50 protein-coding genes (2 of these 50 cut by a window edge) are annotated in these 56,604 nt (G+C 69.3%); 27 read left to right on the top strand and 23 right to left on the bottom strand.

The genetic code is table 11. From position 1 onward, the window contains the following. The 5 genes from HUA76_RS03020 to HUA76_RS45070 form a co-directional block, all read left to right on the top strand. Positions 1-1,436: the final stretch of a helicase-related protein gene (locus tag HUA76_RS03020; RefSeq protein WP_174459947.1), read on the top strand. It extends 1,618 nt beyond the left edge of the window; the window shows 1,436 of its 3,054 coding nt (coding positions 1,619-3,054); the start codon falls outside the window, past its left edge; its stop codon occupies positions 1,434-1,436. 158 nt (positions 1,437-1,594) lie between these two features. Beyond that, on the top strand, positions 1,595-2,389 hold the full coding sequence (locus tag HUA76_RS03015; protein WP_141641801.1) for a TadE family protein: 795 nt from the start codon (positions 1,595-1,597) through the stop codon (positions 2,387-2,389). Next, on the top strand, positions 2,368-3,903 hold the full coding sequence (locus HUA76_RS03010) for a pilus assembly protein (protein WP_174457418.1): 1,536 nt from the start codon (positions 2,368-2,370) through the stop codon (positions 3,901-3,903). The genes HUA76_RS03015 and HUA76_RS03010 overlap by 22 nt, the downstream gene beginning before the upstream one ends. 1 nt (position 3,904) lies before the next feature. Further along, complete coding sequence (locus HUA76_RS03005; RefSeq protein WP_141641799.1) at positions 3,905-4,855, top strand: hypothetical protein; 951 nt, start codon at positions 3,905-3,907, stop codon at positions 4,853-4,855. Then, positions 4,852-5,901, top strand: coding sequence for a hypothetical protein (locus HUA76_RS45070; protein WP_371817329.1), 1,050 nt, complete (start codon positions 4,852-4,854; stop codon positions 5,899-5,901). Before HUA76_RS03005 ends, HUA76_RS45070 begins: the two co-directional genes overlap by 4 nt. 18 nt (positions 5,902-5,919) lie before the next feature. Here HUA76_RS45070 and HUA76_RS02995 read toward each other — a convergent pair whose 3' ends face one another. The 4 genes from HUA76_RS02995 to HUA76_RS02980 all read right to left on the bottom strand — a co-directional run bounded on the left by HUA76_RS02995 (position 5,920) and on the right by HUA76_RS02980 (position 8,018). Then, positions 5,920-6,294 (bottom strand): VOC family protein, encoded by a 375-nt coding sequence (locus tag HUA76_RS02995; protein WP_174459946.1) that lies wholly within the window; start codon positions 6,292-6,294, stop codon positions 5,920-5,922. Positions 6,295-6,418: 124 nt separating this feature from the next. After that, entirely contained in the window at positions 6,419-6,982 is a 564-nt protein-coding gene (locus HUA76_RS02990; RefSeq protein ID WP_141641797.1) for a hypothetical protein, read from the bottom strand. A 3-nt stretch (positions 6,983-6,985) separates the two neighbouring features. Further along, entirely contained in the window at positions 6,986-7,747 is a 762-nt protein-coding gene (locus tag HUA76_RS02985) for a hypothetical protein (RefSeq protein ID WP_174459945.1), read from the bottom strand. A gap of 46 nt (positions 7,748-7,793) precedes the next feature. Continuing rightward, the gene (locus HUA76_RS02980) at positions 7,794-8,018 is read right to left on the bottom strand and encodes a hypothetical protein (RefSeq protein ID WP_141641795.1); all 225 of its coding nucleotides are present in this window, start codon (positions 8,016-8,018) and stop codon (positions 7,794-7,796) included. 174 nt (positions 8,019-8,192) lie between these two features. Here HUA76_RS02980 and HUA76_RS02975 point away from each other — a divergent pair, with 174 nt between their 5' ends. Continuing rightward, the gene (locus tag HUA76_RS02975; RefSeq protein WP_174459944.1) at positions 8,193-8,846 is read left to right on the top strand and encodes a hypothetical protein; all 654 of its coding nucleotides are present in this window, start codon (positions 8,193-8,195) and stop codon (positions 8,844-8,846) included. Here HUA76_RS02975 and HUA76_RS02970 read toward each other — a convergent pair. The 3 genes from HUA76_RS02970 to HUA76_RS02960 all read right to left on the bottom strand — a co-directional run bounded on the left by HUA76_RS02970 (position 8,732) and on the right by HUA76_RS02960 (position 12,110). After that, positions 8,732-9,790: a hypothetical protein gene (locus tag HUA76_RS02970; RefSeq protein ID WP_174457413.1), complete on the bottom strand. Its 1,059-nt coding sequence runs from the start codon at positions 9,788-9,790 to the stop codon at positions 8,732-8,734. The two genes, HUA76_RS02975 and HUA76_RS02970, sit on opposite strands and share 115 nt — an antisense overlap. A gap of 38 nt (positions 9,791-9,828) precedes the next feature. Next, a complete protein-coding gene (locus HUA76_RS02965; RefSeq protein WP_141641792.1) occupies positions 9,829-10,206 on the bottom strand; it encodes a hypothetical protein in 378 nt (125 codons plus the stop codon). A gap of 140 nt (positions 10,207-10,346) precedes the next feature. Next, on the bottom strand, positions 10,347-12,110 hold the full coding sequence (locus HUA76_RS02960) for an ABC transporter ATP-binding protein (protein WP_174459943.1): 1,764 nt from the start codon (positions 12,108-12,110) through the stop codon (positions 10,347-10,349). Positions 12,111-12,268: 158 nt separating this feature from the next. Between HUA76_RS02960 and HUA76_RS02955 the strand changes: the two genes are divergently transcribed. The 4 genes from HUA76_RS02955 to HUA76_RS02940 all read left to right on the top strand — a co-directional run bounded on the left by HUA76_RS02955 (position 12,269) and on the right by HUA76_RS02940 (position 18,055). Further along, positions 12,269-12,709: a hypothetical protein gene (locus tag HUA76_RS02955; RefSeq protein ID WP_174457411.1), complete on the top strand. Its 441-nt coding sequence runs from the start codon at positions 12,269-12,271 to the stop codon at positions 12,707-12,709. Between the two features lie 175 nt (positions 12,710-12,884). Continuing rightward, positions 12,885-14,018 carry a molecular chaperone DnaJ gene (gene dnaJ / locus HUA76_RS02950; protein WP_141641789.1) on the top strand — a complete coding sequence of 378 codons (1,134 nt, stop codon included), beginning with the start codon at positions 12,885-12,887 and terminating at the stop codon, positions 14,016-14,018. Positions 14,019-14,267: 249 nt separating this feature from the next. Continuing rightward, complete coding sequence (locus tag HUA76_RS02945) at positions 14,268-16,433, top strand: ABC transporter substrate-binding protein (protein WP_174459942.1); 2,166 nt, start codon at positions 14,268-14,270, stop codon at positions 16,431-16,433. Further along, positions 16,430-18,055 carry a WD40 repeat domain-containing protein gene (locus HUA76_RS02940; protein WP_174459941.1) on the top strand — a complete coding sequence of 542 codons (1,626 nt, stop codon included), beginning with the start codon at positions 16,430-16,432 and terminating at the stop codon, positions 18,053-18,055. The genes HUA76_RS02945 and HUA76_RS02940 overlap by 4 nt, the downstream gene beginning before the upstream one ends. On the opposite strand, the gene HUA76_RS02935 is transcribed toward HUA76_RS02940, so the two are convergent. Next, on the bottom strand, positions 18,049-18,741 hold the full coding sequence (locus HUA76_RS02935; protein WP_141649302.1) for an NAD-binding oxidoreductase: 693 nt from the start codon (positions 18,739-18,741) through the stop codon (positions 18,049-18,051). The two genes, HUA76_RS02940 and HUA76_RS02935, sit on opposite strands and share 7 nt — an antisense overlap. Before the next feature lie 58 nt (positions 18,742-18,799). On the opposite strand from HUA76_RS02935, the gene HUA76_RS02930 reads away from it, so the two are divergent. Beyond that, entirely contained in the window at positions 18,800-19,570 is a 771-nt protein-coding gene (locus HUA76_RS02930) for a transglycosylase domain-containing protein (RefSeq protein WP_141649303.1), read from the top strand. A 39-nt stretch (positions 19,571-19,609) separates the two neighbouring features. On the opposite strand, the gene HUA76_RS02925 is transcribed toward HUA76_RS02930, so the two are convergent. The 4 genes from HUA76_RS02925 to HUA76_RS02910 all read right to left on the bottom strand — a co-directional run bounded on the left by HUA76_RS02925 (position 19,610) and on the right by HUA76_RS02910 (position 26,113). Continuing rightward, positions 19,610-21,424 carry a serine/threonine-protein kinase gene (locus tag HUA76_RS02925; RefSeq protein WP_174457407.1) on the bottom strand — a complete coding sequence of 605 codons (1,815 nt, stop codon included), beginning with the start codon at positions 21,422-21,424 and terminating at the stop codon, positions 19,610-19,612. A 144-nt stretch (positions 21,425-21,568) separates the two neighbouring features. Further along, complete coding sequence (locus HUA76_RS46205; RefSeq protein WP_174457406.1) at positions 21,569-23,257, bottom strand: hypothetical protein; 1,689 nt, start codon at positions 23,255-23,257, stop codon at positions 21,569-21,571. 14 nt (positions 23,258-23,271) lie between these two features. Next, positions 23,272-24,222, bottom strand: a complete 951-nt coding sequence (locus HUA76_RS02915) for a hypothetical protein (protein WP_371817328.1) — start codon at positions 24,220-24,222, stop codon at positions 23,272-23,274. A 157-nt stretch (positions 24,223-24,379) separates the two neighbouring features. Beyond that, positions 24,380-26,113 carry a CpaF family protein gene (locus tag HUA76_RS02910; protein ID WP_174459940.1) on the bottom strand — a complete coding sequence of 578 codons (1,734 nt, stop codon included), beginning with the start codon at positions 26,111-26,113 and terminating at the stop codon, positions 24,380-24,382. Positions 26,114-26,281: 168 nt separating this feature from the next. Here HUA76_RS02910 and ung point away from each other — a divergent pair, with 168 nt between their 5' ends. The 5 genes from ung to HUA76_RS02885 all read left to right on the top strand — a co-directional run bounded on the left by ung (position 26,282) and on the right by HUA76_RS02885 (position 30,595). Continuing rightward, entirely contained in the window at positions 26,282-26,959 is a 678-nt protein-coding gene (ung, locus tag HUA76_RS02905; protein WP_174459939.1) for a uracil-DNA glycosylase, read from the top strand. Positions 26,960-27,033: 74 nt separating this feature from the next. Then, positions 27,034-27,837 carry an acyl-CoA thioesterase II gene (locus HUA76_RS02900; RefSeq protein ID WP_141648105.1) on the top strand — a complete coding sequence of 268 codons (804 nt, stop codon included), beginning with the start codon at positions 27,034-27,036 and terminating at the stop codon, positions 27,835-27,837. A gap of 51 nt (positions 27,838-27,888) precedes the next feature. Then, on the top strand, positions 27,889-28,383 hold the full coding sequence (locus HUA76_RS02895) for a DUF3592 domain-containing protein (RefSeq protein ID WP_174459938.1): 495 nt from the start codon (positions 27,889-27,891) through the stop codon (positions 28,381-28,383). Positions 28,384-28,472: 89 nt separating this feature from the next. Next, positions 28,473-29,414 carry a hypothetical protein gene (locus HUA76_RS02890; RefSeq protein WP_174459937.1) on the top strand — a complete coding sequence of 314 codons (942 nt, stop codon included), beginning with the start codon at positions 28,473-28,475 and terminating at the stop codon, positions 29,412-29,414. Then, complete coding sequence (locus tag HUA76_RS02885) at positions 29,414-30,595, top strand: tetratricopeptide repeat protein (RefSeq protein WP_174457402.1); 1,182 nt, start codon at positions 29,414-29,416, stop codon at positions 30,593-30,595. Before HUA76_RS02890 ends, HUA76_RS02885 begins: the two co-directional genes overlap by 1 nt. Before the next feature lie 76 nt (positions 30,596-30,671). Here the strand turns inward: HUA76_RS02885 and HUA76_RS02880 are convergent, their stop codons facing one another. Continuing rightward, entirely contained in the window at positions 30,672-31,040 is a 369-nt protein-coding gene (locus HUA76_RS02880; protein ID WP_174459936.1) for a response regulator, read from the bottom strand. A 74-nt stretch (positions 31,041-31,114) separates the two neighbouring features. Then, on the bottom strand, positions 31,115-32,473 hold the full coding sequence (locus HUA76_RS02875) for a M24 family peptidase (protein WP_174459935.1): 1,359 nt from the start codon (positions 32,471-32,473) through the stop codon (positions 31,115-31,117). Positions 32,474-32,643: 170 nt separating this feature from the next. Here HUA76_RS02875 and HUA76_RS02870 point away from each other — a divergent pair, with 170 nt between their 5' ends. Together HUA76_RS02870 and gyrA are read left to right on the top strand one after the other, a co-directional pair. Then, complete coding sequence (locus tag HUA76_RS02870; protein ID WP_174459934.1) at positions 32,644-33,405, top strand: M48 family metallopeptidase; 762 nt, start codon at positions 32,644-32,646, stop codon at positions 33,403-33,405. A 233-nt stretch (positions 33,406-33,638) separates the two neighbouring features. Beyond that, positions 33,639-36,422 (top strand): DNA gyrase subunit A, encoded by a 2,784-nt coding sequence (gene gyrA, locus HUA76_RS02865; RefSeq protein WP_174457398.1) that lies wholly within the window; start codon positions 33,639-33,641, stop codon positions 36,420-36,422. Between the two features lie 78 nt (positions 36,423-36,500). Here the strand turns inward: gyrA and HUA76_RS02860 are convergent, their stop codons facing one another. Then, entirely contained in the window at positions 36,501-37,088 is a 588-nt protein-coding gene (locus HUA76_RS02860; protein ID WP_174459933.1) for a hypothetical protein, read from the bottom strand. A gap of 136 nt (positions 37,089-37,224) precedes the next feature. Beyond that, entirely contained in the window at positions 37,225-37,500 is a 276-nt protein-coding gene (locus tag HUA76_RS02855; RefSeq protein ID WP_174459932.1) for a PfkB family carbohydrate kinase, read from the bottom strand. A gap of 93 nt (positions 37,501-37,593) precedes the next feature. Between HUA76_RS02855 and HUA76_RS02850 the strand changes: the two genes are divergently transcribed. After that, entirely contained in the window at positions 37,594-38,787 is a 1,194-nt protein-coding gene (locus HUA76_RS02850) for a hypothetical protein (RefSeq protein WP_174459931.1), read from the top strand. Positions 38,788-38,812: 25 nt separating this feature from the next. Here HUA76_RS02850 and HUA76_RS02845 read toward each other — a convergent pair whose 3' ends face one another. The 5 genes from HUA76_RS02845 to HUA76_RS02825 all read right to left on the bottom strand — a co-directional run bounded on the left by HUA76_RS02845 (position 38,813) and on the right by HUA76_RS02825 (position 44,346). Continuing rightward, a complete protein-coding gene (locus HUA76_RS02845) occupies positions 38,813-41,284 on the bottom strand; it encodes a hypothetical protein (RefSeq protein ID WP_174459930.1) in 2,472 nt (823 codons plus the stop codon). 23 nt (positions 41,285-41,307) lie between these two features. Then, on the bottom strand, positions 41,308-41,955 hold the full coding sequence (locus HUA76_RS02840; RefSeq protein ID WP_174459929.1) for a peptidoglycan-binding protein: 648 nt from the start codon (positions 41,953-41,955) through the stop codon (positions 41,308-41,310). Between the two features lie 32 nt (positions 41,956-41,987). Further along, the gene (locus HUA76_RS02835) at positions 41,988-42,557 is read right to left on the bottom strand and encodes a carboxypeptidase-like regulatory domain-containing protein (protein ID WP_174459928.1); all 570 of its coding nucleotides are present in this window, start codon (positions 42,555-42,557) and stop codon (positions 41,988-41,990) included. Positions 42,558-42,830: 273 nt separating this feature from the next. Further along, on the bottom strand, positions 42,831-43,667 hold the full coding sequence (locus HUA76_RS02830) for a PfkB family carbohydrate kinase (protein WP_174459927.1): 837 nt from the start codon (positions 43,665-43,667) through the stop codon (positions 42,831-42,833). Between the two features lie 7 nt (positions 43,668-43,674). Further along, positions 43,675-44,346 (bottom strand): nuclear transport factor 2 family protein, encoded by a 672-nt coding sequence (locus tag HUA76_RS02825; protein WP_141647562.1) that lies wholly within the window; start codon positions 44,344-44,346, stop codon positions 43,675-43,677. 235 nt (positions 44,347-44,581) lie between these two features. Between HUA76_RS02825 and HUA76_RS02820 the strand changes: the two genes are divergently transcribed. The 7 genes from HUA76_RS02820 (at position 44,582) to HUA76_RS02790 (ending at position 51,348) form a co-directional block, all read left to right on the top strand. Beyond that, the gene (locus HUA76_RS02820) at positions 44,582-45,565 is read left to right on the top strand and encodes an iron ABC transporter substrate-binding protein (protein WP_141647563.1); all 984 of its coding nucleotides are present in this window, start codon (positions 44,582-44,584) and stop codon (positions 45,563-45,565) included. 10 nt (positions 45,566-45,575) lie between these two features. Beyond that, positions 45,576-47,141, top strand: coding sequence for an iron ABC transporter permease (locus tag HUA76_RS02815; protein WP_174459926.1), 1,566 nt, complete (start codon positions 45,576-45,578; stop codon positions 47,139-47,141). Between the two features lie 345 nt (positions 47,142-47,486). Beyond that, positions 47,487-48,542, top strand: coding sequence for an ABC transporter ATP-binding protein (locus HUA76_RS02810; RefSeq protein ID WP_174460442.1), 1,056 nt, complete (start codon positions 47,487-47,489; stop codon positions 48,540-48,542). An 89-nt stretch (positions 48,543-48,631) separates the two neighbouring features. Then, entirely contained in the window at positions 48,632-48,937 is a 306-nt protein-coding gene (locus HUA76_RS02805; RefSeq protein WP_246137681.1) for a YkvA family protein, read from the top strand. Between the two features lie 113 nt (positions 48,938-49,050). Next, a complete protein-coding gene (locus HUA76_RS02800) occupies positions 49,051-49,881 on the top strand; it encodes an SDR family oxidoreductase (RefSeq protein WP_174457392.1) in 831 nt (276 codons plus the stop codon). 66 nt (positions 49,882-49,947) lie between these two features. Further along, positions 49,948-50,619, top strand: a complete 672-nt coding sequence (locus HUA76_RS02795) for a TIGR02269 family lipoprotein (RefSeq protein WP_174459925.1) — start codon at positions 49,948-49,950, stop codon at positions 50,617-50,619. Between the two features lie 6 nt (positions 50,620-50,625). Continuing rightward, complete coding sequence (locus HUA76_RS02790; RefSeq protein ID WP_174459924.1) at positions 50,626-51,348, top strand: double-CXXCG motif protein; 723 nt, start codon at positions 50,626-50,628, stop codon at positions 51,346-51,348. Here the strand turns inward: HUA76_RS02790 and HUA76_RS02785 are convergent. After that, the gene (locus tag HUA76_RS02785; protein WP_174457391.1) at positions 51,345-51,740 is read right to left on the bottom strand and encodes an SRPBCC family protein; all 396 of its coding nucleotides are present in this window, start codon (positions 51,738-51,740) and stop codon (positions 51,345-51,347) included. The genes HUA76_RS02790 and HUA76_RS02785 overlap by 4 nt on opposite strands. A gap of 264 nt (positions 51,741-52,004) precedes the next feature. Between HUA76_RS02785 and HUA76_RS02780 the strand changes: the two genes are divergently transcribed. Continuing rightward, positions 52,005-55,955 carry a myxosortase-dependent M36 family metallopeptidase gene (locus HUA76_RS02780; protein ID WP_174459923.1) on the top strand — a complete coding sequence of 1,317 codons (3,951 nt, stop codon included), beginning with the start codon at positions 52,005-52,007 and terminating at the stop codon, positions 55,953-55,955. Positions 55,956-55,971: 16 nt separating this feature from the next. On the opposite strand, the gene HUA76_RS02775 is transcribed toward HUA76_RS02780, so the two are convergent. Next, on the bottom strand, positions 55,972-56,604 hold the 3' portion of the coding sequence (locus HUA76_RS02775) for a phospholipid scramblase-related protein (protein WP_141647572.1). Its footprint extends 9 nt past the window's final position; the window shows 633 of its 642 coding nt (coding positions 10-642); its start codon lies off the right edge, out of view — the gene reads right to left on this strand; its stop codon occupies positions 55,972-55,974.

The raw sequence follows: 56,604 nt of genomic DNA, 5'->3' as shown, positions 1-56,604 counted from the left end.
CGCTGGGCTACCACGGCGACCTGCCGCTCTTGGAGCGCGACAGGCAGGTGGCGCGCTTCCGGGGGCCGGAAGGTCCGAAGGTATTGCTGTGCACCGAGGTCGGCGGCGAGGGCCGCAACTTCCAGTTCGCGCACCACCTGGTCCACTACGATTTGCCCTGGAGCCCGGCCACGGTGGAGCAGCGCATTGGCCGGTTGGACCGCATCGGCCAGACGCACCCGGTGGAGATTCACGTCTTCGACTCGGTGGGCACGCTGGCGTCGGACGTGCTGACGCTGCTGGCGGACGCCGTCGGTGTCTTCGGCGAGACGGTGGGCGGCCTGGACGCGGTGCTGGAGGAGGTGGAGGACCGGCTCGCGGAGCTGGCGCTCCTGCCGCGCGAGGCGCGCGTGTCCTACGCCGCCGAGCTGAAGGCGAAGGTCGAAGCGGCGCGCGAGCAGGTGAAGCGCGCGTATGACCCGCTGCTGGACGTGCGCAGCTTCGACCGGCCCGCGGTGGAGCGGCTGGTGAAGCGCGCGCAGGAGCGGATGGGCCTGGAGCCCGACGAGGACGAGGACGGCGAGGCGCCCGGCGTGGAGGACGGCCTGTGGAGCGTCGCCCGGGACTTGGACGAGCGGCTGGAGGAAACCGTCGCGGAGCTGGCGCGGCGGGTGGGCATTGGCGTGGACATCGACGAGCAGGTGGAGGCCTTCCAGGTGGCCTTCCAGTTCGGTCACGCGCTGAAGGTGGACGGGCTGCCGGGGCTGGACGTCATGGAGGACCACACGCGGCTGGGCACCTTCTGGCGCGACACGGCGGTGGAGGCGGAGGAGCTGGAGTACTTCGCCACCGGGCACCCCCTGGTGGAGGCCCTCTTCGGCTTCTTGCGCGACGGCCCCTATGGGCGCAGCGCCTTTCGTTTCATCGAGAAGCGCGGGCCGCTGAAGGCGCGTGGGGTGGAGTTGCTCTACCACGTGCAGCTCCCGGAGCCGGAGGACACCTCCCCGGGCGCGCGCGTGCCCAGCCGTCAACTGGCGCGCTTCCTGGAGCGCACCCTGCTGCACGTGGCCGTGGTGGACGGCGGCGCGGCGGGGCCCAAGGTGGAGGACTCGCTGATCCCCGCGCTGGAGGCAGATGGCAAGTCGCTCAAGGGCGACGAGGTGTCACGCGCCTTCCCGGGCTTCGACGCCTTCGTGGACGCGGCGGTGCCAGTGGGCCAGCGGGGCGCCGAGGCGGCCCTGGCGAAGCTCACCACCTCCGCGCGCGAGGCCATTGAAGCCGAGCGGGACTCCGCCCTGGAGCGCCTCCGGCTGTCCCTGGACCATCAGGGCCTGTCCGACGATGCTCTCGCTGCCCAGCTCGGCGCCGAACACTCGCACTACGAGCGGTTGCTCCAGGCCTTGAGTGGGTCCAAGGTGACTCTCGACTCCGCCTGCGGGTTCGTCATCAATCGCTGAGAAGCCTCTCGGCGGGAAAGAAGTTGTGACGCGAGGTGTCAATTCGCTGATGCAGACAGTCCCACTGTGTCGTTGACAGTGGGACTGGGTACTGACTTTGGTTACCGGTCCACTTGACCGATTCCTCAATCAACAAGATTCAGGGAATTGAGTGATGTATGGTTCCCCGCGCCACGTCACCCACATCCAAGCAATCCGGACAGGCAGCGGTGGAAGCGGCTTTGACGCTCCCGCTGGTCGTGTTCCTGGTGTTGGGGACGCTGCAGCTCTTCATGATGCTGCAGGCGCGCATCCTCGCGCAGGTGGCGGTGTACCGGGCGGTGCGGGCGGGCAGCCTCAATCACGGTGACTGCCTGCCGATGATGCACGCGGCGATGGTGACGATGCTGCCGTCCATCGTCCGCACGGACAGCCCCCAGATTCTGGCGGATGCGTTCCGGATGCGGCGGGACAACGAGTACCGGGTGATGAGTTCCTACGGGAACCTCTTCAACGGGCCCATGGTGGAGATTGTCCGCGACTCGCCGGACCCCGCGTGGGTGAACGCGCTCGCGGGCAACGAGGACCTGCTCTTCGACCAGCCCACGGACAACGACGCGGCGCTCGACAACCGCACGTTGGAGATCCGCATGGTGGCCTGGTACTACATGCGCATCCCCTTCGCGAACTGGGTGATGAGCCGGATGTTCCTGGCCCACTTCGGACTGCGAAACTACACGGCCACCAATCCGCTGATGCCGGCGCAGAAGCGCTCGGACTGGTGGAACGACGAGGCGCCGCCGCTCGGGCCGAATGACTGGCCGGGTGGCGCGCTGGACGAGCGCATGGTGACGTGGAGCAACCGGGGACACTTCGTCTTCCCCATCCAGGTCCACGCGGCGATGCGGATGATGACGCCAGTGATGGCCGACAACTTCTCGCGAGGTGCCGAATGTCCCGTTACCGGCTTCTGAAGACCTCGCGAGGGCAGGCCCTCGTGCTGTTCGCGCTGACGCTGCTCTTGCTCGCGCTGATGGTGCTGATGACGCTGGGCTTCGGCATGCGCGCCAAGGAGCGCGTCGAAATCCAGATGGCCGCGGACGCGGCGGCGTACAGCCAGGCGGTGGCGACGGCGCGCACGTTCAACGCGATTTCGGTGATGAACCGCGCGCAGGTGGCCCACATGGTGGCCATGGCCGGCACGCAGGCGCTCATCAGCCGCAGCAGCCAGGTCTACGCGGCCCACCTGGTCTGCACGCCCGTCTTCACGCCGGTGGTGTGGGAGCTGATGGACAAGGCCGCCGCCACGCAGGTGAAGGTTCTCCAGGGCAGCGCGGGCAACCTCTACCGCGCGGGGCTGAACATCTACAGCCACCTGCTGCGCGAGCACATCTCCGAGCAGCGGCTCGCGCTGCGCATCGCCCGGGGTGCGAATCCGGAGCTGGAGGCCACGCCGGATGGTTCGGGCAAGAGCTTCCAGGAACTCAACGGCGACGACGCGGTGCCCAACCACGAAGACCTGATGAACGCGGTGCGACGCGGCGGTGGCGGGTGTGGCAGTGGCGCGGTGTGCGCGGTGGGCGGCAGCACGTCGGCGCACCTCAACGCCACCATGGGCAGCCTGGGGTGGACGTGGGTGCACAACCGGCCCACGGGCGGCGCGGGGTTTGGCACGGGCGGGGCCGCGCGGTCCGCGGCCTTCCGGCGCTACAGCGCGGCGGCGGAGATGGACCCTTCGACGTACACCACCGTGTCGGGCCGCAACTCCTCGGGGCATGACCATGCGACCGCCATCCTGCCCACGCGGTGTGCCAGCAACCCGCCCCCCATTCCGGTGCCGGTGACGGATGCGTGGGTGATGTCCGACGAGCAGCAGACGCCCGAGGACCAGCACGTGTATGGCCTGCGCCTGCCGCCCGGTCAGGCGCCGGAGGCCGGCGAGCCGCTGTTCGAGCGGCACACGCTGGGCGCCTGTGTTTCCTGCCCGGGCATCTGGCCGTTCGCCATGGGCTACAACGTGGACTCGCTGCAGCGGGGCGCGGGCAACCACTATGGGCAGCCGAAGCTGTACTCGGTGCTGCACCGTGACTACGGCAGCGATGCGCGGCGGCGGAGCCCGGACCCGTGGAACCTCTTCTTCCGGTTCAAGTTCTCCGCGGAGAACACGACGGAGTTCGACAACGCCATTCCGCTGGGGCGCTCGCGTCCCACGGGGCGTGAGAGCGTGCAGCGCAACCAGGTCGCGTTGTCGGCGGGCATCGTCTATTACCACCGGCCGCGCGCGGCGGGGCAGGGGGGTGGATGGCGTGAGCCGCCGAACTTCCTCAACCCGTTCTGGCGCGCCACGTTGGTGAGTCCGGAGGGCTCCACGGATGACAGGCCCGCGGCGAGCCTGGAAGCGGCGGGCTTCGCCGAGCACGGGCGGGTGTTGAGGGAGCTGGAGCAGGCGGGGTATCGCGGCGGCAGCCGGCGGGGAGCGGGGTACTGACATGCGCTCGCGAGCGGCACGAGGACAGTCCCTCATCGAGACGTCGCTGGGGTTGATGGTGTTCATCACCATCCTCCTGTTCGGCATCTACTTCGCGGAGGTGGGGGCGCTGACGTTGAAGGTGCAGGAGGCCGCGAACTTCGCGATGTGGAACGCGACGGGCCGTGTGATGCACGACCCGGAGGACCGCGAGTGGCAGCGCCCCTCGGCGGTGACGGGGGCCCTGGCGGAGGCGAACGGCCGCTATGTGGACTACGACGGCCGCAGCCGTATGGATGGCGCGGGTGGAGTGCCGCTCCAGTTGGCGATTGCGCGCGCGCAGCCCATCCGGGTGGACTGTGAGGCGGAGCTGCCCGACGGTGTGCCCACGCTGAGGCCGGCGGATGCACAGGGGCCGCTGGCGTCCATGCGGGTGTTGTCGGAGGGGATGCGGTGCACGGCGTCCACGCAGCTTCGCGCCGAGCGCATCGGTCGCTTCATGGAGCCGAGCTTCTTCCAGGCGTCGCAGCGGCGCGCGGCGGCAACCTTCCGGGTGTGCGCTGCGGGGCGTGCGACGGGTGGCGAGTGTCGGGGGCGGTTTGGCTTGTTCCTGGATGACTGGGGCCTGTCGACGGTGGATGAGGGACGGGCCTGTCCGCTGAGCATGAACAGTGGGGCGGTCTGCGGCAATCGGGACTACTACCTCTGGGCGGAGCGTGTGTACCGCACGAATGGTGGAGGCGGTGGGGCGGGGTCGGCGCTCGCGGCGCTGGTGGGCTCGGAGTCGGTGAACGAGGACCAGTTCTTCATGAGCTTCCGGGGCGAGGAGGACCGCTACCAGGAGAACATCGGTGGGACGCACGCGGGTGGCCAGTCGGTCTGGGAGACGACGCCCTTCAGTGCGCCGAACCTGAATCGCCCGTACAACGTGGCCCGACAGAACCGGTGGCTGGGCGGAGTGCGGGTGCGGTGAGGTCCGTGTTCGCCGCGCTGGTTCTGTTGAGCGTGGCCGCCGTGCATGCCGCGCCCGTGAACTCCAAGCCGGAGGAGGGCGCGAGCACCGCGTCCGCGAGTCCGAAGGTTGAAGCCGGTGCGAAGGCCGCGAAGGCTGGCTCCTCGCCCGCGCGCCCGACGGTGGAGACAGGTGCGGGCGCAACGAAGTCGAGCGCTGCATCCGCGAGTCCGAAGCTTGAGGCCGGTGCGAACGCCGCGAAGGCGGGCTCCTCGCCCGCGCGCCCGACGTTGGAGGCAGGCGCGAGTGCGGCGAAGTCGAGCACTGCATCCGCGAGTCCGAAGGTTGAGGCAGGCGCGAGCTCCGCGACGAAGCCCGGCTCCGTGCCCACGAGCCCCAAGTCTGGAGCCGGCCCGAGCAGCGCACCCACGGGCGTGGCATCGCCGGACAGCGCGCCCCGCTTCGCCTGGCCGTCGATGCGCGTCCTGGAACAGGTGGACGCGAGTGAAGTGGTGGAAGCGGGCGGCGTGCCGGTGGTGCTTCGCGCGGTGGTGGTGAAGGAGCGCGCGGAAGACCTCATCCAGCGCTTCGCGGATGCCTTCCGTGCCGGCGGCCTCCATGTCCCTCCAGGCGCCGAGCAACCCCAGCTCGCGAGCGGCGCGGCCATGCTCACCGCCATCGACATGTACCGGGGCATCACCTTCACCGTCATCCTCCAGCCACAGGATGTCGGCGTCACGCTCGTCTACCTGGGCGAGGCCAACCACACCCTGCGCCGTGAACCAGGCACCGAGGGCGATGTCGCGTCACTGCCCCCAGGGGCTCGACAGGTCTTGCGCGTGAATGACGAGGGCTCGAGGACGCTGTCCTTCCTCGTTCCCATGTCCGCGGGCGAAGTGGATGCCTTCTACGCCCAGGCGCTGCGCCGCGACGGTTGGCGTCGCGAGGACGGCGACATGACGGTGTACACGCGCTCGGGCGAAGAGCTGCGCATCGTGCACGAGCCCGCGGAGGGTGGTCTGCGCTCCGTCGTGCTCGTCCACCGGGGCCGCTCCCCCGCGCGGTAGACGGCCCACTCCGAGCCCTCAGTGCCCCGCGTGCGCGTGAAGCGCCACCGCGTTCCCCTCGGTGTCCTGGAACACCGCGAACGACCCCAGGGCCCCGATGGACGTCTTCTCCACCAACACCTTGCCTCCCGCCTGGGCGACACGGCGGATGGCGCCATCCAAATCGGAGCCCGCGTCCAGGAACACCCGGCTCCCCTCCAGCGAGGGACGCATGTGCGGCGAGTGGATGAGCGCTCCCGTCACATCCCCCTCCTGCTTCCGGGTGAAGACGGCGATGCGCGTGCCGTGGAAGTCCTCCACCTTCAGCGTGGTGGACAGGACGGACTCGTAGAAGCGCGCGGCGCGCGCCAGGTCGACGACGGGAATCTCGAACCAGTTCAGTCGGTGGGCCATGACAGGTCTCCAGCTCGGCGGAAGTGCCGATGGGAGTCACCATGACCTCTGTTCCTGTCAGCCTTGTGTCAGGTTTGTTGCTCGCGACGGCGCGGCGTCCAACGCCCGCTCGCGGCCTCCTGCTTCAGGCGCGCAGCTTCTCGCGCAGCGTCTTGGCGCGGCCCTGCATGTCGGGGTCCATGCTGGTCAGCTCCACCGACTTCAGCCGCTGGTCCAGACTCTGCGGCACCTTCTTCGGCAGCTTGCCCTCTTCGGCCAGTCCCTCCAGCCGGGCCAGCGCCTTGTCGACGATGCGCTCGCGCGGATGGTCCAGCAGGCTGTCCAGGAAGTACGCGTCCTCGGGCAGCTCCGGGTACTTCTCCAGGTAGTCCACCACGGCCTTCACCCAGTCGGCGCGCGTCTCGGACTCCGTGACTTTCTGCATGGCCTGCTTCTGGGCCTTGCGCTTGCCCTCTGGGTCGAACGTCTTCGCCAGTCCCTCGGGAAGCTCGCCGCCGGTGAAGAGCGCATCCGCGGCGGTCTTGTACTTCTGGTAGCTCGCGCTGCGCTCAATCTTCTGCTGCGCGGGGTCATCCTGGCGGGAGTGGTACTTGCTGCCCTTGGCGCGCCCCGCGTCGATTTCTCGCCACGTCTTGTCGCGCTTCCCAGAGAAGCCGCCGCCGCCGTTGTCGTCCCTGTCCTTGGCCATCCTTCATCTCCCCTTGCGTGCGCCCCAGAGCGCCGCGAGTCCGCTTTGGACGAGGGTGCGCACCGCCTCCAGCTCCTGTGCGGTCAGGGGCTGCTCCTCGTCCTGCTCCGCCTCGAAGAGCGCCTCGTCCGCATACGTCCGCAGGGACTGGGGCACCGGTGGAGCCGTCGTGTCCGCCACCAGCGCCGCCGGGCGCACCGAAGCGACTCCCGGCGACCACCCCAGCTCCAGCATGGCGTACAGCTCGAAGAGCAGGTGGCGGGCGACTCCGTATCCTTCGTCCGTGAGCCCCGCGGCGTCAAGCGCGCCCAGCAAGGCATCCTGCCGGTTCTCGAAGGAGTGCATCAGCCGCGTGCGCGCCTTCTCGTCGTCCTCCAGGTAACGCCAGGCCGCCTCGACGAATTCGCCCGTGGGCTCGTCCGGGTGGAAGGCTTGGGGCAGGGGAGCCTTGACCTTCTTCGGCCGGGGCGGCCGGGGGCCATCCTCCAGGCGCACCGCGCGCCCCTCTTCCACCAGGTCCCAGAGGCCCAGCAGGTTCTGGTACAGCAGCCGGGCGATGTCGGGCGAGGGGAAGCGCGGCTCCTCCTCGAACAGCCCGGGGATGACGTCGCTGTGCGGGCGCCCCTCGGCGTGGGCCGCCTGCATGCGGGCGAGCACCTCCGCGGTGTCGCAGGGGCTGCCGGACACCTCCAGCAGTCCGTCGAGTGTCTGCGCGCCCTCGAACTCGCGCGTGAAATCGGCACCTCTGTCCTTGGAGCGGCTCATGGCGGCGGGGACGCTTACCCCGGCGGACAGCCGAGCGCACGCGGCATCAGTGCTCCTCGGGCCACTCGCCCATCAGCGCGTCCTGGCGCTCCTTGGGATTGGAGGTCCACTCGAAGTCCTCCGGGACGTAGCCGCCGCCGTGCTGGCGTTCGCCGTCCCAGCTCACCTGCGCGGTGAGGAAGTGTTCGTCCGGCTCACCCGTCACCTCGGCGCGGTTGCCGGGAACGGTGAAGGGGGTGTCCAGGGGTTCGTCGGGGATGATGATGGCCATGGTGGGGCTCCGCGCGGAGGCGCTCTGACGCCAGATGTCCGCTGGCGCACGCGCCCGGTGCTTCGTCGTTCAACCTGGGCAGGCGGACGCGGACACGGGAGCGGGTGGGAGCGAGCGGGCGTGGGCACGGCCGCCTTCCGTTTCCGACCCGACGCCCCTAGTCTCCGGCTCCTGATGGCCGAGTCCTCGCCCGAGACGTTGAAGACCGCGGTGCAAGCACTCTCCCGCGTTCACGCGGTGGAGGGCCCGCCGGGAGAGAATGGCCTGCGCACCGTCTGGCACATGGGCACCGACGGCGCGGAGCTGATGTCCCAGGTGGACTCGGATGGCCGGGTGCGGCGGCAGGAGCTGACGCTGCTGGAGGACCACTACATGTGGGCCAGCGGCGAGGGCGTGCGCACCGGCCGCGTGGAGCCCGAAGGTGAGCGCGCCCGTCCCGCGGCGGCCGTGGTGAAGGCGGACCCTCAACTGGTTCCCCACCGGTTGGTGCGAGCCGCCCAGGCGATGGGCACGTACACCGGGCAGGACCGCTACATCCTGCACATGCAGCGCGTGCTGGCGCTGGCCCGCGAGGGGCTGGAGATGGCGGGTGCGGGCATCATCCTGCGCGAGGCGCAGCGTCCGTCGGAGCCCACGCTGCCCTCGCTGGAGGCGCCGTCACCCGCGCCCGCCCTCGCGCCGGCGGCTCCGCTGCGATACGTGCATGGCGCGCCTCACCCTGAGGCGGTGACGCCGCCGGAAGCTCGTGGCTCCGAGGGGGTCATCATGCTCGTCGTGTTCGGCGTGGGCGTGGTGGCCGGAGTCCTGTTGCTCATCTGGCTGCTCTGAGCCGGAGCGACGTCGAGCCCCAGCAGCCGCAGCATGTCCAGCGTGGTGGGCACCGCGCCCCGGTTCCGGGGCAGGGTGATGTGCGCGTTCTCGGCCACGGATTGCACCGGGTGCACATCCATCACCAGCAGGGCCGTCACGGCGGCCGCGGGCACCAGCCGGGGGGCCCAGCGAGGCGTGGGACGTGAGGCCTCGCGGCCACTGCCTCGCGCCACCAGCATGATGCCCAGCACCGCCAATACCGACGTGCACAACCAGCGCACCTCACGCAGTCGCGTGGCCGCCTCCATGCCCGTGGCCACCCACTCCTCACGCGCCGACTCGGGCACCTGTCCCAGCCCGGTGAGCATCTCGAGGAAGTGACGCGCCTCCAGCGCGCCCACCACCGCCACCGAGCCCAGCGCCGCCGTCACCCCGCTGGCGAGCAGCAGTCCCCGGCCGCGCCTGCGCCCTCCGGCTGCCTCCGCGCACGACGGACCAAAGCGCGCCAGCGCGAGCCCCAGCGCGAGCCCCAGGAGCAGCGCGGCGCTCGTCCACGCACCCAGCAGCCGGGGCGCCATGGCGTGGCCGGTGCTCGTCGCGACGTCCAGCACCGTGGCCTGGGTGGACAGGCGCGTCAGGCCGGACATGGCGCGGCCCACCAGGACCTCCGTGCCCAGCAGCCCCACCATCCACGGGAGGGTGGCCATGCCCAACATGACGGCGAGCGGCACACGCCGCCCCAGCCCCGTGCCGGCCAGCGCGAGCGACAGCAGGGGCAACTCAATGAGTAGGGCCAACGCCACCACGGCGGCGAAGGGACCGGCGGCATCCACCGTGCCCGCAAGGGCCTCGGGACCGTGCAGCAGGGGTGCGAGCGTGAAGCACCACAGGAACACGGTAACGGGCACGGACGAGGCCACCGAGAGCCCGGGCATGAAGCGGAGCCGCAGAGTAACAAGCATTCCAGGAGAGACTAGTCTCTCCAGGTAATTCTTGGAATTCAGACTGGGGGACGACCGACCAGCCAGTAGACGACGCTGGAGAGGGCTCCGGCGACAGGAGACACGAGCACACCCAGCAGGTAGAGGCCGGGACAGTCGCCTTCGGTGCAGCCGATGCGGCTGTAGGCGAGGGCGCCGGCGAGCAGCAGCGGGACGTGCATGCCGATGAGGAAGATGCCGGCGCCGCGCACGACGAGCCCCCGGTACCAGGTGCGTGTCCACAATCGGAAGACGATGGGGACCAGGACCAGGGTGCCGGTGGCCGCGGCGGCGAGCGCGAGGTGGCGCGCGGACACGGCCACACACGCTAGGGCCGCGAGGGCCAGCGCGGGCACGAGCAGCAACGCGTTGAGGGACAAGGGCTCCCGATGACGCATCAGACAGGGGAACGCTGGCAGAGCCCGCGTGTGCAGGCAAGCGGCGCGGTGGGGGAATGTCCCCGGGTCCGCTTCCGCCAGGCCCGCGCGGTCGCCATCAACGTCTGAGTGGACGAGAACCCGTCGTGCCGCCGCCGTCGCTACGCCGCGACGGCGCCTTCACCCAGCAGCCGCAGGTAGCGGCCCCGCAGCGCGAGCAGCTCCGCGTGCGTGCCTGACTCCACCACGCGGCCTTCCTCCACCACGGCAATCACATCCGCGTCGCGCACGGTGGACAGCCGATGTGCAATCACCAGCACCGTGCGGCCGCGCATCAGCGTCTCCAGCCCCGCGCCTACCGCCGCCTCGCTCGCCGCGTCCAGCGCGCTGGTGGGCTCGTCCAGCAGCAGCACCGACGGCTTGCACAGGAACGCGCGCGCCAGCGCCAGCCGCTGCCGTTGCCCGCCCGACAGCCGGCTGCCTCGCTCGCCCACGGACTCGTCGAGCCCTCCAGGCAGCGCGCGCACGAAGTCCTCCGCGTGCGCCAGCGCGAGCGCCTCCCACAACTCCGCGTCCGTCGCTTCGGGCCGGCCCAGCCGCAGGTTGTGGCGCACCGTGCCGGAGAACAGCACCGGCTCCTGCGGCACCCACGCCACCTGTCCGCGCACGCTCGACGGCTTCAGCGACTCCAGCGGCGCGCCGTCCCACAGCACCCGTCCGCCCGACGACGGCAAAAACCCCAGCAGCACGGAGAACAGCGTCGTCTTCCCGGCGCCCGACGGCCCCACCAGCGCCACGCGCTTGCCCGCGGGCACCACCAGGTCCACGCCCCGCAGCGCCTCGCGCCCGTCCTGATACGTGGCCTTCACGCCCTCCAGCACCAGCGCCTGCGACAGCGGATGGGCCGCATCCCCCGTGTCCGGAGGCGAGGGCTCATCCGCGATGGCGAACAGCCGCTCCGCCGCCGCCAGCCCCGTGAGCACCTGGGACAGCGTGCCGCTCAGGGATTTGATCGGCTGATACAACAGCAACGCAGCTGCGAGAAAGGACAAGAGCCGTCCCGCGAGCTCGGGGTCCGCGGACACCGCGCGCGCGCCCCACGCCACCGCCATGGCCACGCCGGCGATTCCGAGCAGCTCCACCGTGGGGCTCACCGCGCCGCGCAGGAACAGCGAGCGGCGCATCTCGCCCAGGTACTTGTCCGCCTCCACGTCGAAGGACTCGAGCGCGCGTGCCTGCCCGCCGTAGGCCTGCACCACTGGCAGGTTCTGCAGCTGCTCGGCCGTCAGCGACGTCAGCGCGCCCAGGCTCTGCAGCGAGCGGGCGGCGACCTTCTTCAGCGAGCGGGCGAAGCGATTGATGGGCAGCACGGTCACCGGCACCACGATGAACGTGAAGAGGAAAAGCTTCGCGTCGATGAGGAAGCACGTCGCCAGCAGGGCCACCGCTTGCAGCCCATCCTTCACGTACGATGACAACGCCTGCGTTATCGAGAACTCCACCAACGGCACGTCCGACGTGAAGCGAGACAACAGCTCACCGGAGTGTCGCCGCTCGAAGAACGCGGGCGGCTGGCCGAGCAGTCGCCCGTAGAGAAAACCGCGCAGGTCCGCCATGACACGCTGGCCCAGCCGCTGCATAAGGCCACCCTGGAGGAACTGGGCCAGGGCCTTCACCAGCGCGAGCGCCACCACCACCAGCGGCAATCGCCGCAACAACACGTCGCCAGGCAGCGACACCCCGGCCACGGTGACGGGCTGGTCCGTGAGCACCGCGCGCAACAGCGGCCCGACGACCCAGGCATACGCGGAGGTCGCCGCGGCGGCGACGAGTGACGCGCAGACACCCGCCGCCAGCAGCCGGCGGTAGGGGCGCAGGTAGCCGAGGAGTCGGCGGTAGACGTGTGGGGAGGGACGAGGAGCCACTGTTTGGCGGCGGACTCTGTCACCGAGTCGCCAAGAGGTCCAAGTCTAGAGGGACGTGAAACGTCGTGCCTTGCCGCCTGCTTTCCCACCAGCCGTCATCAGCAGGCAGGCCCGTTCCGTTGCCCCCCTCCGTCCCTGCGGACAGGTTCAGGGGAGCCATGGACACCAATAACGAAAAAGAGGTCCTTTTCAATCCGGGCTGCGAGCCGGTGGTTGAAGACGAGGAGCGTCGCCGGCTCCTGTGGCTCATGGCCGAGTACTTCCGCACCATCGGGTACACGGACATCAAGGCCCGTCTCCCTGGATTCATGCCGCCTCCCATCCTGTCGGGCACCATCGAGGACGCACGTCCCGACTTCACCTGCCGCCAGTCCGACTCGGCGCGCACGCCCATCATCCTGGAGATTGTCACCCCGGGCATGGTGGACGAGCCGACCGCGGAGAACCGGTGGAGCCTGCTGGCCAGCGCCGCCAAGCTCTACAACGCGGAGCTGCACTTCGTGGTGCCCAAGTGGGCGTCCAACGGAGCGGTGGATCCGGCGCTCAAACGCAGGCTGGCCCGGATGGAGCTGACCGCCAACCGCGTGTGGACCGTCTAGTCCTCCCGCCCCTACCCTGACCGCCCCGTCTCTCTTCAAGCCGCCCGGTGGCCTCCATGGCCCCCGGGCGGCCTTGGTTTTGCCCCTTGGATTGCTGGCGCGTTCCGCTGCGTTATAGTGACTCAGAGTTTTTCGCGGCGTCAAAAAGTCCAGCAAATTCCAGGGGTTGAAGCGAATGCCAGCAGCGGCGGCCGGTCAGAAACGCGACTATTACGAGATCCTGGGCGTCCAGAAGACCGTCTCCGCGCAGGAGCTGAAGAGCGCGTTTCGCAAAGTGGCGCTCCAGTACCATCCGGATCGCAACCCGGGAAACAACGAGGCCGAGGAGAAGTTCAAGGAAGCCTCGGAAGCCTACGAAGTGCTCAGTGACCCTGACCGGCGGGCGAAGTACGACCGCTTCGGGCACTCGGGCAACCCGTTCGAGGGCTTTGGTGGCGCCGGCGGTGGGTTCCAGGGCGTCAACATCAACGACATCTTCGGCGAGATTTTCGGCGACATCTTCGGCGGTGGCCGGGGGGGTGGGCGCCGCACCAGCTCGCGTGGCGCGGACCTGCGCTACAACCTGGAAATCACCTTCGAGGAGGCCGCGTTCGGCAGCCGTCCCAAGGTGACGATTCCGCGGCCGAAGAAGTGCGAGACGTGCACGGGCTCGGGCAGCAAGAGCGGCGCGGGTCCTCGCGCGTGTGGAACGTGCGGCGGCAGCGGAGAGCTGCGCTACACGCAGGGCTTCTTCGCGGTGTCGCGTCCCTGTGGGGACTGCGGCGGCACGGGCGCGGTGGTACCGGACCCCTGCGCGCGCTGCAAGGGCTCCGGGAAGACGCCTTCCGAAGAGGTGATTGAGGTCGCCATCCCCGCGGGCGTGGACAACGGCACGCGGGTGCGGCTGACGGGCATGGGCGAGCCGGGAGACCGGGGCGGCCCCGCCGGAGACCTCTACGTCACCGTCATCGTCAAGGAGCACCCGCTCTTCCAGCGCGAGGAGTACGAGGTCTTCTGCGAGGTGCCCATCTCCTTCACCCACGCGGCGCTGGGCGCGAAGATCGACGTCCCCACGCTCGATGGGAAGGTGAAGATGACCATCCCCGCGGGCACCCAGTCCGGGAAGGTCTTCCGGCTCAAGAGCAAGGGCATCCCCCACCTGCACAGCCAGCAGCGGGGAGATCAGCACGTGCGCGTCGTCGTGGAGACGCCCACGGAGCTGTCCTCCAAGCAGCGCGAGCTCCTGGAGAAGCTCGCGGAGTTGTCCGGTGAGGAGTCCCATCCGCAGTCCAAGAGCTTCTTCGCCAAGGTGAAGGAGCTGTTCGGCTGAGCGAAGCCGCGGTGCGTAGGTGAGCCACGGCCGGCCGCTCGCCCTGGGAGCAGGGCCTGGGCCGGCGCGTCGTGGCCCTGGGGCCGCGTGCGTGTGGCCCTGGCGCCGCGCCAACGTGAGGAAGTCAACGTCCAGGGGCCGTGGGCGGTCGGGCACGAGGGGTGCACAGCGGGAGGGGTTCCACGCGGAATCTTCTCCCCGCTCCGTTGTCGACGGAGGCGCATCGCCGCTGCTATGCACCCCACTGCCATGGAAGTCCTGCCCACCTTGCGCCGCTCGCTCCTCGTCGCGCTGGCCCTGCTGCTGACGGCCTGTCCTCGACCCTCACGCACCCCGCCTGCCGGTGGCGACACGGGAGAGGATGTCCCCACGGGAGATCCGTTCCCCAAGCGGCCCGCCGTCGAGGCGAGGAAGGACGCGACCGCGGACGCGGCGCTCGCCCAGGCGAGGCAGACGGCCCAGGCCACGCCCGACAAGAAGAAGGCCGCCGAGGCCTACCTGTCCGTGCGCAAGGCGTACCCCGCGACGACGGCGGGCCAGGACGCGCTCTACCAGGCCGGCGTCCTCTTCTTCGAGTCGAAGGACTACGTCAACGCGCGCAAGTCCTTCAACGAGCTGCTCTTCGAGAACCCCCTCTACAACCAGGCCGAGGACGCCAAGCGCAAGCTGGCGCTGTCCGCCATGGAGGTGGGCGCCTACCGCGACGCGTACCAGACGCTGTCCAGCCTCGCCGAGCGCGCCGAGGGCGCCGAGCGTGAGCAGCTCCTGCGCGACGCGGCCCGGGCGGCCGAGGGCGCGGGGCTGTATGGGCAGTCGCTGACGCTGGCGGTGGAGCAGGCGGGGCAGGCGAAGACGCAGCAGGAGCGCGACGCGGCGGTGGCCCGGGTGGAGGCGCTGGTGGAGGGCCGCGCGGACTTCGTGGACATCGCGCGCGTGGCGGAGGGCCTGCCCGCGTCCAACCCGGCGTGGCCCGTGCTCACCTTCAAGCTGGCGCGCGTCTACTACCACCTGCGCGAGTGGACGCGGCTGGAGGAGACGCTCAACCGCTTCCTCGCGGAGGCGCCGCAGAGTCCCTTCGCGCCCCAGGCGCGGGAGCTGCTCGCGCGGGCCACGCGGCGCGTGGAGGCGAAGCCGAAGACGGTGGGCGTGCTGCTGCCCATGACGGGTCGCTACCAGCCCATCGGCGAGGCGGTGCTGCGCGGCATCCAGCTGGGCCTGGAGGGCAGCGACATCGAGCTGGTGGTGAAGGACACGCAGGGCGACGTCAACAAGACGGGCCAGGCGATGGAGCAGCTCGCCTTCGACGACGGCGCCATCGCCGTGCTGGGGCCGCTGCTCGGTGACGACTCCAAGCGCGCGGCGCTGGTGGCCGAGGAGCTCCAGCTTCCGCTGCTCACCATGACGCGCCAGGAAGGCGTCACGGACCTGGGCCCCTACGTGTTCCGCAACATGCTGACGAACGCCGCGCAGGCGGACGCCATCGCGGACTACGCCATCAACGTGAAGGGCTACAAGAAGTTCGCCCTCCTGTACCCGAACATCCCTTACGGAGTGGAGCTGGCGGACTCGTTCTGGGACCAGGTGACGGAGCGCGGCGGAGTCGTGCGGGGCGCGGAGCGCTACTCGCATGACCAGACGACCTTCACCACCGAGGCGAAGAAGCTGGTGGGCCGCTACTACCTGGAGGACCGTGGCGATTACGTCGAGGGCGTGAGGGACTTGCAGGGCGAGAACCTGGACGCCTTCCGTCGCCGCAAGGCGCTGGAGAAGGTGAAGAGTGGCGTGGAGCCCATCATCGACTTCGAGGCCATCTTCATGCCGGACGACTGGCGGCGGGTGAGCCTGGTCGCCCCGGCGCTGGCGGTGGAGGACATCGTCACCAACGCGTGCGACCCGCGTGATTTGGAGCGCATCCGCAAGACGACGGGCAAGAAGGAGCTGAAGACGGTGACGCTCTTCGGCGCCAACCAGTGGAGCAGCCCCAAGGGGCGCTCGGGCCTGCCGGAGTTGATTGAGCGCGGCGGCAAGTTCGTCACCTGCTCGGTGTACGTGGACGGCTTCTTCGTGGACTCGCAGCGGCCAGCAACGCGCACCTTCGTGCGCAAGTACCGGGAGGCCTACAAGCAGGAGACGGGGAAGGACCCGGGGCTCCTGGAGGCCATTGGTTACGACTCCGGGCGCATGCTGCGGCAGCTGGTGGAGAAGAAGGAGGGTGGGCCCCGCACGCGCGCGCAGATGCGTGACGCGCTGGCCAACCTGAAGGACTTCGACGGCGCCACCGGTCGCACCTCGTTCAACGAGAAGCGCGAGGCGGTGAAGCAGCTGTTCCTGTTGTCCATCGACAACAAGGGCGTCACCGAAATCAACGTGGACAAGGAGCGGGAGAAGGCGGCGTCGGGAGGCTCGGGTTCATGAGGCGGACGGCGGGGCTGCTGGCGGCGGGGCTGCTGGCGGCGGGGGGCGGCGGGTGCGCGCACCAGGCGGCGCGGCTGGCTCCAGACGTGGAAGCGCGGTTGGGTCAGACGCAGGGCGCGTTTCTCACCGGCGCGACGGCGGGGCTCGACAAGGGCCCCATCCTCAACCGGGCTGACTTCATCTGGGGCCTGGACTTCTCGCCCCGTCAGCACCGCGTCGCGTACACGCGGCTGGGCGCGCGCTCCTACTTCCTGTCCATCTGGGCGCTGGAGACACCGCCCCGGAAACTGGGCGACCCGCTCATCAATGCGTACGAGTTCGACGTGGAGGGCGTGGCCTTCTCGCCGGACGGCGGACTTGTCGCCACCGCGGGCCGTGATGGCGCCGTGCGCCTGTTCGACGCGGCCACGGGCGAGGCTCGCGGCGTTCGCGTCACCGAGGAGCCACTCACCGTGGTGGCCTTCCACCCGGAGGGCCGCTGGCTGGTGGCGGGGGGCGTGAAGGGTCTGCTCACCGTGCTGTCCGTGCCGGACCTGGCCCATGCCTCCGAGGAGCGCGGGCACGAGGGGCCGGTGAGCGCGGTGGCCTTCGCGCCGGACGGGACGCTGTATTCGGGCGGCTGGGACAAACACGTGCGCGCGTGGCGCACGGGGCTGGAGTCCCTGTCCTCACAGGCGACGCGCGCGCGCTTCGAGCGACGGGGCGGCTCGGCGGTGGTGGGCGGCTCGGTGAATGGCAAGGCGCCCGTCAGCTTCGCGCTGGACGCGCGCGTGCCCGCCATCGTCGTCACCGGAGAGGCGGCCACTGCGGCGGGCATCGACGTGGCCTTCCTGAAGGAGACGTTGGACGTGCCGGGTCCGCTGGGCACCACCCAGGCGCGGCTGGCGCGGGGCCAGTCCCTGCGCTTCAAGTCGCTGGTGGTGCGCGACGTGGACGTGGCGGTGTGTGACGCGTGCGTGCCCCAGGGTGTGCAGGGCGTGCTGGGCGCTCCCTTCACCGAGCGGGTGGGCGTGTCCTTCGACGAGGTCAACCACGAGGCCCTCTTCACGCTGAAGTCCGCGGCGCCGGAAGGCGCGGCGACGGTGGAGACGCTGGTGCTGGCGGCGCGTTCGGACTTCACCTTCCCCGCGTACGTCAGCGACGTCACCGTGGACGCGCGCGGGCAGCGGCTGGGCGTGGGCCTCTCGGAGCAGAAGCCGGAGCGGGACAGGAACGTGTACGAGCGTGAGCGTCAGGGCGTGGAGGAGCCGCGGGGGCCCTTCAACGCGGGCGCGGTGGTGGACGCGGCCACGGGACAGGTGCTGCACAAGTGGCCGGTGCACCACGGCGTGGTGTCCACCGCGGCCATCTCTCCGGACGGGCGCTCGCTCGTCTCCGGAGGCTGGGACAAGAAGGTGCACCTCTTCACCGAGGGCGAGCCCACCGCGCGCGGGACGCAGACGTTCGACTGGTCCGTGCGCCGCGTGCGCTTCAGCCCGGACGGGCGCCTGGTGGGCGTGGCCGCGTGGACGCCGCAGGTGGCCAGCCGCACCGGGGAGAGCGAGCCGTCCGCGGTGCTGCTCGACGTGCGCTACGCGGAGGGCGCCTCCGTGGTGTCCCCTGGGGCGCCCGCCGCTCAGTAGTTGAAGAAGATGTGTTCTCGGGGCACGCCCCGGTCCTTCAGGGCGTCCATGACTCCCTGCACCATCCTCGACTGTCCGCAGACGAAGGCCCTGGAGTCCCCCACCGTGTCCTCGCCGAGGTGGGCCTGCACGTAGCCGGTGAGGCCCAGCCAGCCGCTCACGCCGGGCTGGCTGACGGTGCGCACCACCTGGATGCCCCCTTCCTCCCAGGAATGCAGCTCTCCCTGGTACGCGAAGGCGCCGGGGGTGCGCGCGCCGAAGTAGAGCTTCACGCGGCCGAAGGCCTCCCGCTCGCGGCGGATGCTGGCGATGACGGGGCGGATGGCGGAGATGCCGGAGCCGGTGGCGAAGAGGAGCACGTCATGTCCTCGGGCCCGCTCCAGTGGGAAGCCCTTCCCCTCGGGCGCCGACACGTGGACCTGGGCGCCTGGCGGAAGGCGGATGAGGGCGTCGGGCAGCGGGCTGCCGTCCTTGAGGAGGAACTCCCACCGTGCGCCTCGCGGCTCGGGCGGGGAGGCGATGGCGAACAGGCCCGCCTCCATTCCGGGCAGGCAGAGGCGGACGTATTGCCCTGGGTGCGCGTGGGTCCCCACAAGGGGCGTGCCTTGGATGTCGAGCACGAGGTCGGTGAGCCCGTCGGCTGCGGGGGCGCGGGAGGTGACGATGGCCGGATGCCAGTCGGGCATGGTGAGTGCGGTTTTAACCCGTGTGCCGGGAGCGTGCTGCCCCTGGTAGCCTGGGGCGGTGAAGAGTCTTCTCTGGATAGTCTTGTTCATGCTCGGCCTGGCCGGCGTGCTCATTCCGCTGACGTATCTCTATACGGCCAGCAAGCTGCCCCAGTTGGAGAGCGAGTTCGACGTCGACAAGCTGCTCAAGCACAGCATCGAAGGCGAGCGGATGAGCCTCCGCGCCGGGCAGTCCGAGCGCAACCCCCGTCCCATCGCCTTCAACCGCCCCGACTTCTCGCGCCTGCCGAAGGACCTGGTGGCGCTCTATATCCGCCACATGGAGTGCCCCCGCTACTTCCAGACGCCGCGCGAGGACGGGGCGGCGTGGGCGTGGCGCCTCTTTGTCGGCGCGACGGTGGGGACGGCGCCTCCGGGAGAGGGCGCCTGTGAGCGCCTGCTGGCCATGCGCATCGCCCAGGGCCTGGGCATCTCCGGCAACCTCCAGCTCACCGTGGCCGCGCACCGGCTGCACGCCTTCATGCAGAAGGACCAGCTCATCGCCTACGACCTGGCCATCCTCTACTTCGAGCGGGGCGTCGTGGGCGTGGAGGACGCGGCCTTCACCCTCTTCAAGAAGGAGCTCAGCGACCTGCAGCTCCCGGAGCTGGCGGAGCTCCAGCTCGCGCTGCCGCCCTTCTATCGCTACTGGGATATCCGCCAGTGCAAGAACCCCACGGTGCTGCGTCAGGACCGGGACACGCTGCTGGCGGACCTCGCGGGGTGGAAGCTGGTGAGCGAGGACCGGGCTCGCAACGCGACGTCGCAGAAGCTGGGCTGCCTGGAGTAGCGCGCACGACGTGCTGGAGGGCCTCGTTGTGCCCGGTGCTCAGGGCTTGATGAACATGCTCTCCAGCGAGTTGAGCCGCTTGTTGATGTCACGGCGGGTCTCCGTGTCCTCGGCCGCTTCGGCCTGCCGCCGGTACTTCGTCAGCAGATTCAGCATCGCGTCGGGGCTCGTCACGCGGCCCTGACCGATGAGCTCCGGCATCGACTCCTCCAGCGAGTCGATGCGCTTGAGGAGCCTGCCCCGGGACATCGCGTCCGCGCTGACCGTGGGCTTGGAGGTGCTCGCGGGGCGACCGGAGCGAGCCACGGCGGGGGTCTCCGGCTCCTCGAGCGCGGGCGGTGGGCGGGCCGTGGGAGGCGCCTGCTCCGCGTGGTCAGCGGGGGCCGTGGCCGCCAGCGCTCCGTTCGTGTCGAGCGGCGTGGGGGCCGCGTCTTCTTCGGCCGGGGCTGGGCTGCCTCCTGGCTGGTCCAGTGCGCCAGTCGCGAGCGGGGCGGGCGGAGGCGGCTCGGCGAGGACCTCGCGCGAGGGGACGTCTTCCCGCGCGGCGGCATGCGTGAGCGGCACGGCGCGGGGCGGCTCCCGGAAGACGATGGCGGCGGCTCCGGCGAGCAGCGCCACGGAGGTTCCAAGGGCGACTGCGACGGGCAGGTACTTGCGCGTGCCGGTGGGCTGGGGAGCGGGCCGGGCGCCTTTCTCCGGCGTCAGCTCCGGAGGCACGGGGACGGGCGTGGTGGGGCGTCGCGAGGCCGCGTCCTCCGCCGAGGGGGGCTTCTCGTGGGTGGGCGCGAGCGCGCTGGGATTGGAGCGGGTGGAGCGCAGCGAGCGGCGCAGCTTGTGGAGTTGCTGGCGCAGCGCGTCCGCCGAGTTGGGCCGCGTCTCCGGGTCCTTCGTGAGCATCTGGAGGATGAACGCATCCAGCGCGGGCGGCAGGTCGGAGACGAACTCGGAGGGGCGGGGAGGCCGCGCCTCCACGTGCTTCATCAGCAGATCCACGGGCGAACTGCCCACGAAGGGCAGCCGGCCCGTCACCATCTCGAACGTCACCACGCCCAGGGCGTAGAGGTCGGTCATCGGACCCACCTCCTGGCCTCGCGCCTGCTCCGGGGCCATGTACTCCGGCGTGCCCACCACCATGTCCGTGCGCGTCTGCGCGGTGCGGCCGGTGGGGCCCTGGCCCCGCTTGGCGAGCCCGAAGTCCAGCACCTTCACGTAGCGCGAGCCGTCCGGCTGGCGCACGAGGAAGATGTTGCTCGGCTTGAGGTCCCGGTGCACCACGCCCGCGCCATGCGCGGAGGCCAGCGCGGCGAGCACCTCGTCCAGGATGGGCAGGGCCTCCAGCACGGGCAGCCGGTTCTTCTCCGACAGCACGGCGTCGAGCGGCTGACCCTCCAGGTACTCCATGACGATGTACTGCCGGCCGTCCGGCACCTGGCCGAAGCCGAAGATGTCGATGATGCCCCGGTGGCGGATGGCGTTCACCGCGCGGGCCTCGGCCAGAAGCCGCTCCACCTGCTCGTTGGAGTGGGCCAGCTCCGGACGGAGCACCTTCACCGCCACGCGCTTGCCGATGAGCGGCTGGATGCCCTCGTACACCAGGCCCATGCCGCCCACGCCGATGCGAGCGCGCAGCTCGTACTCACCCAGCTTCAAGCCGATGAGCGGATCCTTCGGCACGTCCGTCAGGGCCTCCAGGGTGCTCTGCACGACGACCTTCGGCTCGTCCGCCATCGGCGATGCCGGGGCCGACGGTGGGACGTGGAACGAAGCGAGTGCCACGGTGCCGTCCCTCGGACACACACCAGTGTCCGCGGGGACGGGAAAACCACAGGTTTCGCAGTTCAGCTCGGAAGCCATCTCGGGCCAGGAAGAAAGGTCAGCGTACCAAGACGAGGTGAATGACGCGATGTGGTTCGGACCCGAGTGCAGGGCGAGCGTTCAAGCACCGCACACCCCGCGGCGTCGACCTGTCCAACAGCGTCGGACAGCCGACGGATGACCCTATTGGATGGGCACACATCCCGTCGTTGGCAGGGATGCGCCCTCACCGCCGTTGTTCTCGCCGCCCGCGCCGCCGGCCCCCTGGGCGATGGTGACCCCGCCATCCAGGGTGACCTGACCCCGCTGACACCAGATGCCCACCGATGGACCGCCGCCCCCACCGCCCCCCATTCCGCCGGGGCCGCCGGGGCCGCCTGAGCCCCCGTTGCCGCCGACGCCGCTGTAGGTTCTGATGGTCTGGCCGGACTCCTCCGTGATGATATCGGCGAAGGCGCTGCCCAGGCCTCCGTCCCCGCCGAGTCCGCCGACGCCGCCCGCGCCGCCCTTGCCGCCCGCGCCGCCTCCGAGCGTCTCGATACGGGAGCCCGCTTCCAGGGACACCTGGGCGTCGAACACGAGCAGGCCGATGGACGCCCCACCCCCGCCACCACCCGTGCCGCCCGTGCCGGGGCAGCCTCCCGCGCCGCCGCCGCCGCCACCGCCGCTGGCCGCCACGTCCACGGTTCTGTTGGTGAGGATGCAGCCGCCGCCGCTGCTGCCTCCGCCACCGCCGCTGCCCGTCTGGCCAGGCTCCCCAATTCCTCCTTGCTGCTCAACGCCCACCGACCAGGTCTGGTTCTCCTTGGAGAGCACCCCCAGGCCGGAACCGCTCGAGCCCGCGTCGCCTCCGCCCCCCTGGGCTCCCCTGCCGCCGTGCGTGCCCGTCCCCGCGACGCAGATGCAGAGGCCGCTTGCCGGACAGGTGAACTCGGTCTTGTCGCCGCCGATTCCTCCAGCGCCTCCCAGCAACGGGGCTCCGGATGAGGGGCCCGGCTCGCCCGGGCCGCCGTCGGCACCCGAGGTCAGGTGCGCGCCATTCGCGCCTCGGCCTCCAGCGCTTCCGCCGACGCCGGGACAGAGGACGTTGACGCCGCCTTCACCTCCGATTCCCGGTATCACCCTCGGGTTTCCCGTGGTGACCGCGCCCACCAGGCCCACCGGACCCTCCGCGCCCGCATCGCCAGTCAGGCCCTGTGCACCCGTCGCGCCGCGTCCCGCCTCCAGCACGGTGTGACGCAGCCGCACGCCCGAAGCGTCGATGACCTTCAAGGCGATGGAGGGCTGCCCGGGCTCCACCGCGTCCGCGGAGCGGATGTGCAGGTACTCCAGTACGATTCCCGCGTCCGTCACGCCCCGCACGGTGAGGCCCGTCGTGCCGCCGTTGTCCAACACGGCCACCTGGCCACTGACGCGTCCCCAGCCGCCGTCGCGCCCCGAATAGCCACCGTGCACGGAGACGGGCATGTCCAGCACCAGCTCGCCCTCGTCATAGGTGCCGCCCGCGAGGTACAGCCGCGTCGGGGCGCCGCCGTCCCACTGGCGCAGCAGCCCGAGCGCGTGGCGCACGGTGCGCAGCGGAGCCTCGCGGGTGCCCGTGCCGGCGACGTCGTCGCCGTACACCGGGTCGATGAAGAGGCCCGCGCTGGCCCGACCATCCACGCCATCGCAGTCGGAGTCCTTGAACTCATCGTCCGGAGGGTCCTCCCCGGTGTTGGTGGGGATGCAGCCCGCGTCTGGCACGACCTGCTGCTCGCACCGTCCCTCGTCGCGGCAGCGCTTCTGCGCGGCGTCGAAGTCGTAGCAGCCCCCCGCGGAAAGCACCGCCGCGAGCGCCGTGCCCATCGCTCCGAGCGTCCAGATTTTTCGCATGGGATTCCTCGAAGTCACGGCCACGTCCCGGACAGTCCGACCATGGCGCCACCGGAGCTCACGGCGGCGGAGGGGAGGACCTGCGGGGGCGGGTCATCGGGCCACAGGAACATCACCGCGCCAGCGACGATGCCCGCGGCGCCCACGCCAAGGGCCACGCGGCTCACCGTCTGCGCCTGCTTTCCTTCCGACACCAGCGCCTTCGAGTCGCGCACGGGCGCGTCGACCGTCCCCTTCTCCAGGGTGTCATACCGGTCCCGGGCCTTCAGGTAGAACACCGTCCCCACTCCCGCCAGCACCACACCTCCGGCCGCGGGCAGCCACGCCCAGCGGCGCGCGGAGGACGTCGTGGCGACGGCGACGGACGGTGTTTCCATCGGCGGTGGCGTGACGCGCTCCACGGGCGGCGGCGCGTCCTTCACGGAAGGCCGGGCCACCCGCGTGGGAGGTGGCACGTCGTCAATGGGCGGCGCGGGGGGCAGTCCCCGCAGCGCGCGCTGCGTGTTGAGCACCACCACGTCCAGGGCCTGGGTGAGGGCGTCCAGGAGCTTGTCCTCCGGCACGTCGAGGACGAAGTGCTCGGAGATGAGCATGCCGTCCTTCGCCGCATAGGCGCGCGCGCCGGCGCGGTAGCCGCCAGCCCGTGGGCCCAGCTCCGCCACCAGGACGACCTCCGCCTTGCTGGCCGTGCCGAGCCACTGGAGACACGGGGCCTCCGTGCGCTTGCAGCGCAGCAGCGTGCGGCGCCGCGTGGCGGGCAGCTTCCGGGTGACGTTCTCGATGCGGATGACGCGCAGCCCGCGCGACTCGAGCTGCTCCGCCACGTGCTCCTGCGCGAACTCGACGATGTGGGCCGGGGCTCCCGTCGCATCCGGTGGGGCGATCAACACACTCAGGGGCCCCTGCGGGAGCGCCGTGGGCGCCTGGGCGACCACGGAGAGAACGGCGACGAGGGAGATCAACACACGATCACTTTCCCCCCGACACGACCTCCTCGCAAGGCCGGGAATCAGGGGCTGCTCACCTCGGGTGGCATCGCGCACGCTCTCGGTGCGTGCGGTGGGAGCTGACCCCACCGCCCAGGTAGGGCGGTGGGAGCACCCGAGGACTGTCAGTCAAACTTCAGCGGCGGGGGCGCTCGGGGGGCGCGGGGCGGATCTGCGTCTTCTCGGAGGTTTCCTTCGGCCCCGAAGGGGCGCTGGTGTCCTCGTCTTCTTCATCGTCGGCGGGGCGGGAGGGGATGGACGGCGGGGGTCTGCGCGCGGCGAGCGCGGGACGGGCGCCGCCGGGGGGCGGAGGCCTGGGTGGGGGCGTGCCGGGGCGGCGCGGCGGCGGGGGGCGGCCCGCGTCGGTGAGCAGCTCCTCGTCCACTTCCACCTTGGCCTCGGAGGCGAAGGGGTTCCGGGTCGGGGGCGGCGTCCGGTCGTCATCGCCCTCGTCGGGAGGCGGCGGTGGACGCGGCGCGGCCACGGGCCTGGCGGCGGCGTGGCCCGCGGGCGGGGTGGCGGTGGCGGGCCGGGCCGCGGGAGGCGGCGTTGCCGGCTTGGCGACGGACGCGGGGAGGCTCGCGGGCACCTGCACCTGGACGGGGGGCGCGGCCTTGGCGTCGCGGGCATCCTGCCGGAGCTTCTCCTCGAAGTCGGACCACTCCTTCTTGAAGTGGTCGGGGTCCGGACGTCCCTCCTCGCGGTGCTTCAGCGAAGGGGCCCAGCGCACGGTGTACGCCTCGCCGGCGTGGAAGACGGGCGGAGGGGGGATGCCGTACGTCGCCGGGTCGAAGAAGGACTCGTCCAGGTCAGCGAAGCCGTACGCCTTCGCCTTGGCGACGAAGTTGGGGATGATGCCCGTGGGCGCGTGGTAGCCGAGGATGTGGTCGTCCTCGTCCTTGGTGACGGGCGTGAAGACGAAGATGTCCTGGGTGCGGTAGTCGCCCTTCTCGGTGAGCGGCAGCACCTCCGACAGGGCGCTCGTCTTGCGACTGCCGTCGTGGAAGCGCTCGCAGCAGATGATGAAGTTGATGGCGCTGGCCACCTGGGCGCGGACGGCGACCATGGGCAGCTCGATGCCGGACATGAGGCACAGGGACTCCACGCGGCGCAGCGTGTCCGTGGGCGTGTTGGCGTGCGTGGTGGCCAGCGAGCCGCCGTGGCCCGTGTTCATCGCCTGCATGAGGTGAAAGGCCTCGCCGCCGCGCACCTCGCCGACCACGATTCGGTCCGGCCGCAGACGCAGGGCCGAGTGCAACAGGTCTCCCATGTCCACGCCGCCCTTGCCGAACTTGTCCGGCGGACGGCTCTCGAAGGCGACGACGTGTGTCTGGTTGAGCTGGAGCTCCGCCGAGTCCTCGATGGTGAGGATGCGCTCCTCGTCGGGGATGAGGGAGGAGACGATGTTGAGCAGCGTCGTCTTGCCGGAGCCCGTGCCGCCGGCCACCAGCATGTTGAGCTTGGTGGCGATGCCCGCCTCGATGAGCCGTGCCATCTGCGGCGTCAGCGAGCCGAACTTCAACAAGGAATTGATGGTGAGCTTTTCCTTGAAGAACTTGCGGATGGAGATGGTGGTGCCCTTGCGGGCAATCGGCGGAATCACCACGTGGATGCGGCTTCCATCCGGAAGGCGCGCGTCCAGGCGGGGCCTTTCCTCGGTGAGCATGCGGCCGACGAACTGGGCCATGTTGCGCGCGGCACCGATGAGGCCTTCCTCGGTGAAGGTGGCGTCCGTGCGCGACAGGCGGCCCTTCTTCTCGATCCACACGTCGGTCGGGCCGTTGATCATGATCTCCGACACCGCCTCGTCGTCCAGGTAGGGCAGGACGGGCTTGAGGAAGGCGCGGAGTGACTCGGTGTACATCGTCATGGCGCCCCCCAGGCTAGCGCGGCCGGTGCCTTCCGCCCAAGAACCCGCCGTGCCCGCCCGCCTGCCTCCTGTGACGCTGTCGGCTCTCCGACGGCGTCACGAAAGGGATGGGCCCTGTGGGAAGGGGGTGTTTCAATGCCCCGCCGTGTTGGTCGGGGAGGCACTCACATGTTGCAGGACAAGCTGCCGAAGGACTGGAAGCAGGCGCTCAAGGCCGCGCTCGATTCACCTTCGTTCCAGGAACTGGAGCGCTTCGTCGCGCAGGAGCGCCAGGAGGCCACCGTCTTCCCCTCGGAGGAGGACCTGTTCTCCGCCTTCCGGCTGACGCCCTATGCCGACGTGCGCGTGCTGCTCCTGGGCCAGGACCCGTACCACGGGCCAGGGCAGGCGCATGGGCTGGCGTTCTCGGTGAAGCCCGGGGTGCCCTCGCCGCCCTCGCTGGTGAACATCTTCAAGGAGCTGGAGGCGGACGTGAAGGTGCCGCGTCCCAAGGACGGCTCGTTGATTGCCTGGGCGGAGCAGGGCGTGCTGCTGCTCAACGCGGTGCTGACGGTGCGCCAGGCGGAGCCCAACAGCCACGCGGGCCATGGCTGGGAGGCCTTCACGGACGCGGTCATCCGCGCGGTGAGCGAGAAGACGGAGCCCGTGGTCTTCCTGCTGTGGGGCAAGTACGCGCAGAAGAAGAAGAAGCTCATCGATGCCACGCGCCATGTCGTCATCGAGGGCACGCACCCGTCTCCGCTGTCGGCCAGCAGCGGCTTCTTCGGCAGCCGGCCTTTCAGTGCGGTGAACCAGGCCCTGGAGTCCAAGGGCCGGCCGCCCATCGACTGGCGCCTGACGCGGTGACACGCGCACGCCCGGTCGCCCGGCGCTGACAGTCCGTTCTCGGCGGGCGGTGGCTTGATACGGTGCGTCGCGACATGACCGCCGCCTTCCTCGCCGCCTCCACGCCCGAGCCCGTCGGGCCGAACCGCTACCTCGTCCGCTTCACCTCGCCCTGGTACCAGGGGCGGGGCGCGTATGGAGGCCTGGTCGCGGGCACCGCGCTGCGCGCGCTGGAGCACACGGTGGGTGACGCGGCGCGGCCGGTGCGCTCCTTCACCATGCACTTCTGCGCTCCCGCCGTGGAGGGCGAGGCACGGGTGACGACGCGCATCGAACGGGCGGGGAAGCTGGTCACCCACGCCACGGTGCGCGTGGAGAACGACTCCGGCGTGGTGGCCATGGGCAGCGCGACCTTTGGCGCGGCGCGCGGAGGCGCCATCGAGTACCTGGAGATGTCGCCCCCGAAAGTCCCGCCTCCGCACGAGGTGCCGATGACTCCGGACGACGTGCCCATGCCGGACTTCTGCCGCTTCTTCGAGTTTCGCTTCTGCATCGGCTCGGCGCCGTACGCGGGGGCCGCCGTCGCGGAGACGGGCGGCTGGCTGCGCCCGAGGGAGCCGACGGTGCTGGATGCGCCCCTGTGCGTGGGGCTGATGGATGCGTACCCGCCCTCGGTGCTCTCTCGCGTGGACGGCTTCCGCCCCGCCGCCACCGTGGACTTCACGATGCACTTCTTCCAGACGCTGCCTCAGGCGGGCCTGAAGCCGGACGCCCAGTTCCTGCGCACCGGTCGCTCCCTCCAGGCGAGTGGAGGCTACTCGGAGGACTTCCAGCAGCTGTGGACCGAGGACGGCCAGCTCCTGGCGCAGTGCCGGCAGCTCTTCGTGGTGATGGGCTGAGAGACGGGCCGCAAGCCGTGCCGCCCGGGGGCTTCTGGTAGTGTCCGCGCGGTGCGCGTGCTCTGGGTCGTCATCTGCGTCATCTGTGCGCTGCTCGCGGCGGTCGGCGGAGTCTTCGTGGTCGCCGGTCTCAAGGACGTCCTGAGGGCCCTGCGCTCCCGCCGCTGGCCCACCGTGCCCGGCACCGTCCTGGCCGCCGAGGAAGTGGAACACCGCCTCCCGGTTCCCGGCCAACCCGAGCCCCGCATCCATTACGAAGCCCGCGTCCAGTACGAGTACTCCGTGGGCCGCGTGCTGGTGGGCACCGCCACCCTGCGCGTGGACCCCACCGCGCGCACCAACCCCCAGGACGCCCAGGCCACCCTGCGTCGCTACCCGCCTGGACAGTCGGTCCGGGTCGCCTACAACCCACGGGACCCGACGGACGCGGTGCTGGAGCCCGGCGCCCATGCGCCCAGCTTCGTCCGGCTCATCGTGGGGCTCGGGCTCGTGGGGGTGGGGGCCAGTATTCCGCTCATTGCCCGCTGGTTCATGGCGCGCCTGTAGGAAAAACTCCGTCCAGGACGCAACTGATCCACACAGCCCACGAGAATCCCTCACATTCTCTTTCGGTCGTCCCCGTTCCGAGGTCTTTCATGAGTGATCGCTCCATCCGCCGCGGTCAGCAGCCCCAGTCTCGGTCCACGCAGACCGCCCAGAACACGCCGGTGGTGAAGAACACGACCACGGAGAAGGTGGTCAAGGACACGAACACCGGCGTCCAGACGACCTTCCAGGACGGCCGCCTCCAGAGCCACTTCGAGCGTGAGAAGAGCACCACGCAGAACTGGAACACCAGCTACAGCACGGAGTCCCAGCACGAGTCCTCCGGGCGCGTGACGGGGCCCCTGGCGGGCCTGCTGGGTCAGATTCCGAAGGTCGGCATCGACGGCCAGTTCACCAAGGGCGCGGCGGTCAAGAAGTTCGAGGGCGGCTTCGGCGACGCGAACAGCGTGGCCCAGGGCTACGGCAAGATGAGCGTCCTCGAGGCGGAGCTGAAGGGCTCCGGCGAGGTCGGCATCGAGGGTGGCAAGCTGTTCGCCCGGGGTGACCTGGACGCGAAGGCCACGCTGGTGGACGCCGAAGGCACCCTGCGCGCGGGCGTCGGTCCGATTCAGGCGGAGCTCCAGGGCAAGGCCTGGGTGGGCGCCAAGGCGGGTCTCCACGGTGAAGTGACGCTGGACCCCATCAACGGCAAGTACGCGGCTCGTGTCGGCGGTGACGCCTTCATCGGCGCCCGCGCCGGTGTGACGGCCAACGTGAAGCTGGGCGACTACGGCGGCGTCACCGGTCGTGCGGAGGCGTGGGCGGGTGTCGGTGTGTCGGCCCGTGCCGAGGCGAGCTGGGACAACGGCCGCTTCAAGGCGCGCGTGGACTTCGGCGCGGCGCTGGGCATCGGCTTCAAGCTGGGCTTCGACGTCGACATCAACTTCGGCAAGATTGCCGACGCGGTGAAGAGCGTCGTCGAGAAGCCGGTCGAAGTGGTCAAGAATGTGGTGAAGTCCGTCGGCAACTTCTTCAAGGGGCTGTTTGGCTGATGGCGGAGACCGCCAGGTACGACGCACTTCTCGCAGCCGGGGAGCTGGACCAGGCACGCCGTGAGGCCGAGGCCGCGCTCAAGCGCGATGCTTCGGACCTGGCGGCCCGGGTCGCGCTCGCCCGGCTCGCGGCATTTGATGGCAACGAGGCCCAGGCGGAGTCGTGGCTTCTGGGCCTGAGCGCGGAAGAGCCGGGCGTGCAGCTCGTCCGCGCCGCGCTCCTCACCCGACGCGGCGATGCGGCCGGCGCGCTGGCGCTCTATCGGAAGGTCGCGAAGGCGCAGCCCCAGCGTGCCGAGGCGTGGTTCGGCCAGGGCTACCTGCTGGCGGAAGCGGGCGACAACGCGGCGGCGCAGTCGGCGCTGGAGCGCGCGGTGAAGCTGGCTCCGGACGCGGGCATCCACCACTTCCACCTGGGGCGCGTGCTCTTCGCGCAGGAGAAGCTGAAGGACGGCTTCCACCACCTCCAGGAGTCCTTGCGCCTCAACCCGAGGCACGGGCCCAGCTACCTGGTGCTCGCGGTGGCGCTCCAGGCAGGTGGCGAGTTGGAAGCCGCCGAGGAGCTGCTCACCACGGGCCTGAAGGTCCTCCCGGACGACCCGTATCTGCTCAACGGGCTGTGCAACGTGCTGCTGGCGCGAGGCAACCTGCCCGGCGCGGTGAAGGCGGCGGAGACGCTGGCGCGCGTGGAGCCGGACAGCCCGGCGGCGCAGGGGAACCTGGCGCGGCTGCGGCTGGCGCAGGGCCGGCTGCCGGAAGCGCTGGAGCTGTGCCGGAAGCTGGCGTCGCGAGGCCAGGCCACCGCGCAGAGCCGCATGGTGGAGGGCATGGCGCTGGAGGCCACGGAGCCGGTGGACATCCCCGCCGCGCTGTCCGCGTGGCGCGAGGCCGTGAAGCTGTCCCCGGACGACTGGGCCCCCGCCAACAACCTGGGCAATCTGCTGATGCGCATCCCGGAGGATGAACTCCCCGGTGCCGGACAGCAGGCGCTGGAGGTGCTGGAAGAGGCGCATCGCCGCGCGCCGGAGCGTCCGGAGCCCCGGCTCAACCTGGCGGTGGTGCACGCGCGCCTGGGGCAGAAGGACCAGGCGAAGGCGCTCGCGCGCGAGCTGCTGGCGCTGCCCCGCCTCGCTCCTGAGTGGCGCGAGCAGGCCGAGCGACTCATCCAGGCGTTGGCCTGACCCGAGCGCGTGAAACAGTGCCCGAGGCGATATCGAGCCTCGGGCGCTTCTGACTGTCTCGTCGTGTCGCGATGTTTCAGGCCGCGACGTTGGCGAGCTGTTTCATGAGCAGTCGAATCAGCTCCACCGGATGGATGGGTTTGGGCAGCAGCTCCGCGCCGTAGCGGATGGCGACGGGGATGAGGTCGTCGAGCTGCTCGTGTCCGGTGAGGAAGATGAAGGGCGCGCGGCACTCCTTCAGCTCCCGCATGGCGATGAGCACATCCGCGCCATTCATCTCCGGCATGTTGTAGTCGCAGAGGATGGCGGAGATGTTCTCCAGGTCCTGCTGGAAGGCCGCCTCCGGAGACTGCACCGTCACCACGCGGTAGCCCGCGCTCTGGACGATGTCCGATACCAGCGAGAGCACGAACAAATCATCGTCGATTACCAGCACGGTCTGCATCGCGCTCTCCCGGCAAGCCCGGCTCATCCTATGAGCCGGGCCAGCCTGGAGGGTAGGGCGCGCGACGCAACTCGTCAGCGCGGCCTGGGAGCCGCAGGTCCCGATTGCCCCGGTGCGGGCGCGGAGGGAATGAGCACGAGGTCTTCCTGGGGAGGAATCAGGTACTCGGCGCCCGTCTCGGTGACGACGGCCATCTCCTCCACGGAGACGATGCGCTGCGCGTCCGGAGCGCCGTCCTGCCAGGCGAAGAAGCCGTCGAAGGCGAACACCTGTCCGGGGCGGACGATGCGCAGGGACTGTCCCTTCGCGGGCCTGGGCTTCGCGCCGCCGGAGAGGGCGGGGCCCACGTCGTGTGCCCAGTAGCCCACGGGATGACCGGTGCCCCACATGACGGGCTCGGAGCCCGCTTCGCGCATCCAGTCACGCTGGGCCTTGTCCACATCCCACCCGGTGGCGCCGGGCTTGAGGGCCGCCAGGGCGATACGGCTGCCCTTCTTGCCCTTCTCCCACTTCTCCAGCGCGTCCTTCGGCGGCTGCGTCTCACCCGGGGCCAGTACGTAGGCGAAGCGCTGGATGTCCGTCACCCACATGCCGCCCACGCGGATGCCGAAGTCCGTCTGGATGAAGTCACCCGGCTGGATGACGCGCTCGGTGGCGTGTGAGTGGCCTCGCGTGGGCCCGCTGTTGACGTTGGGGTTCTGGTCCGGCGCCCACGCGTCCCCCACGCCCAGCTCCGCCATGCGCTTCTTGAGGAAGCGCGCCACGTCCACGTCGCGCGTCTTGCCCGGCACCACGCTCTGGTACGCCTCCACCTCGAGCTGTGAGGTGAGCGCGGCGGCCTTGCGCAGGATGTCCACCTCCTCGGGCAGCTTCACGGAGAGCCACTCGGAGACGACGTCCTCGGCGGACACCAGCTTCTTGCGCTGAGCGGGGGACAGCGCCTTCTCCAGCGCGGTGCGCTGCGAGGAGGACAGCCCGTCCGCCACCGTCACCGCCGTGGAGGCGTTGATGGCGATGCGCGCGGGCTTCGCGGCGGCGAGCCTCGCGGCCACCTGCGCGTAGAGGTCCACGCCGCGCTCCAGCGGAACGACTTCGTCCAGCGGCCCCACTTCGCGCAGCGCCGTGGCCTCGCCCGCCGGTGACAGCGCCACCGCGCGCACCGCGTCGCCCTGCCGAAGGAACAGGAAGGCCGCGGTGCCCCCCGCGTTCTCCCCGCCGACGTGGATGGCCAGCGGGTCATTGTCGTTCTCCCGGCAGAACACCACCCAGGCATCCACGTTGGCGCGGGCCATGGCCTGGGGCAGCAGCTTCTGGATGCGCTCCTTGCGGATGCGCGGCCAGGGGTCGCCAGTGACGACGGAGTCCCCGGCCGCGCCCGCCAGGGGAGCGGAGAGGAGCAGGGCGGAGAGGAGGGCGTGCCGGGCGCGCTTCATGCGTCGGAAATCCTTTCGGGGGAAGGCGCGGCCATCATCCCCGACCTCGTCCGCGCCGAGGACCGCCCCCATGTGAAGTCCTATCGAGCCCTCGTGAAGAAGCTCTCTGTCAGTCCAGACAAACCGGTGCGCGCAAGCGTCTGCGCCGTGGCTCGTTTAAGGTGATGACCATGGCCAAGAGCTCCTCCCGCAAGTCCGCCACGAAGGTGAAGGTGAAGAAGCCCGCCGCCCGTGCCGCTGCTCCCAGGGAGGGCAGGGCGAAGGCGAAGCCCGCCGCCGCTCGCACCCCGGCGCCCGTCGAGGCTCCTCCCATCGTCCTCGAAGCCGAGCCCGTCTTCACCGACGAGCCCGGAATCAACGCGCCCAAGGCGCTGCCCTCGGGCGAGGAGGGCAACGGCCGCGTGCTGCCCTTCGAAATCGACCCCAAGCGCATGGAAGAAGGGCTGCGCAAGCTCCAGGGCGAGGTCGTCCACTGGGCCAACAAGGGCCGCTACACCCGCGTGCGCTTCAAGTTCAGGGGCAAGCAGCTGCTCCCCGACCTTCCGCTGGCGGCCGTCGTCGCCGCGGAGGGCCTCACCTTCTACTGGGGCGGCATCCTGCGCGTGCTCATCGCCAACGTGGTGGGCCACAGTGTCTTCCAGGTGGAACTCGTGAATGACGCGGAGAAGCGCGTCCAGGCGGGCAAGGAGGCGCTGCTGTCGGGTGACGTGGACCAGGCGCTGACACTGTTCCGCGAGGCGGTGTCCATGGACCGGGATTCCGCCGCCGCGCACCTCAACGTGGGCGTGGCCCTCAAGCTGAAGGGAGACCGCGAGGGGGCGCTCGCCGCCTTCGAGAAGGCCCGGGCGAAGGACCCGGAGGGCCCACTGGGAACCGAGGCCGAGCGCCTGGCAGCCCCCCTGCGCCCCGCGGGGACCCAGCGCCCCTCCTGAGGCCTCCGAAGGGCCTGAATTTCTCGCGAGAAAGCGGGCTGAAACGAGGGGGTTCGAGCGTTCAGTAGGGGGCGCTTTTTCGCGCCCCTTCGACCTGTTATCGAACCACTTCGACCTCCGGGCGCTCACCCCTTCGTTTCCCCTGTTGACGTAGGGAAATCCAGGGGTTACGAACGCTCCCACACTGGATGGCGGCCCCTCGCGGGGTCCCTCCGCGACCACTCCCAGAGCCCATGGCCGACGACACTACCGACAAGCCGGCACCGCCCTCCCCGCCTCCGCCTCCCGACGGCGCCGGAGAGCTCATTCCCGTCAACATCGAAGACGAGATGCGCCGCTCGTATCTCGACTACTCGATGTCCGTCATCATCGGTCGCGCGCTGCCCGACGTCCGCGACGGCCTCAAGCCCGTGCATCGCCGGGTGTTGTTCGCGATGAACGACCTGTCGAACTACCACAACCGCCCGTACAAGAAGAGCGCGCGCGTGGTCGGTGACGTCATCGGTAAGTATCACCCGCACGGCGACTCATCCGTCTACGACGCCATGGTGCGCCTGGCGCAGCCGTGGAGCCTTCGCTACCTGCTGGTGGACGGCCAGGGCAACTTCGGCTCGGTGGACGGCGATATGCCGGCCGCCATGCGCTACACCGAAGCGCGCATGGACCGCCTGGCCGAGGAGCTGCTGGCGGACATCGACAAGGAGACCGTCGAGTTCGGCGCCAACTACGACGACTCCCTCCAGGAGCCGCTCGTATTGCCAGCGCGCTTCCCCAACCTGCTCGTCAATGGCAGCAGCGGCATCGCGGTGGGCATGACCACCAACATCCCGCCGCACAACATGACGGAGGTCATCAGCGGGACGCTGCACCTCATCGACCACCCGACGTGCACCGTCCGGGACCTGATGGAGTTCATCACCGGCCCGGACTTCCCCACCGGCGCGTTCATCACCGGCCGCGAGGGCATCCACCGCGCCTACGAGACGGGCCGCGGGCAGATTACCGTGCGCGCCCGGTCGGAAATCGAGACGTCGAAGAAGGGTGACCGCGAGGCCATCATCTTCACGGAGATTCCGTACCAGGTGAACAAGGCGCGGCTCATCGAGAAGATCGCCGAGCTGGTGCGCGAGAAGAAGCTGGAGGGCATCAGCGACATCCGTGACGAGAGCGACCGTCAGGGCATGCGCATCGTCATCGAGCTGAAGCGCGATGCGATTTCGCAGGTGGTGCTCAACAACCTGTATGCCTCCACGGCGCTGGAGACGACGTTCGGCGCGGTGATGCTGGCCATCGACGGCGGCCAGCCGCGCACGCTGAACCTGAAGGAGATGCTGGACCGCTTCGTGGCGCACCGCCGCGACGTGGTGACGCGCCGCAGCCGCTACGAGCTGCGCAAGGCGATGGCGCGCATGCACATCGTCGAGGGCCTGCTGGTGGCCCAGGACCTCATCGACCTCGTCGTGAGCCTCATCCGCGCGTCCAGGGACCCGGATGAAGCGCGCTGGGGCCTGATGAACATCCTGTCGCCCACCCTCTACGAGCACGAGCGCTTCGCCAACCTCCAGCGCATCGACTACGCGAAGGCGAAGGCGCAGATGGAGATGCTCGTCTCGCGCGCGCGCAACGAGGAGCCCGCCTACCAGGGCCTGGCGCACAAGTACGAGGGCGCGGGCTTCAGCCAGGAGCAGGCGCAGAACATCCTCGAGATGCGCCTGCAGCGCCTCACCGGCCTGCAGCGCGAGGAGCTGTTCCGCGAGCTGATTGCCCTGGTGCGCGACGTGGCGCGCCTGCAGGACATCCTCGCCAACGAGCTCTCCCTGCTCACCGTCATCAAGACGGAGCTGATGGAGATTCGCGAGCGCTACGGCGACAAGCGCCGCACCGAAATCATCGGCGCGGTGGATGACATGACCAGCGAGGACCTCATCGCCGAGGAGACGATGGTCGTCACGCTGTCGCATACGGGCTACGTGAAGCGCTCGCCGCTGTCGGAGTACCGGGCGCAGAAGCGCGGTGGACGCGGCAAGACGGGCGCGGCGACGAAGGAAGACGACTTCGTCAGCAAGCTGTTCGTGGCCAGCACCCACGCGTACCTGATGCCGATTACGACCAAGGGCAAGCTGTACTCGCTCAAGGTGCACCAGATTCCGCAGGCCAGCCGCACGTCTCGCGGCAAGGCGATGGTGAACCTGGTGCAGTTCGGCGAGGGCGAGCGGCTGGCGCAGGTGTTGGTGACGCGCGACTTCCCGGAGAACCGGTACGTCTTCTTCGTGACGAAGAAGGGCGTGGTGAAGCGCACGGACCTGAGCGCGTTCGACAACGTCCGCTCCAGCGGCATCATCGCGCTGGGCATCGACGAGGGGGACGAGCTGGTGGCGGTGATGATTACCGACGGCACCAAGGACATCCTGTTGTCGACGGCGTCGGGCATGAGCATCCGCTTTCCGGAGACGGAGGTCCGCTCCATGGGCCGCCAGGCCTTCGGCGTGAAGGGAATCACGCTCGATGAGACCGACGAGGTGGTGGGCGCCGACGTGGTGGAGAACGACTCCGCCATCCTCACCGTGACGGAGAACGGCTACGGCAAGCGGACGGAAGAGTCCGAGTACCGGCAGCAGGGCCGTGGCGGCAAGGGCATCATCGACATCAAGGCCACCGAGCGGAACGGCAAGGTGGTGGGCCTCCTCCAGGTAAAGGAGTCCGACGAGGTGATGCTCGTCACCAACGGCGGCATGCTCATCCGCATGAAGGTGCGGGAAATCTCGGTCATCGGCCGCAACACGCAGGGCGTGCGGCTGATTGCGCTGGAGAACGACCAGGAGAAGGTGATGGCCCTCTCCAAGCTGCCCGAGGGCGAGGAGTCCGAGGAGGAGACGACGCCTCCGGCCGAGGTCGCTGGCGCCACGGACGTGGCCGCCGAGCCGTCCGCGTCCGAGCCCGCCGCGTCCGAGCCGGAGGAGCCCACCGAGGCGCCCGTGGCCGACGAGGGCGGTGGCTCCGAGGAGCCGCAGGCCTGACGTTGGCTTGAGCCGAGACGTTTCAGCCCCTCTCTCCCGCGCTGGGAGGGAGGGGCTTTTTCATGCGGGATGCCGTGGCTAGAGCAGGCCGGTGAGGGAGAGGGTCGCCAGGCCACTCAGTCGAGACAGTCCCTCAGGGCTGTCGCAGGCGGCGAGGTCCGTGGAGAGGTAGGTCGTGGTCCTCGTGACGGTGGCACCCTCGAACTTGCCCGACTCCACCGTTCCCACGTTCGTCAGGACGGCGAGGTTGCCATTGATTTGCGACGACACGCGCGTCTGAATCAGCGTCGAGGTCTCCCCCGTGTTCCAGGTGATGACGGAGGTCGAGGAGCCGATGCTCAACAGGTCCGTGCAGGAGAAGCCGGGCCTGAAGCTGCGGATGGTGTTGGTGCCGGAGGTCACCGCTCCTCCCAGCAAGGAGATGCAGTTGGAATAGACAGTCGTGGAGACGACGGTGACGTCCTGCTCCACGTTCTTGAGGGGCGGCGAATAGTTGATGGCCGCCGAGCCGACAAGGCATTCGACGAGCGTCAGCAATGGCTGCTCCGAGTGGACCAGCTCTCCCTGGGGAGAGGGAGGCTGTTCGCGTCCATCCTCACCGCAGGCCGCGAGCACGGCGACAACCAGCATCGAGATGGCAACGGCACTTCGTGGACCGTGGTGCATGTCTGACTCCTGGTGGTTTGTTGGCGGCGCACTATCTGCCGTGTCGACGTGCGAATCCCAGACATTCATGAGCAGGATTTGAATCCGAGCAGGTGGAGCGCAGCCACGAATGACGCGAGCAGAATGTTCCAGGCAGTCAGCGCAGCGCCGCGGGCAATCGCGTCACATCCAACCTGGGCACGCCGACCTGGGTCACCGCCTGCGCGACGAACCAGTTGGCCAGCTCCGCGCAGCGCGCGAGCGACTCCCCTCGCAGCAATCCCAGGGTGAAGCCCGCGAGGAAGCAGTCTCCCGCGCCCGTCGGGTCCACCTCCTCCACGGGCCAGGACGGCACCTGGAGCGTGTCTCGCGCGGTCAGCACCGTGCATCCCTTCGCGCCTCGCGTCACCACCAGACACGTCTTCGCGCGCATCGCCGTTCTTGTGAGGGTTGCCGTACGATGGGCGGGAAAGGCCGCCGCTGAATGAAGTGCGGCGCCCGACGTCCGGAGCCCTGAGGAGCGCCCATGTCCGATGACAGCTGGAGGGGTGGCACGCGCTGGTGGGAGCCTCTGCGGGTCATCCTGGGCTGCGTCCTGCTGAGCACGGGGGCCTGGGGGCAGTCCACAGATGCGGTGCGGACGGAGGCCGGAGGGCTGGGCCCATCCGGCGCTCCTGATGCCGGGCAGACCGTTTCGGGCGGCCTGGGCCCATCAGCGCCTGCCGACGCGGGGCGGGCTGCTTCGGCCGCACCAGGCCCCGCCGAGACTCCCGACGCCGGGCTGTCGGATGCAAGGCGCGTGGAGGTGAAGCTGCATGGCGTGTCCGTCACTGTGACGGCGTCATCGGTGCTGGTGGAAGGGAGGGAGCCTGGTCGCTATGGGCCGGCCAACCTGCTGGATGAGGACCCCGGCACCCTCTGGGCGGAAGGGGCGAAGGGCAGCGGCGCCGGGGAGTGGGTGGAGCTGAGCTTCCCACCGGACACGCCGGTGCATTCGTTCCTGGTGACGCCGGGCAACCCGAAGTCCGCGAAGCTCTACAAGGCCAACGCGCGTCCGAGGAAGGCGCGGCTGGAGCTGAAGCTCGCCGAGGGGCGCAAGCTGGACTATGTGCTGGACTTCCCCCGCGACTTCCCGGCGGGCGGGGCCATCTATGTGGATTACGCGCGCCAGTTCGCCGTGAAGTCCGCGCGGCTGACGGTGCTGACGGTATGGCCTGGGAGCAGGTACCGCGACCTGTGCCTGGGTGGCTTCGTCCCGGTGTTCCGAGGTCCCCCAGATCGCTCCAGACCCACCTTTCTGGGCACAGGCAGCGAGCTGGCGCCCACACTTGCGATGTTCATGCGCAGCCCGAGCTTGGTCTACGGCCTCCTACCCCCCGAGATAAGCGGTGTACCGGCTCGGCTGCGCGCCTACTCGCGGGTGCCCCACAACGGGCCACTGCCCCCGCCCGAGGAGGAGTTCAACATGCATCACGTTACGGGCGGGTGGAGCCGCTTTAGCGAAGACCTTGCCGGGAATGCCGCCGCAGCGGGTTCGCAAAGCGAGCTGTTCCGTCTCGTCCCGGCACCCGGCGGAAAGGGCTATGTGTTCGACCCCAGCGCTCCTCCGGAGAGACCGGACTCGTACTCCAACTTCCGGGTCCACTGGGCACGTGTCGAGGACGGGTGGTACGTCGTGGGGGTGGATGTGCTGTACCGGGAGCAGACCGCCGATGATTGAGTCTCTAGCGGTCCGGGGGGCATGGCTACTTGGGTGCGCCGGCCGAGGGGGGAGGGGGCTTGCCCTTCTTCCCTGCTGACTTGGAGGGAGCCTGCTTCTTGGGCTTGGGGGATGGAGGTGGCGGGAGGGGCGCATCCTCGGGGAAGAGCGCATTCCAGCCCCGGCCACCCAGCTTCGACACGAAGGCTTCCATGTTGGCCCGGGTTGTCTCGGCCAGCATGTAGTCGAACCTGAAGCCGCACGCGCCGAAGTCACAGGGCTCAAGCCCATCCTTCAGGTACTCCGCGTGCCTTTTTTCGATTCGATCGGCGTGTAGCGATTTCACCCACGCGTCCTTGGTCTCCGTGAGCTTCGTCCGCAGGTTCTCCAGGCCTGTCTCGATGGCCTTCTTGGAGGTCTTCTCCAGTGACTTCTCGAAAGCCCTGGCCTCCTTCGGCTCTGGGGGCGGGCCCTCGACGGCTTTCTGGACGTTCTCCTCGGGGAGCAGCCCGGCGAGCACCTTTTCTCGCGTGTAGCTCTTCAAGAGCGCGAAGTTCGCGGGGGTCTCGTACTTCTTGTTCAGGAAGACCTTCAAGAAGGTTGCTCGCACCTCGTTGTCGAAGTCCTTATAGGAACGGCTCTCATCCAGGAGCTTCTCGACCGCCGCCACGAACAGTGGGTCGGGTGCGGGCGGTGGAACGACGGCCTTCGGGTCGGGCTCGGTGGGTGATGCGGCGGCCCCGGGCTCCGGCGGTGTCTCGGGGAGGGGAGGGGGAGGGGGAGGCGGCGGTGGGGTGAAGGCCCTCGTGATGGCGCGCTTGGCGTCCTCGGCGAAGGCGAAGACACTGGGACACTTGCCAATGAACTCCGTCATCTTCGGGCCGATGGCCTTCTCGACGTCCTGCACCGTGAGCTTCTCGCAACAGCTCGCCTTGCGAGACGGGCAGTGCGCACGCTTGGACAGCATGGCCATCCGCATGAAGTCGCGGAAGTCATCGGGCGAGCGGAAGACCTGACACCCCTCGGAGAAGTCGTTCACCTCGCGTCCCCGTCTCCAGGAGCCGTTCTCTCCGTCGACCGAGCGGTGGATGTTGGTGGCGCCGGCGGTGCCGAAGACGACAAGCACATTGCGCTCTGTCAGTCGCAGGGTCCTGGGCGGAGGAGGGGGAGCCGGCTCGGCGGGAAGTCCCGGAGCGCTGGTGGGAACCGGAGGCGTGGGGACCGCGGTTGACGCAGGGGGCATGGCGGGAGGAGGAGGCGGGGCCTGGAAGACGAGCTGGAGGCCCACCTTCATGGGCGCCTTGTCATCCTCCACCACCTCCAGGTGGGACAACTGGTTGTCTTCCGCCTCGAAGTTCTGCGTCTCCGCGCCGCTGGCGTCCTCGAGCCGGATGAGCCTCTCGCTGGCGTCAATCTTTCGCTTCACCTTCAGCGCTTCGGAGCCATTGACCCACGCGTCGAGCATCTCCCGAGCCTGCTGCTTCCGGTGCTCGGCAATCCGGGGCTTGTAGTACTCGCGGTTCCGCGCTTCGAGCGCCGCCTCCACCGCCCGCGCGAAGGCCACTTTCTGCCGGGCCTTCTTCCGCGGCAGCGTCTCGCCGAGCTTCGCCTCGAGCTCCGCGCGAACCTTCTTTTGCTCCTCCTCGTCGTCTTCGGCGAACTTCGCGCGGAAGTCCTCATCCCGGCCGCTGTCGTGCGCGGCCTGCGCGGCGTTCAGGAAGTCGGAGACGGGAAAGCGCCGCCGGGCGGGGATGGAGGGCGCGGCGAACTGGAGCGCGGCGTAGGAGGTGGGCGGGTTGCTCGCGCCCTTGTGGAGACCCACCCGGTAATACCCGTTGTAGATACCGGGAGCGATGGCCCCCACGTCGTTCGGGAGCAGGGTGTAGTTGTCGAAGTCGGGGAGCGCGTTGCCCTTGTCGTCCTTCAGGGCAGGCTTGTCCTCGTCGTAGCCAGGCTCGGTGGTGATGGGCAGGACAGCCACCCGCCAGTGCTTGCACTGCGGACACGAGACATCCACGCCGGGATGGGGCCAGTGCTTCGGGACCGGCCACTCCGTCTCCGCGAGCACGGCATCCACATACGCCTGCGCGTCCGTCAGGTTCTCCGCGCGGAGTCCCTCGGCCTCGAGGACGGTCTTCTCTCCTTCCTTCAACAGGGCCGGGTCGTAGAGCACGACGAGCAGGTCGTCGAACTGGTTGGACAGGGAGCGCTCCCGGCGCAGGCCCACGAGCTGGAGCGTGAGCGGATTTGTCCGCTGCAACTCCAGTTCCTCGTCATCCTGCAGGTGGAACCGTTGGTTGCCCGGGTCGAGCTCCTTCTGGTTCCGCAGGCTCTCGCTCGCGAACTGCTTCAGCAGGCCCACCGCGCAGTCCGAGCACTTCGTCTCACTCAGCGTCGCATGATGCGCCTGTTTCTCCGGCGCCGTCGCCGCAGCCACCTTCTTGGGCTTGTCCTGCTTCGGCGCGGCCTGCGGGGGCGCGTCCTTCGCGGTCTTCTTCTTCGCGGCCTTGGCTGCCATCGGTATCTCTCACGTAAACGGGTTCAGCTCCCGTGCAGTTCCTCAAGCCTCCGCAGGGTTTCCACGTCCAGGTGGCCGGTGACTTCCAGGCCGCGGCGGTGCTGGAAGGCGCGAATGGCGCTGCGAAGCTCCAGCGTCATCTTCCCCGTGGGCTCCAGCGCATAGCCCAGGTTGATGAGCCGGGACTCCGCGCCGGAGACACCGTGGTCAGGAGTGTCCCTCATGGGACGCAGGGTGCCCAGCGCGACCTCCCAGGACAGGCCCTCGCACTCCAGCTCCACCTGGCTGACGGTGAAGGGGACCTTCGCCTCGAGGAAGCCCTCGTCATCCGTACTGCCTTCGATGACCTCCTGCTCGAAGGTGAGCAGGTAGGGCATTCCGGAGCGCGGTGCCCCCTCCGCGTCCTTCAGGGCGAGCCGCAGGTGCCGCTCCCCTACCTTGAGGGTGAAGCGGTGGGCCCTTCCGGTGGAGACGTTGGGCTTGTTCTTCGGGGGGCTCGCGTCCGGGATGACGATGGTGTCCCCCGGGTAGAGCACGTTGGGGTTGGGGCGCTTCTCGCGCAGCTCCGCGTTGTCCGGGTGTTCGTAGAGGCGCTTGAAGTCCGCGAAGCCATGGCGCCGCGCGATGAGCAGGAGGCACTCGCCCTGCGTGACGACGTGGGTGGTGGGCATCTCCCCCTCCTCAAGTCTTGTCGACTGGTAGTTCATCTCCAACTGCTTCCGTCCAGGTCGGGGAAGGAGACCTGGCTCTCCCCCGGATTCACGCCGTCCACGCGTGCGTAGCCGTTCTTGTTGAGGGTGCCCTCTCGAGTGGTGCCGTCCGGCAGCGTCACCATGTAGCGCGCGTTGGGGACGGGCTTGCCCCCTTCGTCCGTCAACTCGATGACCAGCCATGTCGGCTCCTCGATGGACGCCTCCGCGGGCTTCTGGATGAACGTATCCGGCGAGGGCGGGGGCACGAGCACGGGGCGCTCCACCTCCAGCGCCACCAGCTCGCCGCGGGTGAAGGCGTCGGCGAGCCGCTGCTTGAGGCGCCGCTCGTACTGGCCGCGCTCCAGTCGGGACTGCCCCAGTGGCGGGCCGCCGCCGAGCGCCTCGTCCATGGCATGCAGCGTGCGCGCCGTGGGCGTCGTCAGCCAGTGGTCGAGAGCGGACGTGACGAAGACGTCCGGCACCCGGTTCCGTTGCGCCTCGCGGCTGGCGGATAGGACGACGACCCAGTCCGATCCTCGGGCCGGCAACGTCCACCGGCGTTCCCCACTTGGTTGCGACATGACAGCGCCCCCCCATCCGCCGGAGTGTACTTGCTGGGACTGACCTGAGGCATTCCCGACAGGCTGGCCGCATGGACCACGCCCAGCGTCGCCAGTGACAGCGACAAGACCCTCTTGGCATGCAGGTCGTCTCCGAAGAGTCCGTCGAGGAAGGCATGCACCTTCTTTTCATTGAGGGGGCTCACCCTGTCGAGCGTGTCCTACTCTTCACACGAGCCGGCGGACCTGCCGCTTCCTCGTCAGCCTGCTGAATGAGGGGATGCCTCGGGGAAGTCAGCGCAGCGCCGCGGGCAATCGCGTCACATCCAGCGTTGGCACGCCGACCTGGGTCACCGCCTGCGCGCCGAACCAGTTGGCCAGCTCCGCGCAGCGCGCGAGCGACTCCCCGCGCAGCAGCCCCAGGGTGAAGCCCGCGAGGAAGCAGTCTCCCGCGCCCGTCGGGTCCACCTCCTCCACGGGCCAGGACGGCACCTGGAGCGTGTCTCGCGCGGTCAGCACCGTGCATCCCTTCGCGCCTCGCGTGACCACCAGACACGTCTTCGCGCGCACGGCGTCGATGTCCAGCACACGCGCCTCCTCTTCGCTCGCCTTGAGCACGTGCAGGTGCCCCAGGAGCGCCGCGAAGGGCGTGTCCTCGAGTCTCTGATTGAGCACGCGGCCGTGTGCATCCAGGGTCCGCAGCAGCCCCTGCGCATCCGCCAGCACCTGGGTCGCGTGCTGGGACATCCGGATGAGCGTCTCGGGCAGCACCTCCCCCATGACTCCACAAGCGAGCGCCACCCGCGCGTCGAAGATGATGTCCTTGGGGCGGATGGGGGCGGCGCGCGCACCCACTCGCAGCACCCGCTCCTCCTGGCTCAGGTCCGCGATGAACCGCGTGGTGCGCGTGCCCGGGACGATGAGCGGTGGATACCGCACGCGGTCCGCATAGGCGAAGTCCTCGCCCGCGACGGCCACCACCGCGTGGTCCACACCCATGGCCTCGAACACCGAGGAGATGTACGCCGCCGAACCCCCGAGCGTGTGCACCGTGTCCCCCGGGCCTCGCGACAACACGTCATGGCAGTAGTTGCCCACCACCAGCGCATCGCACGAGGACCTGGGAGGCATGGCGGGCCTACTTCCGCGTGAAGCTCGCCGGCACGGGCGCGCCCGCGGACTTCTCATCCGTCCACGAGATGTGCAGCACCCACCAGCGCTGGCCGTCGAAGATGAGCTGTACGTTGTTGATGCCACGGGAGAACGGCTGGCTCTCGGGCGACTCGCGGGACTCGTACGCGCTCAGCACGTTGACCAGGTCTCCATAGCCGGCGACCTGCCGATGCGTCTCCTTCTCGAAGAAGCCTCGCGTCTTGAAGAGCTCCTCACTGAAGGCCGCGTAGTCGTCGGGGGTGATGGGCGCGACACCCGGAAGGCCACCGGGCCTGGCGCGCTGGACGGAGACCAGCTGCGCGCCGGGATAGAAGAGGGAGCGGAAGCGCTGCCAGTCACGCGGCTTGCCCGCGGGTCCGCTGATGACGTCGTAGAGCGCGGCGAGCAGCCCGTCCTGCGTCTTCACGTCCTCGGGGCGCGCCTGGGGCATCTTCTGGAGCGCGACCTGGGTCTTCTCCGCCGACAGCTTCATCGGGTTGGGCATCGCGGACTTGGGAGCGGAGGGAGGACTCGCGGGCGCCTGTGGCTTCGCGGCGGGACTTCCCGTCGCGGGGGCGGGCGCGGCGGAAGGCTGGGCAAACGACGGAGCCGCGAGCAACAGGGTCGCGGCGCACACTGCGGTGTACAGACGATGCATGGGATGAACCTCCAAGACGTCAAGGAAGCACCGCGCGGCAGATTATCCCGATGTCCGTGGAACTGTCTGATGCCGCGCGCGGTCCGGAGTCGATGTTCGCGCTTCGACAGTCCGTGCAGGCAACACGGAGGGCCGGGGCCCGCTTCCCGAGGGCCGCCTCCATGGCCTCGCGAGGCGCCCTCGGGAGCACGCAACGGGTGGAACCGTGCGGGCGTGTCCGTTAGGGTGCCGCGCCATGATGCGCAAACTCCTTTTGACCCTGCTGTTGTCCGTGTCCTCCACCGCGCTGGCGGCCGAGACGCTCACCGTCTACTCCGGCCGCAACGAGAAGCTGGTGGGGCCGCTGCTCAAGAAGTTCACCGAGAAGACGGGCATCGAGGTGAAGGTGCGCTACGGCGAGACGCCGCAGCTCGCCGCCACGCTGCTGGAGGAAGGTGACAAGACTCCAGCGGACGTGTTCTTCGCGCAGGACGCGGGAGCGCTCGGCGCGCTGGGCAACGCGGGCCGGCTTCAGGCGCTGCCCAAGGCGACACTGGACAAGGTGGACGCGCGCTTCCGCTCGCCGACGGGGCTGTGGGTGGGCACCAGTGGACGAGCGCGCGTGGTGGCCTACAACACGAAGAAGGTGAAGCCGGCGGACCTGCCCAAGAGCATCCTCGGCTTCACGGATGCGAAGTGGAAGGGCCGGCTGGGCTGGGCGCCCACCAACGCCTCCTTCCAGGCGTTCGTCACCGCGCTGCGGCTGCTCAAGGGCGACGAGGCGGCGACCGCGTGGCTCAAGGGCATCCAGGCCAACGAGCCGCGCGTCTACAAGAACAACGCGGCCGTCGTCGAGGCGCTGGGCCGCGGTGAAATCGACGCGGGCTTCGTCAATCACTACTACCTGTACGCCGCGAAGAAGAGCAACGCGGAGCTGCCGGTGGCCAACTACTTCGTCGCGGCGGGAGACCCGGGCGCGTTGGTGAACGTGGCGGGCGTGGGCATCCTCCAGGGGACGAAGCAGGTGGACAACGCGCACAAGTTCGCCGCGTTCCTGCTGGAGCCGGAGGCGCAGACGTACTTCTCGCAGGAGACGTATGAGTACCCGCTGGTGAAGGGCGTGAAGACGGCGGAGGCGCTGCCGTCGCTCGCGAAGGTGGGCTCGCCGGACCTGGACCTGTCCAGGCTCGACGACCTGCGCGGCACGGTGAAGCTGCTCCAGGACACTGGCGTCCTCTGAGGCCAGCGAAGTGACGCGTCGTCCTCCGGGGTGGTTGCTGGTATCGGGGCTGGTGGTCGCCGCGCTCGCGGTGCTGCCAGCGGTGTATCTGGGCGTTCGCGCGGCGGAAGCCGATGCGGACACGTGGGCCCTGCTCTGGCGTGACAAGACGTGGGGCCTGTTGTGGCGCACGCTGGGGCTCGCGGTGGCGGTGACCGCTTGTGCCGCCCTCGTGGCCCTGCCGCTGGCGTGGCTCACCACGCGCACGGACCTCCCGGGACGACGCGGCTGGACGGTGTTGTTGTGCGTGCCGCTCGCGGTGCCCACCTTCGTCAGCGGCTACGTGCTGCTGGCGACGTTCGGCAACGGGGGTGTGTTGGAGGAACCGCTGTCGCGCTGGGGGCTGCCGGTGCCCTCGGTGTATGGCTTTCCCGGCGCGCTCCTGGCGCTGACGGTGTCCACGTATCCGTATCTCTTCCTCGCGTTGCGCGCGGGCTTGCTCTCGCAGGACCCCGCCTGGCTGGAGGGCGCGCGCAGTCTGGGCATGAGCCCGGCGCGAGCCTTCTGGAAGGTGACGGCGCCGCTGTTGCGTCCGGCCTTCGTGTCCGGCGCGCTGCTCGTCGGGCTGTATGTGTTGTCGGACTTTGGCGCGGTGGCGCTGCTCCAGTACGACGCCTTCTCGCGCGCCATCTACGTCCAGTACGAGGGCGCGTACGACCGGACCTATGCCGCGCTGCTGGGACTGGCGTTGGTGGTGGTGACGGCGGCCGTGCTGGTGCTGGAGGTTCGCCTGCGAGGACGCGCGGGCTACCACCGCAGCGCGAAGGGGGCCGCACGGGTGTCCGCGCCGGTGTCGCTGGGACGCTGGCGGCTGCCCGCGCTGCTGCTGTGTGGCGCGGTGGTGGCGGTGGGCGTGGTGCTGCCGGTGGGCGTGCTCGTGTACTGGGGCGTGCGGGGGCTGGTGGGGGAGAGCGCGTCGATGATGGCGCCGGCGCTCGGCTCGGTGCTCGCGTCGGTGCTGGGCGCGGTGGCGTCGGTGTTGGGCGCGCTGCCGCTGGCCTTCCTCGCGGTGCGATATCCGGGACGGCTCACCCTGGCGATGGAGCGAGTCTCCTACGTGGGTTATGCGCTGCCGCCCATCGTGCTGGCGCTGTCGCTCGTCTTCCTGGGGGTGCGCGCGCTGCCGCTCCTCTACGGCACGCTGGCGATGCTGGTGCTGGCGTACGTGGTGCGCTTCCTGCCGCAGGCGGTGGGCACGGTGCGCTCGGCGCTGCTCCAGCTCAATCCCCACCTGGCGGAGGCCGCCGCGTCGCTGGGGCAGTCTCCTCCGGCGGTGTTCCGTCGCGTCACCGCGCCGCTCTTGCGTCCCGGGTTGCTGGCGGGCGCGGCGCTCGTCTTCCTCACGGCGATGAAGGAGCTGCCGGCCACGCTGCTGTTGGCGCCCATCGGTTTCGAGACGCTCGCGACGCGCGTGTGGGGTGCCACGGCCGAGGGCCGCTTCGCGGAGGCCGCGCTGCCCGCGCTGGTGCTGATGGCCATCTCCGCGTTGGGTGTGGGGCTGCTCGTGTCGCAGGAGGGCGACGCGCCTCGGGGCTGACGCGTGTGCCCTCATGCGTCGCGATTTTCGAGGCGCGGGACGCGGAGACGATGGCTCGCTGGAGGTGCTGGGGCCCTCTCCTCGGGCAACATCGTGAACAACGACCCCGCGGCTACGGCAAGTCGAAGACGGCGGCGCGCAAGCCGGCACGGAGCGGGCCCTCGGGCCGAAGGTCTTCGACTCGCGGTGGGCGGCGCACAAGGAGGCCGCCCTGTCGGAGGTGCTGGCGGACGGCATCGTCTCCCTCGTCGATGAGGACGTGAAGGTGGACGTCGAGAAGCGGATGGCCGCTCGGCCGCCCTGGAAGTAGCGGCGGAACGCGGTAGGGTGCGCGGCGCCTTCGCCATGTCCCTGCTCACGCTCGATACCCTGTCCCTTCGCTACACCCCCGGCGGCACCGCCGCCGTGGATGGTCTGTCATTGTCGGTGGAGCCCGGCGAGGTGGTGGCCCTGCTCGGCCCCTCTGGCTGCGGCAAGACGACGACGCTGCGACTGGTGGCGGGCTTCGAGCGTCCCGGTGCGGGCACCCTGACGCTGGACGGCCGCGTGCTCGTGGGCCCCGGCGCCTTCGTGCCTCCAGAGCAGCGCAGCGTGGGCATGGTGTTCCAGGACTACGCCCTGTTCCCACACCTGTCCGTGCTGGAGAACGTGACGTTCGGCCTGTCGAAGCTGTCGCGGCGCGAGGCGGAGGACAAGGCGCGCGCCATGCTGACGCTGTTCGGCCTGGGCGAGTTCGCCTCGCGCATGCCGCACTCGCTCTCTGGAGGTCAGCAGCAGCGCGTGGCGCTCGCGCGTGCATTGGCGCCAGGGCCGCGCGTGCTGTTGTTGGACGAGCCCTTCTCCAGCCTGGACAGCGGGCTGCGTGCCTCCACGCGCATCGAGGTGCGCCGCGTGCTCAAGTCGTTGGGGGCCACGGTGGTGCTCGTCACGCACGACCAGGGCGAGGCGATGGCCTTCGCGGACCGGTTGGCCGTCATGCGCGCGGGCAAGGTGGAGCAGGTGGGCACGCCCGAGTCCGTCTACTCCGCGCCGCGCACGGCCTTCGTCGCGTACTTCCTGGGCGGCACGAATCTATTGCCCGGCATGGGTTTCGGCGGTGGAGCGCGGACGGTGTTGGGCAACCTTCCGGTGATGGGGCAGGCGAAGGGCAAGGTGCTGCTGTCGCTGCGTCCGGAGTCACTGCGGCTGGTGCCGGACACGGATTCGGTGGCGGTGGGCGGGGCCCTGCGCGCGGAGGTGCTGTCGCGCGAGTTCCAGGGCCCCAGCGCCGAATACACCGTGGCCTGTGGTGGCATGGAGCTGGTGGTGCGTGGGGCGCCGGAGCTGTCGCTGCGGCCGGGAGACCGGGCGCGGCTGGAAATCGTGGGGAAGGCGGGCGTGCTGGCGGACAGTCCGGATTAGGTTGGCTGTCCTCCGGGCAGGCAGGCGGCGTACGCTGGGGGTGGCTCCCGGGGTGCAATCACCCGGCCTCCCCGTGCGTAGAGGTGGGTATGAACATCGCAGGTCTTCGTGGCATGGGCACCCGCTTCTTTCAGTACGTGAGGGACCCTCGCGTGGCGCTCTGGCGGAAGCTGGCCGGAGTGGTAGCGGTGGTCTACTTCCTGTCGCCGGTGGACGCGGTGCCGGACTTCATCCCCGTGTTGGGCTGGTTGGATGACCTGGGCATGTTGTCCGCGGCGGCGTTCTTCATGGTGCGCGAGGTTCAGCGCTACCGACCCGAGCAGCCCTGGGACGGCGTCCCGAGGGATGCGGAGGGGCAGGAGCGCGTGCCTCCCACCGTGCGAAAGCACGTCTGACCCGGAAAGTTCCGCCCGGAATTCCTGACTCCAGCAGTGTCCCGGGAATGTGACGCCCCGCGTCCGCGAGTTCCCGTGGTGCGCGCGGAGGGGACGCGGAATCATGGGCGTGCATGGACACGTCCCAGGGCAGCAAGGTGGTCCTCGTCACGGGAGCCTCCTCGGGTATCGGCGAGGCCTGCGTCGAGCTGCTGACGGTGCGCAAGCACCTCGTCTACGGCACCAGCCGTCAGCCCTCGGTGCGGGAGTCGGTGGGCTACCGGATGCTGGAGATGGACGTGACGCAGGATGCGTCCGTGCGCCACGCGGTGGAGACGGTGCTGGCGCGTGAGGGCCGCATCGACGTGGTGGTGAACAACGCGGGCCATGCGTTGGCGGGAGCGGTGGAGGACACCTCCGTGGAGGAGGCGTGGCGGCAGCTCGACACCAACGTGTTGGGCGTGTTGCGCGTCTGCCAGGCGGTGTTGCCGTCCATGCGCGAGCGGCGCTCTGGCCGCATCATCAACATCAGCTCATTGGGTGGGGCGGTGGGGTTGCCGTTCCAGGGTTTCTACAGCGCGAGCAAGTTCGCGTTGGAGGGGCTGACGGAGAGCCTGCGCCAGGAGGTGGAGGCGTTTGGCATCCACGCCACGCTGGTGCAGCCGGGGGACGTGCGCACGCGGCTGACGGACAACCGGGTGCGCGCGGCGGCGTCTGGCGAGGGCTCGGCGTATCGGGAGTCCTTCGAGAAGGTGTTGGCCATCATCGAGAAGGAGGAGCGCGAGGGCGTGCCTTCCGAGGACGTGGCGCGGCGGGTGCTGGAGGTGATGGAGGTGGAGGCGCCTGACGTGCGGTACTCGGTGGGGAAGCTCGCGCAGCGCGCGGCCCTGGTGGCGAAGGCGCTGCTGCCCGCGAAGACCTTCGAGGGCATCCTGATGTCCATGTATGGTTTGAAGCGGCGCTGAGCGCTCAATCCCTGTCGCGGCGCCGGTAAGGGCTACGACAGACCAGGGTGGTAGGTTTTGTCGCCTATGCGAGTCCCTTGCGCGTTCTGGCTGTCGCTGCTCGTCGTGTCCTGGTTGGGCTGTTCCACTGGCGGAAGGCCTCCCCTGCAGCAGGCATGGGATGAGGCCGAGGTGGAGTGCGACGACCCTGGGGAGGACAAGTGCGTCACCCTGCTGTGCCTGGATGACGCCTGTGGCTTCTATCCGTGTGAAGACATGCCGGGAGCAATCGTGGAGGCGCGCTTCCCGCCCTCCCGTCCGCCAGCGGCTGCTGCCGCGCCGGGCAGTGGGCCTCGGAGGAACTGGGGCGGAGCACAGAACCTCCCGCGTGGCGCCGTCATGACGTTTCCCAATTGGAATGGCGCCCCCGCGCGGATCATTCCTCCGTCACATCAGCTTACGGCCGGCCGTTGGGAGAAGCACCACATCTTCCCGCAGGAACAAAGGCTTCAAGATTGGTTCGTGCGTCAGGGCGTCAAGATCCATGACTACACCATGCCCATCCCGCGCGATCTTCATCAACGAATTCACAATGTGGGAGGACACGGAGGGCAGTGGAATGAGGCGTGGCGGGTCTTCATCAGGAGCAAGCCTGGCGCCTCACCAGAAGAGATTTTCAAGCACGCTGGGGAACTCATCTACCGTTTCCAGCTCATCGGTGGCCCCATCCGACCGTACTATTCCAAGCCAGGAGCGTGATGGCGGATGCCGCGATTTTTCTGGGTGGATGAGGACTACGCCGTTACTGCGAAGTACCGGGGGTACGTGGATGCATCGCACCGATGGCATCTGCCGGGCTTGTTGAAGTGCCCCATGTGCGGAGCAACATGGGGAGGCCTGGGGCACCACTTCCCCGGCGTGGACCTGACACAACTGCCAGAGCATCGCGAGTTCGAGAAGGCCCGACCCGAGCCCCTTCCGGAATTCACGCGCCTTCGCGAACGGGTGCGCCCCCTGGTGCCTCCCCATGCCGCGCTACCTCCGGGCACGAGCTTCGGCCCGTTGGTGGGTACTTCGTCCGGAAAGCTCCCGGATTTCGTGTGGCTCCTCGATGTGCTGCTGCTTGACCAAGAGATGGTTGAGCAACTCCAGGTCGGAGGACTGCAAGGGCTTCAGGCCTTCCCGACGGCTCTGCGCTTCAAACAGAAGAACCCACCGGACCTGTTGGAACTCCAGGTGGACCCGCACGGCATTCTGCATGCCGACTGCATCCCGCCAGAGGAACCCCCTCCGTGCGCGACCTGTGGTCGAGTCGGCTTCAGTCGGCCCGACGAACCCATCCTGGACGCGGCCTCGCTGCCTCCGGAACTGGACCTGTTCCGATTGGCGAACTTCGCGACGATGGTTATCGGCACAGAGCGATTCAGGGCCGCCGTGGTCCGGCTCGGCCTGGACGGCCTCACCTTCCGCGAACTCCCGACGCGTTAGCGGGCCTTGTCGAGCGCCTGCTTCATGGCGGCCATGCCTTCCTCAATCATCGGGCCGACGACGGCGCTGGCCTCGTGGGGCAGGAAATCCGCGGTCCACACGACCCGGCTCCCCGTGCCCTCCGTGAAGACCTGGACCGCTCCGTTGTAGTGGGTCAGCGGTCCACCCTCCGCGCCCCACACGAGGCGCCGTCCCTCGTCGTCCACTGTCACGATGGGCTCCTTGACCACCATTCCATTGCGGAAGGTGACCACTCGGGCCCCGGGCTCCAGGCGCGTGTCGACCACGAACCCGGGAACCAGTCTCGTGTGGAGCGCACCGATGTCGCGGATTGCATCCCAGACAAACTCGGGCGTGGCGCTGGTCGTGATTTCTTTCCGGATGGAAGCCATGTCGTGTGCTCCTGAGGTGAGCCCTGCTTCTAGGAGGTGCTCGCCAGCTTCTCTTGGAGAATCTTGCGGCCCTCCAGGACCTTCGAGGGCTGCCCTCTGTCCATGCGTGAACCGAGGTAGCACCAGTCGCGCACCCGTGCCTGTCAACCCCTGGCAAGGGGTGGGGCTCAAAAGACAAGCACTCTTCGCGATTCTGGTTTCTGGATGGTTTTTGTAACTGGATGATGGAACTCTTCTTCTCCCCCACGAGCCCAGGAGCTCGCCATGAGACTGTCCGGTCTGTTCGCCAGTGTCGCCCTGGTGACGGTGTCCCCTGTCCTGGCCCGTGAGCGATTGCCGACGGTGGATGTCTTCACCACGGCTCCGTCTTCTTCGCTCGCACACCTCGCTCGTCCGGACGCTCCGGGTCTTTCCATCGCACACGAAGAGGAGCGCCTCGGCGTCCCCACCTTCGTCTGGGGTGACGGGACCCAGGCGAAGGTGTCCGCGAGCGCCGCGCCCCAGCGTCCCGAGCAGGTCGCTCGTGGGCTGTTGGAGCGGTACGCACCGGTGTATCGCCTGGAGCGCACGGACGCCGACCATGTGCCAGTGACCGCCGTGCAGCGACTTCCCTCCGGGGGTGGAATCGTCACCTTCGGACAGCGCGTGGAGGGCATCGAGGTCTTCCGCCAGTCGTTGAAGGTGTTGTTGGATTCGCGCCAGTCCCTGGTGGCGATGTCGGGGCACCTGAGTCCGGTGGGTTCGACTCAGCGCTTCTCGAAGGGCGCGGCGTTCATCCTCCAGCCCCGCGAAGCGATTGCCCGGGCCTACCGTGACCTGGAGGGACACGCGTTGCCGCCAGCGAGCCTCGCTGAAACGGGCCCCGCGCGGCCGCCCTACCAGTCCTTCGAGCTGTCACCGGGTCCCAGGACGGTCCGGCTGCGAGGGACCACGAGGACGAAGCCCGTCTACTACCCGATGCCGGACGCGTTGGTGCCGGCGTACTACGTGGAGCTGGGCACCGAGTCCGTGACCGAGGGACCTGGCGACCTCTACGCGTATGTTATCGCCGCTGACGATGGACGGCTGCTCGTCCGCCACTCGCTCACTCGAGAATCGGAGGCCTTCACATACAAGGTATGGGCGGACACCGCTTCGCCCTTCGTTCCCTTGCATGACCCCACGGGTCATCAGGGCAGCCCTCACCCCACGGGCCTGCCGGATGGTTATCAGGCGCCCCTGGTGGCTCCCAATCTGGTGACGTTGCGCAACGCGCCCTTCAGTCGGAATGACCCGTGGCTGGCTCCGAGCGCCACGCGCACCGAGGGCAACAACGTGGAGGCCTACGCGGACCTGGTGGACCCCTATGGCGAATACGGCCCAGGGGACCTGTACGCGGTCCTCTCCGAGGCGGGGGTCTTCAGCCATGGCTATGACCATCGCCACGGGCCGAGCATCACCGACGAGCAGCAGATGGCGGGCATCACCCACGCCTTCTACGTCACGAACTTCCTGCACGACTGGTTCTACGACTCGGGCTTCGACGAGGCCGCGGGCAACGCGCAGCACGACAACTTCGGGAGGGGAGGGCTGGAGGAAGACTCCATGGTGGTGGGGACGCAGGTTTTCTGGGCGCGCAACAACGCCATGATGGACACTCCGGCGGATGGGGCGCGGCCGTTGATGACGCTCTTGATCTACGACAACCGCTCCGCCAGGGACCTCTACGTCCAGACCTCTGGGGGTACGAAGGGGCCCTTCATGCTGGGGTTCGCGGACTACGGCCCCCAGGTGTTCGACGTCAGCGCCAACGCGATGCTGGCCGTGGACGGGGTGGCGGGCGGCACGGTCAACGATGCCTGCGAGCCATTGACGAACGCGGCGGAAATCCAGGGCAAGGTCGCGGTCGTGGATGGGGGCAGGAGGTGCGACTCGCTCATCAAGGCGATGCACGCACAGCAGGCGGGAGCGGTCGCCGTCCTCATCGCCCCGAGGAACCTTGTCCGGAATGCCATGGGCTTTCCCGGTCGCTCCAGTGTCGTCACCATCCCCGTGGCCGGCGTCACGACCGAGACGGGGGCGCTGGTGCGCGCGGCGCTCGAGGAAGGAGAGACGACGCTGCGGCTCGTGCGAGGGGGGCCCGCCAGGGATGGCGCGCTCGACTCAGGCCTCCTCGCTCACGAGTGGATGCACTACATGTCCAATCGCCTCGTCGGTGACGGTGTCGGCCTGTTGAATGGGCAGGGTGCATCGATGGGCGAGGGTTGGAGCGACTTCGCGGCGCTGCTGCTGAAGGCGCGCGCGGAAGACGCGCAACTTCCCGCGAACGCGCACTTCAGCGGTGTGTATGTCCCCAACGGGTACATCCGGGCGGCTGAAGCCAATCAGGCATACTACTGGGGGATCCGTCGCTATCCATACACGACGGACCTGGGCAGGAACCCGCTCACCTTCCGGTTCATCCAGGACGGTGTGTCCTTGCCGGAGGGAATCCCTTTCAACGGCGAGCCCGCGCAGTGGCCGAACGCGGAGTTCCACAACTCCGGAGAGGTGTGGGCCGTCATGCTGTGGGAGTGCTACGTGGCGCTCCTGCGCGACACGGAACGCCTGTCGTTCGAGGAGGCCCAGTCGCGAATGAAGGAGTACCTCGTCGCGTCGCTCAAGCTGACGCCCGTGGACCCCACGTTCCTGGAGGCGCGGGATGCCCTGCTCGCGGCGGCGTTGGCGCGAGACTCCCGCGACTTCGAGCTCTTCTCCCAGGCGTTCGCCAGACGTGGCGCTGGCCTGAGGGCGGTGGCTCCGCATCGAGACTCCCTGGACCACGCGGGAGTCGTCGAGAGCTTCTATTCAGGCAAGGACCTGTCCCTTGTGCGCTTGGAGCTGATTCAGGGCGCGCGCTCCTGTGACGACGACGGCATCCTGGATGCGGGAGAACAGGCACGCGTGCGCCTCACGGTCCGCAATGCGGGGACGGGGCGGTTGGAGCGGTCGACCCTGACGGCGACGAGCGACTCGGGCGACCTGATATTCCCCGAGGGGAGCACCTGGTCCATTCCTCCGTCCGACCCCTTCCAGGAGGTGCGCGCGGAGTTCCCCGTGGAGCTCCTGGGCGGCACGTCGCGACGATGGCTCGAAATGAACCTCACCTTCCGGGACGAAGCGCAGACCGTGCCGGGAGACCAGACCGCGTCGCTTCCGCTCTGGGTGAGCCGGGATGAGGTTCTCGCGTCGAGCGCGACGGAGACGGTGGATGCGGAGCGGCACCCCTGGCGCTTCGAGCACGACCCCTTGGACAGCAGGAGGTCCTGGGTGCGTGAAGTCTCCGCTGAAGGGGGATATCTGTTCCATGCCCCCAACCTGAGCCATGTGGGGCTGCGGGCCCTGGTCTCGCCCCCGCTCCAGGTGGCCACGGACCGGCCGCTGCGTTTCACCTTCCGACATCGCCACGACATCGAGACCTATTTCGAGGACGAAGCGCCGCCCGTCTATCTCGATGGGGCCGTCATCGAGCTGAGCACGGATGATGGGCAGACGTGGACGGACCTCGGCGAGGCGGCGACGCCCACGTACAACGCCTTCCTCGAGGACCCCTGGGGCTACGAGAATCCGCTCGCGGGCCGTCCCGTCTACAGCGCGAGGAACAGCGCCTACCCCGCCTTCGAGGCGGTGAGCGTGGACCTGGGCATGACGTACGCGGGCCAGACGGTGCGCGTGCGCTTCCTCTACGGCACCGACTTCATCGACAGCGTCTTCGCCACGCTCGCTGGCTGGGATGTCGACGACCTCCACTTCGAGGGGCTGGTGAATACGCCCTTCACCACGGTGGTGGACGACGCGGGGCTGTGTCTCAACCAGGCGCCCGTGGTGAGCCCGGTGCCGGAGCAGGAGGTGAACGAGGAGAGCCGCGTCGAGGTGACGGCGGAGGGAACGGACCCGGAGGGGGATGCGCTGACGTACCCGTGGACCCAGACGTCGGGGCCTCCGGTGACACTGGAGGGAGCGACGACGGCGACGGTGCGCTTCACGGGGCCGAAGGTGAAGGAGCCCATGGAGGTGAAGCTGCGAGTGGTGGCGAGTGACGGGAAGCTCCAGAGCGCACCGGTGGAGGCCGTGGTGCGAATCCGGGACTCGAAGCCGGACGGGTGTGACGACTGCGCGTCGGGAGGACCGGGCGCGTCGCTCGCGTGGCTGTTGACGGCGCTGGGATTGGCGGCGCAGAAGCGACGCCCGTCGTGAGCCCTGGCGCGGGGGCTCAGTCCTTGTTCTCGCGCCGGTTCTCGAAGTGGACGAAGTCGATGAGGAACGTGGCGGCCACGGCCAGGGTGCGCAGGAGCGCGCCCCTCAGGGCGCCGTCGAACTGGACGCCGAAGCTGTCGGCGTCGGTGAACAGCTCCTTGCCGAAGCCGCTCCACCGCTTGGCGATGGTGCCCACCTCGCGACCGCCCTCTTCAATCACGAACGTCCACGGACGGAAGAGCGGGCCGCGCAGGTGGCCCAGCTCCTCTCCGCCGGGGCCGACGATGTCATAGGCGCGCGTGAAGAAGCGGAAGCGCTGGCGCACGCTGCCCAGGAGTCGCCCGTCGCCGTCCTCCACGTCCATGCGGGCCAGCCAGAAGCGCCACGGCCGTCGCAGCCGCAGCGCGACGGCGCCCGAGGGCGACTTCAGCTCCATCGTGAAGGGGCGTTTGGCCTTGAAGAAGTTGCGCAGCAACAGCAGGCCCAGCCCGCTGCCCACCTCACCCGCGAAGAAGACCGTCTCTCCGTCGTCACCCACCACCTGGTACTTGTTGCGTCCCTCGAAGCCGGTGAGGATTTCTCCCCACTCCTTCACCTGACGGACGCGCAGCGCGCGCTGATGTTGGAGGGACGCAAGGGCGGTGGAGTC

Source organism: Myxococcus sp. CA056 (genome assembly GCF_013336715.1).
In the GTDB taxonomy this organism is placed as follows: Bacteria; Myxococcota; Myxococcia; order Myxococcales; family Myxococcaceae; genus Myxococcus; species Myxococcus llanfairpwllgwyngyllgogerychwyrndrobwllllantysiliogogogochensis.
The sequence above is the reverse complement of the archived record's forward strand: the minus strand, read 5'-3'. Positions and strand labels throughout refer to the sequence as shown.

Coding starts and splice junctions, on each gene's coding strand:
- HUA76_RS03015 (WP_141641801.1), top strand. CDS start 1,595: ATGGTTCCCCGCGCCACGTCACCCACATCCAAGCAATCCGGACAGGCA.
- HUA76_RS03010 (WP_174457418.1), top strand. CDS start 2,368: ATGTCCCGTTACCGGCTTCTGAAGACCTCGCGAGGGCAGGCCCTCGTG.
- HUA76_RS03005 (WP_141641799.1), top strand. CDS start 3,905: ATGCGCTCGCGAGCGGCACGAGGACAGTCCCTCATCGAGACGTCGCTG.
- HUA76_RS02995 (WP_174459946.1), bottom strand. CDS start 6,294: ATGGCCCACCGACTGAACTGGTTCGAGATTCCCGTCGTCGACCTGGCG.
- HUA76_RS02990 (WP_141641797.1), bottom strand. CDS start 6,982: ATGGCCAAGGACAGGGACGACAACGGCGGCGGCGGCTTCTCTGGGAAG.
- HUA76_RS02985 (WP_174459945.1), bottom strand. CDS start 7,747: ATGAGCCGCTCCAAGGACAGAGGTGCCGATTTCACGCGCGAGTTCGAG.
- HUA76_RS02980 (WP_141641795.1), bottom strand. CDS start 8,018: ATGGCCATCATCATCCCCGACGAACCCCTGGACACCCCCTTCACCGTT.
- HUA76_RS02975 (WP_174459944.1), top strand. CDS start 8,193: ATGGCCGAGTCCTCGCCCGAGACGTTGAAGACCGCGGTGCAAGCACTC.
- HUA76_RS02970 (WP_174457413.1), bottom strand. CDS start 9,790: ATGCTTGTTACTCTGCGGCTCCGCTTCATGCCCGGGCTCTCGGTGGCC.
- HUA76_RS02965 (WP_141641792.1), bottom strand. CDS start 10,206: ATGCGTCATCGGGAGCCCTTGTCCCTCAACGCGTTGCTGCTCGTGCCC.
- HUA76_RS02955 (WP_174457411.1), top strand. CDS start 12,269: ATGGACACCAATAACGAAAAAGAGGTCCTTTTCAATCCGGGCTGCGAG.
- dnaJ (WP_141641789.1), top strand. CDS start 12,885: ATGCCAGCAGCGGCGGCCGGTCAGAAACGCGACTATTACGAGATCCTG.
- HUA76_RS02945 (WP_174459942.1), top strand. CDS start 14,268: ATGGAAGTCCTGCCCACCTTGCGCCGCTCGCTCCTCGTCGCGCTGGCC.
- HUA76_RS02940 (WP_174459941.1), top strand. CDS start 16,430: ATGAGGCGGACGGCGGGGCTGCTGGCGGCGGGGCTGCTGGCGGCGGGG.
- HUA76_RS02935 (WP_141649302.1), bottom strand. CDS start 18,741: ATGCCCGACTGGCATCCGGCCATCGTCACCTCCCGCGCCCCCGCAGCC.
- HUA76_RS02925 (WP_174457407.1), bottom strand. CDS start 21,424: ATGGCTTCCGAGCTGAACTGCGAAACCTGTGGTTTTCCCGTCCCCGCG.
- HUA76_RS46205 (WP_174457406.1), bottom strand. CDS start 23,257: ATGCGAAAAATCTGGACGCTCGGAGCGATGGGCACGGCGCTCGCGGCG.
- HUA76_RS02910 (WP_174459940.1), bottom strand. CDS start 26,113: ATGACGATGTACACCGAGTCACTCCGCGCCTTCCTCAAGCCCGTCCTG.
- ung (WP_174459939.1), top strand. CDS start 26,282: ATGTTGCAGGACAAGCTGCCGAAGGACTGGAAGCAGGCGCTCAAGGCC.
- HUA76_RS02900 (WP_141648105.1), top strand. CDS start 27,034: ATGACCGCCGCCTTCCTCGCCGCCTCCACGCCCGAGCCCGTCGGGCCG.
- HUA76_RS02890 (WP_174459937.1), top strand. CDS start 28,473: ATGAGTGATCGCTCCATCCGCCGCGGTCAGCAGCCCCAGTCTCGGTCC.
- HUA76_RS02885 (WP_174457402.1), top strand. CDS start 29,414: ATGGCGGAGACCGCCAGGTACGACGCACTTCTCGCAGCCGGGGAGCTG.
- HUA76_RS02880 (WP_174459936.1), bottom strand. CDS start 31,040: ATGCAGACCGTGCTGGTAATCGACGATGATTTGTTCGTGCTCTCGCTG.
- HUA76_RS02875 (WP_174459935.1), bottom strand. CDS start 32,473: ATGAAGCGCGCCCGGCACGCCCTCCTCTCCGCCCTGCTCCTCTCCGCT.
- HUA76_RS02870 (WP_174459934.1), top strand. CDS start 32,644: ATGGCCAAGAGCTCCTCCCGCAAGTCCGCCACGAAGGTGAAGGTGAAG.
- gyrA (WP_174457398.1), top strand. CDS start 33,639: ATGGCCGACGACACTACCGACAAGCCGGCACCGCCCTCCCCGCCTCCG.
- HUA76_RS02860 (WP_174459933.1), bottom strand. CDS start 37,088: ATGCACCACGGTCCACGAAGTGCCGTTGCCATCTCGATGCTGGTTGTC.
- HUA76_RS02855 (WP_174459932.1), bottom strand. CDS start 37,500: ATGCGCGCGAAGACGTGTCTGGTGGTGACGCGAGGCGCGAAGGGATGC.
- HUA76_RS02850 (WP_174459931.1), top strand. CDS start 37,594: ATGTCCGATGACAGCTGGAGGGGTGGCACGCGCTGGTGGGAGCCTCTG.
- HUA76_RS02845 (WP_174459930.1), bottom strand. CDS start 41,284: ATGGCAGCCAAGGCCGCGAAGAAGAAGACCGCGAAGGACGCGCCCCCG.
- HUA76_RS02840 (WP_174459929.1), bottom strand. CDS start 41,955: ATGCCCACCACCCACGTCGTCACGCAGGGCGAGTGCCTCCTGCTCATC.
- HUA76_RS02835 (WP_174459928.1), bottom strand. CDS start 42,557: ATGTCGCAACCAAGTGGGGAACGCCGGTGGACGTTGCCGGCCCGAGGA.
- HUA76_RS02830 (WP_174459927.1), bottom strand. CDS start 43,667: ATGCCTCCCAGGTCCTCGTGCGATGCGCTGGTGGTGGGCAACTACTGC.
- HUA76_RS02825 (WP_141647562.1), bottom strand. CDS start 44,346: ATGCATCGTCTGTACACCGCAGTGTGCGCCGCGACCCTGTTGCTCGCG.
- HUA76_RS02820 (WP_141647563.1), top strand. CDS start 44,582: ATGATGCGCAAACTCCTTTTGACCCTGCTGTTGTCCGTGTCCTCCACC.
- HUA76_RS02810 (WP_174460442.1), top strand. CDS start 47,487: ATGTCCCTGCTCACGCTCGATACCCTGTCCCTTCGCTACACCCCCGGC.
- HUA76_RS02805 (WP_246137681.1), top strand. CDS start 48,632: ATGAACATCGCAGGTCTTCGTGGCATGGGCACCCGCTTCTTTCAGTAC.
- HUA76_RS02800 (WP_174457392.1), top strand. CDS start 49,051: ATGGACACGTCCCAGGGCAGCAAGGTGGTCCTCGTCACGGGAGCCTCC.
- HUA76_RS02795 (WP_174459925.1), top strand. CDS start 49,948: ATGCGAGTCCCTTGCGCGTTCTGGCTGTCGCTGCTCGTCGTGTCCTGG.
- HUA76_RS02790 (WP_174459924.1), top strand. CDS start 50,626: ATGCCGCGATTTTTCTGGGTGGATGAGGACTACGCCGTTACTGCGAAG.
- HUA76_RS02785 (WP_174457391.1), bottom strand. CDS start 51,740: ATGGCTTCCATCCGGAAAGAAATCACGACCAGCGCCACGCCCGAGTTT.
- HUA76_RS02780 (WP_174459923.1), top strand. CDS start 52,005: ATGAGACTGTCCGGTCTGTTCGCCAGTGTCGCCCTGGTGACGGTGTCC.